This is a genomic window from Mesorhizobium shangrilense, from assembly GCF_040537815.1.
In the GTDB taxonomy this organism is placed as follows: domain Bacteria; phylum Pseudomonadota; class Alphaproteobacteria; order Rhizobiales; family Rhizobiaceae; genus Mesorhizobium; species Mesorhizobium shangrilense.
On the sequence record NZ_JBEWSZ010000003.1, the window covers coordinates 113,177 to 169,837 of the forward strand.

The window sequence follows — 56,661 nt, forward strand, 5'->3', positions numbered from 1 at the left end:
ATGCCCCGCCGAGGTGGCCTCCACTGAGGCGGAGGCTTGCCCGTGATGCCAGACGCTGCAAGGTTCGAGGAGTGTTGTGGCGCGAACGCAGTACTCACCGCGCACCTCGATCTTAGCCCAAATAGGCTAAACAAATGCTAAACGCGGGAGCTCGCATTGATGGAAACCAGGATCATCGACAGCCGGGACGATTTCGCGCAATGGGCGATAGAGCGGGCCAATGCGATCCTGACCGATCAGGCTTCGGAACTCGCCACCGCCGCCCGCAACGCAAACGAAGCGCAGATCGGCGAGACAGCACAGGCGCTCGGCCAAGCGATCGTCGACGCGCTGCTCGAGGCGTTCGATGGCCTCGCAGGCGACGAATGAGCCCGCCCTGCCCGGAGCGACTGGCTGCCCACGCAAACGGCCGGTTGGCGCGGCTCACAGATCCATGCATCATCATCATTTCGCCCTGCGCTGGCTGCGGAGAAGCCGCCACGGCCGCCAATGCGATCGTGCCAGCGCGCGTTGCCGCTTTTCGCTGCCACAGGATTCGTTGCGGCATTGGCCATTCTTTCAACGTCGATCAGCTCGCGAACGCGGCGGCCCTTCGGCGTGCGTTCGATCGAGATGACCATGTTGACCGCCTCGCCCATGATGTCTGGCATCGGGTTGAGCTGACGTCAGCCGTCAGTTGCTCGAAGCGCGTCAACGCTGAAGGACAGCTGTTTGCGTGGATCGTGGCAATGCCGCCGGGATGGCCCGTGTTCCAAGCCTTGACAGGTGCGAGTGTTGCCCCATCGTGAACCTCGCCAAATAATCCGGTCTGGCCTCAAACGTATGGTGGATTTGACCAGTCGGGCTCATATCCACCGCGTCGGTCGTATAAACGGCGACCGCGTTTTCAGCCGCACATTGGATCTCTGCGGTGTCCTCGAGGATGACGAGTCTGTGTTCCGGCGTCAGGCTGACGATCTCGCCGATCACGGCGTTGGTCAGCGTGGCTTTGCCCGTCGCCTTGCCGCCTGACACGATGATGTTCATGCGGTTCGCGACGGCATTGCGGATCACCGACGCTTGGTATTCGGTCATGATCTTGTCCGCACGTAGCTGTCGAGCTGGAAAAGTTGGGTGGCGCGCTTGCGGATCGTAAACACCGGTGCTGCGACCACCGGCGACAGCAGCCCCTCGAAACGATGGCCGCCGATTGGTAGTTCGCCCGAGATGATCGGCCGGTTGAGGTTCACTTCCGTTCCCAGTGCATGAGCGACCGTGCCAATGATGGTCTCAGCCGCCTGTGATGCCAACTTTCCGGCCTGTGTGATCGGCTCGCCGATCTGCTCGATAAAGAGCGGACCGTCTGGATTGAGCATGATCTCGACGACGAGCGCATCATCGACTGTGTTGCAGATCGTGCTGCCCATGGCCTCACGAAGCTTTCGGACGAGGCGATGGTGTGATTGCGACGTGGGCATCATAAGGCGATGTTTTCTGGATGCGATGTGTGATGGCCGATCCTCACGCTGCGAGCGGGGCGCGGTCCACGAAGAATGGTTCGTAGCCCTTGGGCCGAACGCGAATGACGTTCCCCATTGTGGCGGGAATGATACCGACGATCGCTGTGGTGGTTTCCATCGGATGCGGCGTGCCAAGCCGGCTGAACGGCAGCCCTGGCCTGCCAAGGATCCTTTCGAAGCGAAGGTCGGTAACGGTCGCGACCTCCGAATAGCCATTGGCGTGGGACCATTCGAGGACGCCGGCGAACAAGGCCATCGTCGCCTTCTGAATACCTCTCGCCGCATTTTTGCAGCCGAGTGCCGTGTCCACATAAAAGCGGGAGCTTTCGATCATCCCTAAATGGCATGGCAAGGGTTTGCCATTGAGCAGGATTGGAAACGTCCAGACTCAGCATTGTTGGCCCGGCGGCCGGGGGAAGCTGTTGCGGCTCATTCAGGAGATTTGTCCGCTGACAAAATCGGCAAATTGTGTAGCATATTCAATTGCATGAATCAGGCCACGGCAATTCAGGCTGCGACCATTAACCTTTTGTTCACTTTAAACTTCTTGTCGGATCGAGCGAATCGGACATAATGACGCTTGCATAGCGACTTTAAGCTAAAAATCGTTTTTAGAGAGTCTCGATCGAATGAACGTGAGTTCACCCGTTCCCACGAAAATCCCGCTGCTGTTCGAGAAAAGCATTCTTGAGCAGGGCGACCAGATATCGAAGAAGTTGCACTTACTCTCGATGCAGCGCTTCCCTCCGCACGCCAAGAAGAATCTTCGTTCGTTCTCGCTGGCTGAGGTCGCCACGTATCTGGGGGTTTCCCAGAGCCATTTGAAAAAACTGCATCTGGAAGGCAAGGGCCCGGTACCTGAGACCTCGACGTCGGGCAGGCGGTCGTACACTGCTGAACAGATGCTTGCGCTGCGCCAGTATCTTGACCAGCACGGGCGGTCCGACGCCCGAATGTATGTTCCCCATCGTCGACCGAGTGAGAAGCTTCAGATCTTGGCTGTGGTTAATTTCAAGGGGGGCAGCGGTAAGACCACCACCGCTGCCCACCTCGCCCAATATCTAGCGCTTACCGGGCACCGTGTCCTAGCTGTCGATCTCGATCCGCAGGCGTCGCTTTCTTCGTTGCATGGGTTTCAGCCCGAACTCGACCAGACGAAATCGCTTTATGACGCGATTCGCTATGACGACCAGAAGGTGGCTCTCTCGGAAATCATCAGGCCGACGAATTTCCCAGGCCTGGATATCGTCCCTGCGAATCTGGAGCTGCAGGAATTCGAATACGACACGCCTCTGGCTATGACGGACAAGTCTTCGAATGTGGGCAGGGCGTTCTTCACGCGCATCGCGAAGGCATTGATGGAGGTCGACGATCGCTACGATGTCATAGTTATCGATTGTCCGCCGCAGCTCGGCTACCTGACGATCACCGCACTCACCGCGGCGACGTCAGTGTTGATCACGATCCATCCGCAGATGCTCGATGTGATGAGCATGGGCCAGTTTCTGCTCATGCTCGGGAACATCCTGGAGCCGATCAGGGCGGCGGGTGCCGAGGTGAATCTGGAGTGGTATCGCTATCTTGTTACTCGATTTGAACCCACGGATCAGCCGCAAGCGCAGATGGTGGCATTCCTGCATACGCTGTTCGGCGAATTCATTCTCAAGAACCAGATGCTGAAATCAACGGCGATTTCCGATGCCGGGATTACCAAGCAAACGCTCTACGAAGTCGAAAAGAATGCAATGACCCGCTCCACATACGAGCGGGCAATGGAAGCCCTGGACGTCGTAAACGGCGAAATCGCAGCTTTGATTCATGAAGCATGGGGGCGCTGACATTGTCCGCTGACAAAAATAGACATTTCCCCAATGCATTCAACGGACTATGCGCTATCTGGAGGTAAAACATGGCACGTAAGAATCTTCTTGCAGGCCTCGTAGAAGCGGAGACCGGCGACCAGGTGTCGTCCACCTCCACTGCAGCATATCCAATCCGCGGCGCTTCGAAATCCATGATCCGCTCGGTCAACGAGTTGGCAAAGCAAGCGGATGCGTATCTTGAAGGCGAGCATGTGGTCGAACTCGACCCAAACGCAGTCGACGGCTCGTTCGTTTCCGACCGCATGGGCGACGACAAGGAACAGTATCAAGAACTGCTGGAAGCGATTCGGGAAAGGGGGCAGGATTCTCCCATACTTGTCCGCCCGCATCCGGGCTCCGACGGCCGCTACATGATCGTTTTCGGCCATCGCCGAGTCCGAGTCGCCCGCGAACTCGGGCGGAAGGTGAGGGCGGTCGTCAAAGAGATCGACGACAAGACCCATGTCATTGCTCAGGGTCAGGAGAATTCCGCTCGGGCAAATCTCAGTTTCATTGAGAAGGCGATGTTTGCAAAGCGTCTTGAGGACTTAGGGTACGACAGAGATGTCATCTCGTCGGCATTGGCCTCGAACGCCGCTGCGGTCTCGAAGATGGTGTCAGTTGTCACGAGGATTCCTGCATCCGTCATCGGCAGGATTGGATCAGCTGCGTCTGTCGGCCGTGAGCGCTGGGTGGAGCTGTCCCTGCTCGCGGGCAAGAAATCCGAAATGGTTGATGCGATCTTGTCAGAACCAGAATTCGCTGAGTTGGAAAGCAACGAACGCTTCGAAAAGTTGCTAGCGGCATTGAATGCGAAGGGGAAGGTGGTTCGCAAGGCAAATGTGACGTCCGAGGCACGATCCTGGGCTCCCGAGGACAAATTAATTAGCGTCAGCGTCAAGAAGGCAGGCAAGGCCGTCACAATCGCCGTGAAGGAGAGGGATGGCAGCCGCTTTGGAACGTGGATTTCCGATAATCTGGGTGACCTTTATGAGGCGTTCAGGAAGTCGGAGAAGACAGCAACGGGAGACTGAAACCGCAAAAGAAAAAGGCCCCCGAACGTCACCGTCGCGGAAGCCCTTCTCGTCTGTCGCAAGCTGAGAATCGCATTTCCCCGAATCACTGTCAAGAGTCGTGGCGCCGTTTCGGTGAGCAGATTTCTTTTGCCTGATTGAAAGGTGAGGGAAATGGAGAGTGGGTACGCGACGACGCCTTTCGGGCGGCGGCCGATGACGCTTGCGCTAGTGCAAGCGAACACGGCAGCGCGGGAGATACCGGAAGGATCGCTCGTTGAGAAATGGCAGGTCTATCGTTGGCTCTGTGAGGGGAAGTCGATTGTCGGTGTGGGCGATCGCGCCCTGGCCGTGCTGAGTGGGCTGTTGACCTTCTACCCGGATGACCAGATCAGCGAGGAAAACGGCCTGATGGTCTTTCCGTCGAACGCACAGCTGTCGTTGCGTGCGCACGGCATGGCCGATTCCACACTACGAAGGAACCTGGCTGAGCTGGTCAATTGCGGCCTGATCATCCGCCGCGATAGCCCCAATGGCAAAAGGTTCGCTCGCAAGGGGCAGGGGGGGGCTCTTGTGGAAGCGTTTGGGTTCTCGTTGGCGCCACTGCTGATACGAGCTGCGGAGTTTCAGCAGGCGGCTGATCAGGTTCGCGCCGACAATCGGGCGCTCAAATTGATGCGAGAGCGGATCACGCTCCATCGCCGTGACATCCATAAGCTTGTCGAGGCGGCGATCGAAGAGGCCGTTCCTGGGGACTGGGGAGCCATCTGGAGACGTTTTCGGGCCATCGTGGATGCAATTCCGCGTCGGGCCGAACTCTCCGAACTGGAAGGGATCGTTACAGAACTCGCCTTGCTGCATGATGAAGTGGACAGCATGCTGGAAAGCTTCACAAATTCCACGAATCCTAGCGCCAATGAGTCCCAAAGTGAGCGGCAGCAATCTGATTCAAACACACACTTCACTTTTGTATTTGAACCAGCTTTCGAGAAAAGCAGGGCCGCGGTCGAGCCAGTATCCGTTCCGACCGAGAAGCCGAAAGGCTACCCGATAGGACTTGTGCTGAAGGCCTGCCCCGAAATTGCGGACTATGCCGTCAACGGGATCGGGAACTGGCGCGACTTGATGATCACCGCCGCCCAGGTGCGGGGGTACCTTGGTGTTTCGCCCTCAGCGTATGAGGAGGCCTGCCACGTGATGGGCCAGGAGGTCGCCGCGATCGTCATCGCCTGCATCCTTCAGCGGGCGCAACATATCAACTCGGCAGGTGGCTATCTGCGCGTGCTGACCGAAAAGGCGAGGGCAGGGGAGTTCTCTGTTGGACCGATGCTCATGGCGGCTCTTAAGGCCAATGGGGCAACAGCGAGGATGACCGGTTGAACATGCGGGCACCACAGTCTTACGCGGGTGTGCATGTCTTGACAGGACCGACCACTCTTGTGCAATCGGTCCTGTTTTGCCCGACGAAGGCGATTAGTTCGGGCTCCTCTCAGTGTCCCGCTCACACAGACGTTCAGTTCGGCGGCAGGAGAGAGCTTCATCACATATTTTTTGGGCTTTTCAGCGCTCGGTGAGAAGCGCCAGCAGGGCCGGATTGATGTAGAGGTTCTCTCGGCCTGCCTTGACTTCCTGCAATAGGCCGTTCTCGACAAGGGTCTTTAGATAAACCGATGCCGCCTGCCGTTTGGCTATGCCTGAGGAAACCAGATCGCCAATTCGGCAGTACGGATTGACGAAGATGACCTCCGCCAGCTCTCGGGAGTAAATCTTTGGTAGATTTTGGCGCAAGCGCTCAGCAGTCTGGTCGAGCAGATCGCGGATGGCACGTATGCGGGCAGTTGACCAACCAGCTGTTTCGGTCACGGCGTCGAGCATGTAGAGGATCCAACTTTCCCAGGCGCCCTCTGTCGTTACGGCGAGAAGACGGTCGTAGTAGGCCCCTTTGTTCCGGATAATATAGCGGCTTAGATAGAGCACCGGGATGTCCAATAGTCCCTTGTCAACTAGATAGAGCAGGTTCAGCACACGGCCCGTTCTGCCATTGCCGTCGACAAATGGATGGATGGCCTCGAATTGATAGTGCATCACGGCGAGGCGGATCAACGGATCTATGTCCTCGGCCTCATGGATGTAGCGCTCCCAGTTCGCCAGCTTGTCGCGCAGGAGATCCTGCCCTTCAGGCGGTGTGTATACGACCGCACCCGTCGCCTGGTTGATCAGCGCTGTGCCGGGCGTCGAGCGAATGTCGAGTTCAACGCCCTTGATTGTGCGGCACACCGCAACGGCGGTTGACGTCGTCACGGGGCGCTCCTTCAGTGTCCGGAATCCCTGATTGAGCGCGGTGCGATAGCGCAGTGCCTCCTTCGTGGCAGCATCAGCGAGATTCCCGGCTTCATTTGCGAAGCGGAACAACTGGTCCGTCGTGGTGACGATGTTCTCTATTTCGGAACTTGCTTGGGCTTCGAGGAGCGGAATAGAGTTGATCAAGACTGCCTGGTTCGGGATAAGCTGACCCGATACCTTAAGCTCTGCTAAGGCTGCGCGCGCCGCAATGCAGGCCTTGAGCACTCTCTTCGTTTCAACGTCCTCCTTTGGGGGCAGGGGAGGGAGGTCATTGTAGGGCCGGTCAGCCTTAAACGTCATGTCGATGATTCCTTTTTCGACCGACATGTCAGGGTGGATATGTCGTTGGCATCGACATATCGCCAGATCATGTCGACAGAATCGACTTCTATCGACGTATTGCAATTGGAGCAAGCTTGGAGCAGAGCTTTGCGGCCGCCTACAGCCCTGATGCCTTGGTGAGATTGACAGGGAAACGGTCGCGCCGGCGCTGATAGCCGCGGGTCATCTCCGCTGAGGCGTGGCCGAGTTGCTTTTGCACATAGCGCTCGTCGACCTCGGCCGAAGAGGCAAGACCGGCGCGCAAGGAATGCCCGGAGAATTTTTGCGCGCGCTCGCCTTCGGCCAGGTCACCGTGAACGCCAGCAGCGAGCGCCGCGCGCTTGACCAGGCGCGCGACCTCCTGGTCATTCAGCCGGTCGAGCCCCACCGTCTTGCCGTGGCCAGTGACGCGTCGAAACAGAGGGCCGTGGCTGATCCGCGCCAGTCTAAGCCAGATTTGCAGCGCAATAACCGGGCAGGTAGCATCGGATGAGCCGCGGCCGACCTCGCGCCAGCCAGTCTTGCCGCCAAGGGAAACGAGCATGCCCTTTTCGAGGACCTCGATTCAGCCACAGCCGTCCTCGATTTGATCCTTCGCAACGTCGAGGCCAACGATTTCCGAGCGGCGCAGGCCGCCCGCGAAACCAAGCAGCAGCATGGCCCGGTCGCGCAGACCGCGTAAGCCGCCACGATCGAGCGTTTCCAGCATGGCCAGAAGATCCTCGGGCAAGATCACTTCCTTCTGCACCGGCGGTTTTGCATGGGTGTTGCGAATGCCGGCAAGCACGGTGGTGATGTGACGGTCCTTTCGGTCGAGCGGCTGGCCGCGTTGGGCAAAATTCCAGGTGAGCGACGAAAGTCGGCGTTCGATCGTCGACACCGAGTTTGGCTTTCTGTCCCCAGTGGACGCGCCGGAAGCGCAGGCTGTGATGTAGAGCCCGACGGTCCGCGGATCGGGGGAAGGGGATCAAGATGCTGGCGCCTGCACCAGGCGATGAAATGCTTCCAGTCGGATGCGTAGGCACGGCGGGTGTTGGCTGAACTCGCCGCTTCGACATAGTCGCGGGCACGATCGGCCAGCTTTTCCAGATGCGCGGGCAGGGGAGGAGCGTTTTTCGGCCCGTCGGGTGCCCGCCCCATTTCCATGACGATGTCGATGATGTCAGGCAACTCGTCGGCCGACTGTCTAGCGGCAAAAGGGTCGACGATTGCTCGCGTGCTGTGGGACGCTGCTAAGCTCTCCTGAGCATGGTTTTCGAGGTTCTGATCGGCGCTCAAAGCCAATGGGGCAACAGCGAGGATGACCGGATGAAATGTGAGGGTGCAGGGATTTGCGGGGCAGGGGCGGCTTGATCCGCGTGCGTGCTAGGGCGGAGTGGTGCAATTTGGCCCGGGTCCGCGGGCGCTCGAGGGGATGCAGCAGCTTAAATTGGTTCGGTCCTGGGCTTGAAAGCTGTCGAGAACTGCCATATCTTTTGCACAAGAAATATGACTTTCAATATGGTAGGTAAACCCTGTGGCCCACGCACTCAAGAGTCCGGAACAGAATGGACCTCTCATCTTGTCCTATATGGACCGGAACGGGAAGATTGCGATCGAGCAGGTCGCGGACGGTTTTGGCATGTCCAAGGGCCAGTTGGCCCAGACCGCTGGTCTTGCTCGCGAGACCCTCTATCGGTCAGAGCGCAGCGCTACGGTTAAGACACAGGGGCGTCTGCGGGAAATGCTTGAGATCATCAGCCGCGTGACGGATTGGGCGGGCGGCAAGGAGCAGGCGATGGCCTGGTATCGGGCTCAGCCGCTTCCAGCATTTGGCGGACGCACAGCTGAAGCGCTGGTGAAGGAGGGCAAGGCATCTGCGGTGCGTGATTATCTCGATCACATGGCCGTTGGTGGTTTTGCGTGAGGTTCGTCAGAACCTGCTACCGGGCACACGATCCACGTTGGGCATTCAAGCCGACTTCCGGTGAAGGAGCGGCGATTAGAGGTGCACGATTCAATCCCAAAGGTGTGCCGGCGCTCTATCTGGCGCTGACCCTGATGACAGCGATCAAGGAAGCCAACCAGGGCTTCGCGCAGCGGATCGATCCTTGCGTGCTGTGTTCCTATGAGATCGACTGCGACGACATCGCGGATCTGACAACGGAAGAGGCGAGGCGAGAATTTTCTATCGTGTTCGAGGACATGGCCTGCGCCTGGGCGACGGCTCTTAGCGACGGAGCGCGCCCGGCGTCCTGGTCCATCTACGACCGGCTGCGACCTCGAAATATTGCCGGCATTGTGGTCCCAAGTTTCGCGCCGAGCGCCGAGATGGAGGATCGCAACCTGGTCCTTTGGGACTGGGGTCCGGGTCTCCCGCACAAGGTAACTGTATTCGACCCGAGCGGCCGGTTGCCGAAGGACCAGCTATCTTGGCGATAACGCACTCTCGGCATCCGACGGGCAGGGCAGGGGCTTTCCTGGCCTACAGTCCACTCGCCTTGGTGAGATTGACACGGAAACGATCGCGTCTGCGCTGATAGCGGCGAGTCATTTCGGCGGAGGCGTGGCCGAGTTGCTTTTGCACATAGCGTTCGTCGACCTCGGCCGACGAGGCAAGGCCGGCGCGCAATGAGTGGCCAGCAAACTTCGCCTTCCGTTCGCCTTCTGGCAAGTCGCCGCGGATGCCTGCGGCAAGTGCGGCGCGCTTGACCAGCCGTGCCACCTCCTGGTCATTCAATCTCTCGGCGCCGATGGCCTTGCCTTGCCCGGTGACACGCCGGAACAGGGGGCCGTAACCGATCCTCGCCAGTTTGAGCCAGGTCTGCATCGCGACAACCGGACAGGTAGCATCCGATGAGCCGCGGCCGATCTCGACCTCACGCCAACCGGTCTTTCCGCGCAGTGTGACGAGAACACCTTTGTCCAAAACCTCGATCCAGCCGCGGCCGTCCTCGGTTTGATCCCTGGCAACGTCGAGGCCGACGATTTCGGAGCGGCGCAGGCCGCCAGCGAAGCCAAGCAACAGCATGGCACGGTCGCGCAGGCCGCGCAGCGTGCCGCGGTCGAGGGTCTCGAGCATGGCAATCAGGTCTTCCGGGAGAATGGCTTCTTTCTGCCGGGGAGGGGAGGCGTGGCTGTTGCGAATTCCGGCCAGCACAGTCGCGATATGCCGGTCTTTTCTGTCCAACGGCTGGCCACGCTGCGAAAAATTCCAGGTCAGCGAAGAGAGACGGCGCTCAATCGTTGAGACGGAGTTCGGTTTCTTGTCTCCTGTTCCCTTACCGGACGCGCAGGCGGTGATGTAAAGGCCGACGATCTGCGGATCCGGTGGCAGGAGGTCAACATGCTGACGCCTGCACCAGGCGGCAAAGTGCTTCCAGTCGGATGCGTAGGCGCGACCGGTGTTGATTGAACTCGCCGCCTCGACATAGTCGCGGGCGCGGTCGGCGAGGCTTTCCAGATGCGCGGGCAGGGGAGGGGCGTCTTGCGGCTCGTCTGGTGTCCGCCCCATTTCCATGACCAGGTCGATGATGTCGGGGAGATTATCGTTTCCCGAACCTGCAGATGATTCCTGACCGTCATCAGCCATCGTCATGCTGCCTCGACATCTGTCTTGGAAAAGTCATTACCGATGAAAAGGAGCGGCTCATCCGAGCGTTTTGCCAATGCGTAGGAGACGCAATCGGCAAAGTTCAAAGCGGCCGGATGATGGCCCTTGCCGTAGGAGAGCCAAGCTTGGGTGGCCAGATCAACCAATTCGGAGTCAACGGGAATGATGTTGGCCGCGATCTTGTGAAGCCAAAGATCGATCTCAGCCAACGCGTGTTCGCCGCGCCTGCTGACCAGCGCCATGCGCGCTTCGAGCACACAGGTCGCCGCAACCAGACGGATTGGATCGGAGACAAGTGCCGTTTCAAGCCTTGCTGCCTCGGGCTCACTGCACAGGATCGCCACCATGGCTGAGGTGTCGATCACAATCAGTTGGGAATTCCGTGTTCGTCGTAACCGATGATCTCCTCGTTCGTGCGATTATCCAGATCGGGCAACCGCGCCAGTCTCTCCCGGATCGCGCGCAGTTCCGCGAGCAGACGCTCCTGCGCAGTGTCACCGAAACCCAGGCGATGCAGGCGCTCGCTCAGGGCCTGATGAATGGCCGCAGTCTTGCTGATGCCCTGGCGGCGTGCGAGCTCGTCGGCGAGGGCGACGGTTGCCGGATTTTTGATGTTGAGGGACACGACAGGCTCCAAAAGTCTACCTTTCTGGCAGTTTCTACCCAGCATTTCTAGATTGTCAATAATGAATGATAATGCAACATTATCGCTCGTTTTAGCCGCGCGACAGGCTGTGCGTTTTGATGCGAAATTGATGGCAGAAAGCGCACGGCCGCTTTACCCTCTTCAGCAATGATTCGCCTCGATCCCGCGACCGCCAGTCCAGCCGCGCCGCCGACCGTCCCGACCTGGGCGCTCGCCGGCGGCGCGCCCAGCGACGCCGACGCCGCGTTCCACGCAGGCGCCGCACTGGCTTCAATCGACAGCCTTGCCCGCGCGCAGCCTGCCTGGGCCGGTGCCTGGCGCCAGCGGTTGGCGCTCAACTGCGCCGCTGCCAGCATGCGGCTTGCCGGCCGAGCCGAGGACGCGGCCGCCTTGCGCGATGCCTGGCAGCTGTGCCCGGCCGGCGCCGACTCCGGTCCCGCCGGCGCCATCTATGGCGCATGGCGGCAGCTCGCCGTGCAGCCGCCCGCCGCCAGCGCCGATCGGCTCGGAAAGATTGTCGAGCAGCTTGGCCTCCATTGGGACGGCGCGGCGCTCGCTGTGGTGTGCACGGAGATCGAAAAACTGACGGGGTCGCGGCGGCCGGCGCCGTTCGCCGCCGCGGCGATCGCCACTCAAATTGTCGCCATTAGCCCCGATGCCGAGCTCTTCGCCTGGTGGCTGGCCGACCAGGTGCTGGCGCAAAGCCTGCGCTGGCCGCGGCCGCTGCCGCTCCTGATGGCGCGGGCTTTTGGCCCGGCCTTCCGCACAGAGACCGGCGGCAGCAAGCGGCTCCGACCCGGCGACAAAGGTTTTGAGCGCGCGGTCTGCGTCGCTCTGGTTCAGGCGGGGGCCGATGCCTGCCGGCTGGCCGCCGAGCTGTCACGCCGCGCCGAAAAACTCCTGGCCGTGGCGCCAAGGCTGCGCGCCAAGGGCGCCGGCGACGTGATCTTTCTGCTGCTCAACGAAGACGCCGTCTCCGGCTCGCTGACGACCAACAACCTGTCGCGTTTTGGCTCGCGTCGGCTGTTCGAACGGCTGCAACATCTGGAGGCCGTGCGAGAGCTGTCTGGCCGCACCAGTTTCCGGCTGTTTGGGCTATAACGATGAGCCAAGCGTCCGCCCGCCGCAAGTCGATCGATCAGCCAACGCTGCTTGACACCGAGCTAGATCACCTGCCGCCAGACCTGCGCTGGCGCGAGTGGATGGGCCGCGTCGAAGCGGTGATCTTTGCCGCCAGCGAACCGGTGACACGTAGTGTCCTCGCGCGGGTGGTGGGGAAGAACTGCAATCTCGAGCTGATCATCGACGACATCCGCGCCGAACTCGCCGGCCGCCCCTATGATTTGGTGTCGGTCGCAGGCGGCTGGCAGCACCGGACTAAAAAGGCCTTTGGAGACATCATTCACGCCGCCTTTGGCACGGCCGGGAAGGGGACAAAAGAACTGTCGCAGTCGGAGGCGCTGGTCTTGATGTGCATTGCCTATTTCCAGCCGATCACGCGTGGCGAACTGTCCAGCTTCTTTGGCAAGGAGGTGTCGCGCGATCTGATCGGCGTGCTACGGGGACAGGAGCTGATCGCCTCGGGCCGCGCAGCCCGCAGCCGGGCGCCCCCTACACCTATGTGACGACGAAGACTTTTCTGTCGCAGTTCGGGCTGGACACGCTGCGCCAGCTGCCGGATTTCGAGGGGCTCGAGGACGCAGGGCTGCTGTCGAAGGAGAAACTGCTGGCCGGCGACATCATGCCCGAGTTTGCCGATCGGGATGACGAACAGGTTGAGTAAAGATGGGGCGCGAAGAGGCTTTGCGATGCGCTCCGCGCCGGAGGCGGACCCCAAGCCGGCTTGGTTTCCGCTTCGCCGGTGCTGCCATTGCGCGCGCTCTAGCAACCTGGGGCAGGCCCATAGAATTTGAGGCCGCCGCTCCCGCGTGGGTTCAACGTCGGCCTGATCAGGCCGCGATACCCAGATTGCGCTTTAATCTTGACCAGAAATTCGGCAGGACAAACATAAAACACGCCAATAGGGTTCCCCAAATGGCCCGCTTCCATGGATGCTCTGAGGCCAATGCGTCGCTGATGAAGAACATCCAAACGATGATCACAGAAAACAGCCACGCCGGCGTGGCCTCTTCGCCGGGTGGGGGGCGAACCCCGGCCGGGACATGAAAGTCGCGGAGAGACTCGCTGTTTGCGTCGCCGCGCGCAAACAGACGTAACATGCTGCAGGGCGGAAGCGCGCGTCGGAAAAGGCGCCAGCGGGCGAGCGGCGCGAGGCGAGGCCGATACACCCGCGGCTTGGCCGCAGCTTGTATGTCGTATAGGCGGAGTTCCGCCTTGGCCACACGATAACCGTGACGCAACAGGGCTTCCGTTCGGCGCTGGTTGAAATTCAGTGTTCCTGTCAAGAGACCGCCCAGTGAAACGCGCGGAGCGAACACAACGATCTTAACCCGGCTGAGCCATGCATTCAGAACCTCCGGTGCTTGTGGCATTCTCGGACCGTCGGCGAACAAAGTCTGGATCAGGACGTTTCGAGTATGTTCCTGCACGTCGAACGGTCCTGGCCGCAAGCGGATGAGCCACAATTCATCAATCTCATGGGGAACCATCGGAAAGACTGGCGTGTTATCCGCAACGCCGCCATCGACGTACGTCTTGTTGTCGATAACCGCGTGGCTGAAAATCCCGAATGGCAATGCAGCGCTGGCATAGCCGAATTGCGCCTTAAGATTGGCTGGCGCTGCGTGCAACGCAGCGTAATGAGCTTTGAACACTCCGGGCGTGGGCAATGCAAAGTGCGGGGAATTTGGTGGAAATTCCCGCGCGACCGTCACGTAAGTCGGGATCCGCAGATCCGACTGGAGGAAGCGAGCAACCTGTGTGTAGAGAAGCTTTCCTTCCATCAGGGTCGTCTCGATCCGGACAGGCAGGCGCATCACCGCCAGGATGGCGCCGCACACCAGCAGCTCATTGAGTCCGATCCGGATCTCGCGCGTGACCAGGCCGGCAAATGTCAGAACCAGCCAAGCCACCGCGACAAGCAGCCTTGTGGTGGCCAGAAGGACGATGCCGTCAACAATGAGCTGTCTTGTGCGGTTGTCCCAGCCTACAACGGGCAGTTCATTCGCAAAGGCGCAGAGCGCAACGATAGGAATGCACAGAACTGAAATCAGCTTTCCCCAGAAGGGAAGCACGTCAATGTACAAGAACCAGGCTAGCAATCCGACTCCGAGCGAGAACACGACGTCGCGTCCAATTTGCGGTCGCCCCTCTGGATCAACATTTTTTACATAGCTGACGAAGAGTTTGCCCGCGACGCAAGCGACCTTGATCAGACGACGCAAGCAACCATCCGGCGAACGTCCAAAAAAGCCGCTGTGGTCGATCTCCTTCCAGGCCTTGATCCCCTCTTCGACCTTTCCGGTCGACCAGATGATGGCGCACAGCCCTCCGGCCGAGGTCCCCGCAACAGCGGAGAATTCGATCTCTCGGTCTTGGAAGGCCTTCATACAACCGAGGGCGAAGGCACCCTTTGCACCACCCCCCTCGATCACCAGTCCGCGCCGAACCGATTTGCTCACTGTCATCGCTTACCCCACGAAGATTGCGGACAGCTGTTCTTGGAACCGTTGGTTTTGAATGACTTTGCGCCTGCAGCATTGACAAAGCAATGTCTAACGATTGGCCTCATCTTCTTTCGTTCTGCAGAAGTGCTTGAGGCCGCCTCAAGCACTTGCTAGTCTTGCTCCGTCAAAGCCGGCGTGGGGACGCTTGTGGGGTTTCGCTATCGAAAGTCGGTGCGGCTTGTGCCGGGCGTTCGCCTGAACGTCACAGGCAAAGGCTTGAGCAGCGCCTCATTCGGCAAACCCGGGGCCACGCTGAACATGGGCCGCCGGGGTACGCGTAGCACGGTCGGGATACCAGGTTCTGGATTTTCGTACTCCTCGGGAGGGGGCAAGTCCTCTTTGCTTCCGGGTCTCATTTTCGCAGCGCTCTTTGTACTGTTCTATCATGCCGCCCGCGGCAGCCGGACCGCCCAAGTGACTCTGCTGCTCATCGGACTTGGAGCAGTCGTCCTGTTCGTGTCCGGAGGGCATCCAGAAAGCGGATCAGCCGATAGTAAGATTGTCGCCCTTCAGGTGCCAACGACAGCAACAGAGATGCGACCAACGTCAAGCTCGAACGCGCCTATCACCGCGACAAACACGACGAAGCAGGATCAGCCGGAGACCACGACGAATCCTACCGTGTCGGTAGCAATTGAAACGCCGGCAGCCGCTCAGCCTGACCCCATTCAGGAAGCCGCGCCGTCTGTCGGCGTCGGGCCTTCAGTCTCGAGCGCTTCGGTGTCGGCGGAGCCGAATGTCGTTGTGCTGAAAACCGCCAATGTTCGGTCGGCGCCCTCACTTTCTGGTGCTGTTTTGGTCCAGTTGCCCGCGGGAACGTCATTGAGCGTCGTCGAGATCAGCGGACATTGGGCAAAAGTGCGCCGAGGCGACGATGTTCTGGGCTGGATCAACCAGACACTGCTTGATGGCGCGCCAGAGGTACCCCCTGCCACAGCCTATTCCCAGTAACAACCAGAACCATCGCCGGAGCGGCTGTAGGCACTGCGCCCACCGCACAGGCTGCCGTCAGCCATGAGGTCGTAGGGGCAGTCACACTTGCCTGCATAAGGATCTCGCACCGGATCGCCCCTCACACTTCTGGGCTTGATCCTCTGGGCGGATTGCGAGGGCTGGCTAACGGATGGGTTTGACGGCAATGACACCGGCGTGACGGCGGTTAGATAGCCTTCCTGGATCCAGCCAGCCTTGGCGGAAACAGTGACATTGTACCAGCCATTGTCCCAATTGTTGGTCTGAATCAGCTCGCCCACGCCGAGCGTCTCCAGCACTGGCGCGGAGGGATCAGGCGCTCCGCGGACGCGAACCTTTGCGGTGGTGTAGAGCCACTGGACCTTCGGGCGATTTATGTCCGGAGACTTGTAGGCGATGGACGTATTCGACGGCTGTGTGGGAACCGATCGTGGCGTTTGTGTCGGCGAGAGGGTCGTACCAGGTGAGGACGACGGCTTTGTCGAAAGCTTGGCTGGGGACAGCCACCAGCCCACCGCGCAAACCAAGGCAATCGCCCAGCCAATCTTTTCTTGGCGCCCCATAGCCCTCTCCAAGGCAATACAGAGCAGATCAATGGAGGAAAGTCGAATCGGTCCAGGGATTCGTATCGGCAAGTGATTTGACAGCAGAAACAGCGACTCTATAGAAGTGAGTTGGGCGATCAAAGCGGGGGGATATGGGTGCGGGGAGCCGCGCCGATCATTCCCTTTGCGCAACGGCGAGACGTGGCCAGGGCGGGATTGCCCGCCCATTGGTCTGGCGTGTCTGAGTTAAGGGGGGTAAATAGTGTCTAATCCATTCGATCAGGTCCCGTTCGGGGCTGCCGAGTTCGCCGACAATCCGGAGCCACGGTGTCCTTGCCTGCTGTTGCTTGACACTTCCGGTTCCATGCAGGGTCGGCCCATCGAGGCGCTCAACCAGGGGCTCGTTGCATTCAAGGACGAGCTGGCGACTGACAGCCTAGCAATGAAGCGCGTTGAAGTGGCGATCGTGACGTTCGGACCAGTGAACACAGTTGCTGAATTCCAGACCGCTGACCTTTTCACGCCGACGAGGCTGTCGACCACGGGCGATACGCCTATGGGTGCAGCAATCGAGCATGGCTTGGAAATGCTTCGGCGCCGCAAGGATGAATACAAGGCAAACGGCATCTCGTACTATCGGCCTTGGGTGTTTCTGATCACGGACGGCGCGCCGACCGATAGCGTGGTGGCCGCCGAACAGGCGATCAAGGCGGGTGAGGCGGCAAAGGCCTTTTCATTCTTCGCCGTCGGCGTCGAAGGTGCCAACATGGACATCCTTGCGAAACTATCGACCCGGCAACCCTTGAAGCTGGATGGGCTCAAGTTCCGGGAACTGTTTTCCTGGCTCTCCGCCTCTCTCTCGGGCGTGTCCCAGTCGCAAGTCGGCCAGACGGTCGCGCTGCAGTCGCCGGCGGGCTGGGCGGAGGTTTGATGTCGTGGCGGATTGCGTCGGCGAGCGCAATCGGCACCTCGCATATCTCCGTCGGTAAGCCCTGCCAGGACAATGCCGTCCATTCTTTGCTGGATGGCCCCGAAGGCCAGGTTCTGACGGCTGTCGTGTGCGACGGTGCTGGCAGCGCCGCGTATTCTGAGGTCGGGTCCTGGCTTGCCAGTCAGACCCTGCTGGAGCTGGTCTTCGTGCATTTCGCGGAGCAGGGGACCGTAAGCCAGATCAACCGGGACAAGGTTCTCGGCTGGGTGACCGACATTGCGGAGCGCATCTCCGCCCACGCCGATGGCCTCGACCATTCTGCGAGAGACTATGCCTGCACGCTACTCGCCGCGATCCTCGGACCGGACAGCGCCGTGTTCCTGCAGATCGGGGACGGGGCGATGGTGGTGTCTCATGGCCAGGAAGACGGATGGTCCTATGTTTTCTGGCCACAGCACGGCGCCTACGCCAACACCACCAACTTCGTAACTTCGCCTGGCCTCGCCGACCTGCTGGAGTTTGAATTCGCGCCGCGGCGCATCGACGAGGTGGCGCTTTTCTCGGACGGCATCGAGAACCTCGTGTTGCACCAAGCCTCACGCAGTGTCCACCAGCCGTTTTTCGACGCTATGTTCCCGGCAGTCAGAAATTCATGCTCGCCCGGCGAAGACCCAGAGTTGTCCAGCGGCCTAAAGGCCTATCTGTCCTCGCCGCGGATCTGCGAGCGCACGGACGATGACAAGTCTTTGATCCTGGCGAGCCGGTCGACATCCCAACCGGCGCCGGTGCCCCAATGACGACGCCGAAGCCATTAGAGGTCTTCACGCTGTGTGGCGAGGTCATCAAGCTCGGCGCGCTGGTGGGCCAGGGTGGTGAAGGCGCCGTCTATGACCTGGCCGTCCATCAGAACCACGTTGCGAAGGTGTATCACAAGCCGCTCGACCAGCAACGGATCGACAAGATCCGTGCAATGGCCAACATCAAGACCGATATGCTGGAGAAGCTGACGGCTTGGCCGTCGGGGCTTATTTGCGCGAAGGATCGTAAACCGATCGGCCTGATCATGCCCAAGATCAGCGGTCGCAAAAGCATCCACCAGCTCTACAGCCCAAAAAGCCGGCGCACCGACTTTCAGCGGGTTGACTGGCGCTTCCTGGCGCGGGCCGCCGCCAATACAGCGCGAGCCTTCGCCGCAGTGCACGACAACGCGTGCGTGATCGGCGACGTCAATCACGGCGGCATCCTGGTTGCTCAGGACGCGACCGTGCGCCTGATCGATTGCGATAGCTTCCAGGTCTCCTACCTCGGCCAGCAGTATCTTTGTGAGGTCGGAATCGAGACGTTCACGCCGCCCGAACTCCAGAATAGGCCGTTCGCCGGCATCGTGAGAACCCCAAACCACGACAATTTTGGGTTGGCCGTTCTGACCTTCCTGCTGCTTTTCATGGGCAGGCATCCATTCGCTGGTCGTTATTCCGGGCCGGAAGACATGCCGATCCCGAAAGCGATCGAGCAGTACCGGTTTCCATACGGAATGAACGCTGCAGCCGTAGGGATGTCACGGCCACCAAGCACTCCCGAACTGTCGGTGGTTGGCCCCCGGCTTGCTGGAATGTTCGAACGCGCATTTTCGAAACAGGGGACAAGCGCCGGGCGGCCTCTAGCGCGCGACTGGATTGCCGCTCTCACAGAGTTCGAGGCCAACCTCAAGCAGTGTTCAGCAAACTCAAGTCACTGGTCGCTGGGCGGCTCACTTTGCCCTTGGTGCAAGATGGAGGGCTCGACAGGGGTACCGCTGTTTTCGACGGTCCTACCGGCCGGCGGCGGCACGCTGTTTGACATCGTCAACTTTCAGCGTCAGGTGGATGCCGTTACCCACCAGGGCCAGGCACCGACTATCGCGCATAAGGCGGTTTCAGCGTCTCCCGAGGCCGAGAAACTGAAGGGCCACGCTACCAAGGCTAAGCTGATCGCTGGGATTGCCGCCGCTGTGATGGTGGTGATCGGAATAGCCCTCGGGGGCCAGATTTGGTTCTTCGGCGGAGCCGTGGGGTTGTTCCTCATTCTGAAAGGTGCTTTGGGCAAGGACAAGGAAGCTGCCGAGTTCCGGCGCCTGGCTACGGAAGCCGCAGCGCAGTGGGACAAAGCTCACGCGACGTGGCTCGAACGGGCAGGCGCGGGAGCGTTCGAAAAGCAAAAAGCGCAGATCGCCGCACTGCGGCAGGAATGGGACAGCCTGCCATCAAAGCGAACGGCGAAGCTGTCCGAGCTTGAGCGCAACCAGCGGAAGGTCCAACTCGACCGGTACCTGGATGGTTTCGAGATTGCCCACGCCAAGATCGAAGGTGTCGGCCAAGGCAAGAAGCAGATCTTAGAGTCATACGGGATTGAAACAGCCCTCGATGTCGAGTGGAACAAACTGATGAACGTTCCAGGCTTTGGCCCCAAGACCTCCCATAAAGTGGTTAGCTGGCGCACGGGCCTAGAACGCCGGTTCGTCTTCGATCCCAAGAAGGCGATTGACCCGCACGATATTGCGCAAATCGATCAAGCCATACTGGCGGATCGAAAGCGGCTCCAAGGCGCCTTGGTTACCGGACTGGAGCATCTAAAACAGATTAAGATTCAGGTCATGGCAGTCCGGGAGCAAACCCTTGCCGACATGGAGCGGCTGCGCCTGGCCGCTGATCAGACCGCCGCGAACGCAGCAGTGGCATCAACCTAGAAGCACTCAGTGGCTGGGGGAACTTTCCGGCCTTACTGATCGAGGAAAAACGCCGCGGCCTCGCGGTCGCGGTCACTGATAACATAATGCGCGAAGACGCTGTTCTCGGTCACTGATCGGTCGAGAAGTGCCGCGAGGAGCTGGAGCGCCCGTTTTTGCTGTGCCGAGAGGTTGTGGCGATCTCGGATCAGATCGTTGTTGCCCGTGAGGCAGATATAGGTGAAGAACTTGCCTATGACCCCGGCCAAGACGTCCGAGAGCTGGATACCTGTCTCATCGTGGGATGTTGCGAAACGATAGTTCGATAACGGCCTGTTCCCATCCATCAGCCGCAGGCTATCGAGATAGGCTTGGATACCCTCCTCGGCATCGAAGATGTGGCTGGCATTCTTCAGCATCGACACACGCTCAAGGTAGAATGGCCCGAAGGTCTCGATCAAGACGTTCGCCGTCTCGTCCTCCAGAAAGGGCAGGGCATCGAGGTCGGCCGCGATCTGCAAAAGGCCGTGCAACATGTTGCGGTTGGCGGCGGGAAGCAGGCTCCCGCGTTGCACGAGCAAGTCCTGGATTTCGGCTATGAACTCTCGGCGCCTGGCTGATCCGACGTCCGGATAGGTGTATCGCTGAAACACGTCGACAACATGATCGTAATCATGCCGCAGGATCGCATAAAGGTCGTTCTTGAGGGGCCGGTTCAACGGATACAGCGCAACTTCGCCGGACTCGGCAAGAATCGAGTCGACGATATCGACAGTGGACCAATAGAGCGGATCGAGAATGGAAAAGTGCGCATATAGCTCCTCGTTGGAGAGCCAGTCGAGGAACGCCGTGAGTTTAGGAGTGGCAAGAACGTCCAGGAAGCTGCCTGAAGCGATGTGCTTCAGCTTGATTTCCTTGGCACTGGCCTGGATTTTAAGTGCGGACCGCAAAGTCTCGATCGGGATGGGCCGGGTCGGGCCCTTATGGGCGACGCCAGCGACGACGAAGCATTTCGGATCCCGTTCGTTGAGGCCATCGGCGCGAACGTGCAGGCGACGGATGTTGTTAGTCTCGTCGTAGTAGATCGTGTACGCGTGGTCGACCTTCTCAAGCCCGTGGAGCGCGATCATTGGATCCCTGAGGTCATTCACGTCGGTCATCAATCGCGTTCTTTCAACAGGCTACTCGCGGCGAGGTTTCGACGCATCTGGTACTGGGCCGCCATGCCTATCGAGGACACGCGCGGCGATTCGAGTCTCGAGATGGTCCTTTCGCTGACGTTGAAGCGATCGGCAACAGCTTTTCGCGGACAAGAGGAAGCTCCGAGAGATAGACATATCCGAGCTCGGGAGATCCCATGCCGAGGTCGCAAAGGCCGCAGGCGATATCGGGATCGTCTGGATCAAGCTCGGTGAGGAGCCAGGTCGCGCCGGCGTCGGGTGTGAAGAGTTTGGCGATCGGCTCGAAGTCGATTTCGGCAGAACAAGAAATTTCTTATACGGGGGTTTCGCTCTCCTGCGAAGCGTCGCAAAACCCGGTCATCAAGATCGAATTCGGACCTGGAAGGCTGGGGGTGCGCATGAAACGAGGCCATAGGCCGGTGTATGACCTGATCGCGGCGATGCCGGTTGTCCTGACGGCGTGCTTTTTCGGGTTCAGCTTTCTCGCGCACTACGCGACCCAGGACTGCGAAGTAGTTTTGCCGACCTTCTTGTGCGCCCACAAGGATCAGTTTGAGTTCGGGTGGTTCGATACCTACCAGACATTCATCGCTGCGATGCTCGCGCTAGCAGGTGCCGGCTGGGGCGTGGCGGCGATCAATCGCCAGATGCGCCAGGACTGGGAGTTCGAACACGAAAGCCGCGAAAGCAAGCGGGCAGCGGCGCGCTCTATCCTTCCTTTGGCGTTAAGCGCAGTCAGCGAATATGCGGAGGAATGCGCCCACCTCCTGACGGACTTAATCGACAAATGTGTCGGCGGTGCACTCCCTACTGCAGCACGGCCCCCTGATTTGCCGGCGTTGCCGCTGGACGCCCTAGATGCCATCAAGGAGATGACCGAGTACGCGCTTCCTTCGGAGCGCCAAGTGCTCGCAACCCTGGTTGCAAAGGTGCAGGTTCAGCGGGCTCGCCTGATAGACGTAACATCAGCACGGGCTGGGCGCGGCCCGACAATGATTCTTGACCTAAATCTCAACCGCTACCTTGCGGATTCGGCCGAAATCCACGTCCGCGCCGGAGCGTTGTTCTCATTTGCCCGGAATGCAGTTGCTGTCATTGAGCAGCAAGACATCGGCGCCGACGAGATCGTCACCGCCCTCAAATTGACCACGAATTTCGACGACGACGACATGTCGCCGACCCTTAGAGGTGTCATTGAGACGGCGTATGGGCCCATTGGTGACCAAGGGTAGGCTCATCGTGCCGTTCTCGGGCGGGCACGGTTTTCAGTCAGCCGTTCTTGCCGTGATGTCATCGAGCAGCAGATGGATCATCCCCATCAATGACCCTCCGTCGGTCGCGCTGTTCCGGCACGCCCTCTATTAGCTGCTCCGTCTACCCCAAACTAGTCTAGGTCTTTTGCGCCGTGGGCCTAATTCATCAGCTCAGAATCCTGAGTTGTGCCGGGCAATAATGCAACGAATCCGGTTTGGCTCTGACCGCAACGGAGCGCTCCGGCCCCCATTTGGGGCGGTGCGAGTCAATCTGAGGGCAGGATCGGCACGATTTCTCCCGTGGTCATGTATACGATCGTACCGCGCGGCGCCGAGGTTGCCCGCAGGTATCGCTGCAACTGCTGAACATACGCAGCCCGGTGTAGGTCCGTGTCGCGATCACTTTTCCAGTCCAAGACCTCAAGGACGTTACCGTCCTCGATAGCGATCGCATCGACGCGGCCAGCGAGAAGATTGTCGGGGGCCAACTCAGCCCAGACGGACAGCTCCGGTACGAGGACAGGCAGGAGACGCTGTACATAGGGGAGTCGGTACGTCTGCAGCGCCGTCGCCGCGAGTTCGCTCGGAATCGGGAGCTCCTCTGTGGGCTCCATGGCAAGAAGCTCGTCGCGAAGGCGCTCGGCCCGAACGGTAAGATCGTCCTGAGGCGAGAGTTCTCCGGTCAAAAGCTCTTCCATGAGCTTATGGAGGATCAGCCCCCGAATCCTGCCGGCGCCGATCGGCTCTACATATTCGAATGTGCCGCCCGGCTCGACAGCCATGGCGGGGGTGAGGATCTCCGCTCGATCGGCGTCATGAACGCTGGGGTTCATCCAGCGCAGCGCCGGCGTCGCGGCCCGGACGATTGCGGCCTGCCGGGCAAATGTCTCGGCGTCCTGTGGAACCACCACGGCCTCGGGACGGGTGATCGGTCGTGGCTCGAGCGCATTGAATTTCAGCTCCCCGAGGAGGTCGAATCTGAGATTGATCAGTTTTGACCACGCAGCCGTCCCTGCCGAGGAAAGATAGGGAACGATCAACAGGTCTCGGGCGCGCGTGCACGCAACATACCACATGCGCTGATTTTCCAGCGCCTGGCGCCGCGCCTGCTCGTCGCGAGCAAGCGTAAGCGCAGAGGACGAAACGCCCCCGATGACCCAGTGTAGCGTGTTGTCGGAATGGCGATGCACAAATCGCTCGGGTGGCCTCGCCTGTGTCCCCATGTTGATCGGGATCACCACCGGCCATTCGAGACCCTTCGCACTGTGAATGGTCACGATCTCGATCGCATCTCTCGATGCATCAATCCGTCCTTCCTGGCGCGAGGCGCGGCGATCCCAGTCAAGTTGGAGATGGCGAACGAAGGCCCTTAGCCCTCGGACGTCAAACGCACGTGCGAGTTCAACAATCCGATCAAGATTGGCAAGCGAGCGCGCGGCTCGATTGTTCCCGCTGCGCGCCGAAAGCGCGACACGCAACTGAAGCTGCTCGATTGCCTCGGCCAAAAGTACTCGAGGTGTTGTGACGTTCACGCGCGAGCGAAGCTTTTGCAACGTCTCCAAGACGGAGCGCCCGACGCGATGCGATACCAGGGCCGGTGGCGTTGTGATGTCGAACAGGCCGGTGGGAGAGGCTTCGGCTCCGGCTTGATGGACGTCTTCGGCGATGTCGAGTAACTCTTCGTCCGCGAGGCCGACCATCGGTCCGCGCATGAAAGCACCGAACGCAAGCCGATCGCGCGAATCCGCCAGCGCACGCAAGAGCGCCAGGACGTCCTGGGTTTCCTGCTGCAGGAAGAGCGTCTTGCCGGCCTGCGACGCAACGGCGAGCCCGAGTGATTCCAGCGCGCGTTCGTAGCGCCAGAGCTCGGTACCGGTCGGAGCCAGGAGTGCGATGTCCCCCGCCTCTAGAGTCCGGCGCTCTCCGGTGTGCTCGTCTTCGATCTCGATAGCGCCGATGAGCTTTGAGCAAATTTCTGCAACGACGGCCGCCTCGTCATCCCGCTGCTGGGCCATTTTCGCCTTTTTGCCGTCACCTACGGCCACGTGGGACGCGCAGGCGAGTCCATGCAATGCTCCCTCGCGGGTGGTGGTGAGTGCGCCGTAGCTTGGCTGTCCGTCTGCATCGAGAACTGGCTGGAACACGCTATTCACATAGTCGATGATGCCTGGCTGGCAACGGAAGTTGGCACCGATACGGATGATTCGGTCATCGCCGAGACGGGCGATAGCCTGCTTGGCCTGATTGTAGCTATCGATATCGGCGCCGCGGAACGCGTATATGGATTGCTTGGGATCGCCGACGACAAACAGCGCCCCATCACGAAGGTCCGCTTCCTGCCAACGGTCGGGCATGCTGCGGGCCGAGATCGAAAACAGGATACCGGCCTGGATCGGGTCGGTGTCCTGAAATTCGTCGACGAGGATATGCTTGAAACGTTCGCCTACCGTGGTCCGAACGATATCATTGGTGGTGACAAGGGCATGCGCGCGCTGCAGCAAATCATCAAAATCGAGCACCGCGGCGTTTTCCTTGCGTTTGGTGTAGAGTTCCGTGACCGGATCGAGGGCGCGTGACATCTGGCCAACCATGGCATCGCCGATCTGGCCGAGCAGCTCGGCAAATTGTGTCACACAGGTGCGAAAATGCTCGTCGGCCTGCTGGGAGAGTGCTGGCCCATCGGTTTTTCCATAGGCCGATTTCCATCGACCAAGATTGCGCGGCTCGGTGAAAGTAAACTCGTTCCATTTCATCGACGCCGTGTGCGGCGGGTCCGCGAGCTTCCATAGTCGGGAGAAGCTCGGCTCTGTCTCGAAGCAGTTCTCGTAGAATTCGGCGACGGTCTCGAACTCCTGGATCAATGATCCGGTGCTGCGCTCCTTGGGATAGTTCGCTTGCCAACGCCGAAAGGCACGCACGCTTTCGACAAAGTCGATGTCCTTGCGCAGCGAGAGGTCGACCGGGACGGTACCGGCGCCGGGGTGCGGCAGCTTGAGCTTGGCAAGATCGAAGCTATCCTTGACGACCTTGAGCGGCTCGAGCTTGGACAGGACAGCGACTGGATCCTCATCTTCGTGGGTTCCGTGGGAGAGGCGGTCGAACAGCCAGCCCGAGATGACGCCCTCAAACATCGCATCGGCGGTGGGCGCATCCATCATCTGTGATCCGGGGTCGAGCCCCGTTTCGACGGCGTAGGCCATGATGATCTGCTGGCAAAACGCGTGAATCGTGCATGCGGTCATTTCGTCGAAGGCATCGATCGCCGAGCGGAGGACAGCCCTTTTGTCATCGAGCAGCTCAACATTGACAGCGCCGCGCAGGACCTTCGGGATATCGCCCGCCAGCAGTTGCCTTGCATATTCGCGAATGCGCAGCGACAACTCACTGGCGGCCAATTCGGTGAACGTAATCGCTGCGATGCTGCGAGGTGGTGCACCGTTCAGCATCAGCATGACGACGCGGCCCGCAATCAGAGATGTCTTGCCCGTGCCCGCGGCCGCTTCGACCAGCAAGGACTTGTCGAGTTCGGTGAGAACACGATTGCGTTCGACGGCATCACTCAGCATCACGGCTCCGCCCAAAGTGGAGCGAGCCTTTGCTGAGCGGCGTTGAAGCTTTCCTGCTTGCGACGTTGATAGCGGTCGAGCGCTGCCGGCAGCGCGATTCTGAGGTCGTTATAGCCTGCAAAGGCGTCTGGTCCGGGATAAGCGACGCCATTCCTGAGCCCTTCGACCGCGATGTCGATGAAGCGCAGCAGTGTTCCCTCCGCTCGCTCGAGAGTGTCACCATCAAGGCCTGCTGCAGGCACCGTCGTGTCGAGGTATATGAGCCGAGCGATGATGGTGCTTGCCTCCGGGATGAGTTGCTTGATCGTGATGGCGTAGAGCGCGCGCTGAACTTCGGCGCCGCCGTCCAGAATCACGTCACGCACGTTGCGCGGCGTCGTGCCGGTCTTGTAGTCAGACATTCGCACGCCGAGGCGGTCGGGCTTCACATCGACGCGGTCGATACGGCCCTTCAGACGGATGCCGGACTGACCGATCACGACCTCCTGGCGTTCGTCCCAGGGATCGGAACGCTCCGCCGGCGATTGCGGATTGCCGAAGGGGATCTCGCTGAAGCTGCGGGTCCCCGGGCCGAAGCGTTCGTCGATCGTCAGGCCGCGGCGGGCGCGCCGTCGTGCCTCGTCGATGGTATCGAGCCACAACAATCTCGGAGGCACCGCCTGGGTCAGCGGCCAACGCTCGGCGATGTCGCGTGCCGCCGCGCCAAGGGCATTTTCGATTTCTTCTGGCGTTGCCCCGACAAGGCTGGGGGTGGGTTCGATGCGCTCGATTGCTAGCCGCAGCAACTCATGCACCAGGTCGCCGAACGTAACGGGATCGAACTGCAACGGTTCAACGGCAAGTTCGGGAGCGGTCATTGCCAATGCTCGCAGCCAGACAAAGCCGAGCGGGTCGCGCAGCAGGCGCCGCACGGAAGTCGCCGATTGCGGCATGTTCAGCGCGCGGACAACGGCTGGGTGGTCTTTCCTATACCCGCCATCATGGGGCGTGGGCTCCAGCCTGCGTGTCCAGTCCGTCCAACAGGATATGACGCTCAGGATACGCGGCAAGGCGAGCGCATCATCAGGACGAGCAAGTAGGCGATCCACCTCGCTGAATGCGTGTTCCGGCGCCCTGGTCCGGGGACGCGGACGCTCAGTGACCTTCCGTTGCAGCAACGCGCTCCTGGCTAGAAACGCGCCGTCGGCTGAGCGTCTGCTCCGCGATAGCATGACGCTTGAGCCAGGGTGACTTACGAGAATCTCGAAGGCCAGGCGGTCGCGTTCGAGCCCGGGAAGGTCCACCAAGTCATGCTCGCTGAGCACGTGATCGGGCAGGAGCGGGTCTGCGCTATCGCGGCGCGGCCAGCTTCTGCTCGAGAGACCAAGCAGGCGCATGTGCTGGCGCGGTGCACCAACGAGCTCGGTCGCCCTAGCCCAGACGATGTTGTTGGCGGGATCGCTTTCGTCGGCGATACGCATCGACGCCAAGGTCATTCCCATCGCAGCTGACGGCCCCAGGCGAAGCGCTTCTTGCCAGAGTCCGAGACTCTTGCCTCGCAGGAGCGTCTCTCCAAGTTTGACCGACGCTTTCGGTCCGACCTCCAGGTCACGCAACACCGGCATGAGGGTCGCCGCGATGGATGAACTATCGGAACGCGAAAGTGACTCGAGGCTACGGGCCCAATGTTCCGGTTCAAACAGACCGGCTTCGGTCGGGATGCCTTTCATCCAGTCGGCCGGAAGTGCCTCGGACAGGTAGGGGGAGAGCAGCGACAGACGGCGCACACGATCTTGCGACAGGCCATTGATCATCGCGTCTGCCAACGCCGCACAGGCCTGACCGGCACGGGTGCTCAGTGCCGAAACGCCGCTGGCAAAATGGATCGGGAGATCAGCGTCCGCGGCGAGGACCAGCATGTGGTCATCCCACGTGCCGAGATCGGCGCTCGTAATGGCGATGTCGGAGGCCTGTGTTGTCCCGTCGCTCAACAGCTCGCGAGCCCAGCGAAGTGCCTCGACGACCTCTGCTCGAGGATCGGCGCAAACGTCGCAGATTAGATCTTGGGGAGGCCGCATGGCGGTGGGCAGAATCGTGCCGGGAAACCAGCTCCGGTCGCGTGTGCCGGGCGCATCCCATGTGGTTTGGACGACCGCAGCCAGGGCCGCGATGAGCGGCCGCCAAAGCGGGTCGATCGAGATCAGCCTGTGGAAATGCAAGTCGCCAACGGTAGCGCGGGCACGTCCTGCGCCCGCGATCGCTCGGTCGCGAAGATCCCGGGGCAGCAGCGCGCCCATCGGCAGATGGCTGCGCAGATAGGTTTCGATGCGCCCCAGGTCGCTCAGACGGGCGCTCGCGTAACGCGGATCGTCAAATCGAATGTCTGCGGCCCATACTCGTGCCAGAGTCGCGATCACGGCACGCGCCATGCCCGGTCGTGTCTTGACCGGTTCCAGCTCTTCAAAGGCAAGCTCGGCGAGAGCTTGAGCAACGACTGGGACAAGGATCGCGCGGTCCGCGGGCCGGCTGAACCCGCCAGCGAGGCGGGCTGCGACTAGCGGGAGCGTTGCGATATCGCGACCGTGGTTCCCCGCACGCGCCGCCGCTATGCGTTGCATGCGAAAGGGAAGGGTGCCCTCGACTATGACGGTGTGACGGTTCATTTTGGCGGAAAGCATCTTATATGCGGCTAGTCCGATAGGAAAAAACAAAACCGAGAAGATCGATCACGGAGCGCAGTTCTGCAAATATCTCATGGCAACAGGCGTTGGCCACTCGCAGTCGCCCACATGTTGGCGCCGGACGCCTCGCCCCGCAAGTACCATGCTCGATTCGCCATGACTGCCGAACAGGGCGAATTTTGCGACCATCACATAATCAAAGAGACATAGTTCGATTCGAATATACGCTGTTCGGGTTCAATGGCCAATCTCAGGTGGCAGTACAGGGCCCAATATCTACGCCACACCGGGTCGTTTAAGGACATGTACTCGATCGTGAGGTCCATCTCCTTCGCCGTTTCCCATCCGACCATCTGGCCGTGAGAAGGGTATTTGTTGATGTCCATCAATTCACTGGTGATCTTCGAAAAATTCTTGCCCTGGCGCCTGAGCAATTTCTCGGCCAGCGACTTAGCCCGGTCCCTTACGGATTGGAATTTCCGCACGATCGTCGGATCGAATTTTTCGAACGTGATTCTGGCGGCAAGATCGTCCGGGGCTTCGCGCAACGACTTTCCAGCAAATTCGTATGCGTTCAGGTAGGTCAGCACCGAATAGATCACGTCCGATCCATTGCCATCCTTCGACGAAACTTGCGGATCGATCGGGCCAAGTTCCGATGACTCACTCATCACAATTATATTCGCGCCCAACGCCATCAGCGTGCCAGCGCTCTTGGCGTAGTCGGGAATGATGACCCGGAGCTGACCTTCCGCACCGGCGGCACTGCGAACCAGCCCAATCAGCTTTTCGGCGGCGTCAACGTCACCGCCCGGGGTGTGCAGCATAAGGTCTATCGGCTCGCCTGGGGTGACGTTGTGGAGCATGTCAACAAATCCTAGCGTGTCGAGGCGGTCCACGAGCGCCTTGTTGCCGGCAATGTAGCACAGAAGCGTGGGCTCGGTGCTTTCGATCTCCCTGATGAGCGTCTGGCGCTGATAGCGCGCCGCGTTCATCGCCGTGAACATCGGTGTCTTCTCGATCGCACGCGGAGGGATCGCGACCGGCTGCACTTGCTCTTCCGTTTGGTTGCTTTCATTCATCGGTCACTATCCTTTGCCCATTCTACGCGGCCGCTGCGGATAAAATAGTGGCACCTGCGATGATTACCGCGGAAGTCCACGCTTGGAGAGATCGTCAGGCGCGTGATCTGGGTTACCTCCCAGTGCGGCCGGCGCGCGGGATCAGCATTGAGCATAATGCGATGGCCGCTTCTGCAGGGGCAATCGAAGACGATCCATTTGGTACGGGCTAAATCGCCGACGAGTGCAACAGCATTCCGCGGAAGGCGATCGGGCACCTCGTCCGCAGAGAATGTCTGACCGACGACGCGCCAACGCCAAAACGGAATCCATTGCCACCAGGAAATCTTCATTCTCGGCCCCACAACTGGCCGAGGAATGGCTCCTCGTCGCCCGTGCCCCATTTACCCTGTACAGGGTCGCAGTAATGCCCATCGCGAGGAAAAGCGCGATTGGTGGAAATCTCGCGCTCGTGCAGCCTTAGCAGGGTTTCTGTCGGACGATCGGGCGGGCCGTAACCGATCAGGCGATCCAGCAACTCGTTGACCGCGGCTGCCGCGACGGCCGTGGTAAAAGCCACCACCGCCGGCTCGACTTGACCCAAGGCTGGTGCATACCCCTCGTCCGCCAGGCGCTGGCGTTCTTCCGGCGTTTGCATCTCTGCCGCGGCGCGGGCCATGTCGACCCGGTTGCGGCATACAAGGCAACCGGCCCCCGGCGCCAGCGTTGTGATGCGGCCGTCAATGCCTGTTAATGTCCCGCTGCCGTCACTGCTCAGGAGAACGCCGACGTCAATGACGGGCGTCAAGAAATAGGTCGTCAGACGCGACAGCACTAGCCGTCCAGCGTTGTCGTCGGTACACCCGAAAACGAGATCGACTCCTCGCAGCGTCCCGGCGACTGATTTGACGGTCACCATTCCCTGAACGGTCGAACAGTCGAGGTCCGGCGCGATACGCATCAGGTGTGCACGCAGCACCTCGATCTTCGAAAGTCCGACGTGGGATGGGGTAGAGCCGTAGACGCGCGTCACATTGCTGGACGACAGTACATCGTTGTCCAGCAAAAGAAAATGACGCACGCCCAGCCGCACCAACTGTTCCGCAATCGCAGATCCGGTGCCGCCGGCACCGACGATCGCCACATGCAACTCGCCGAGCACGCTTTGAATATTTGGCCCGAAAGCAAGTACATTGCGATCGAAGATTGCATCGGGGGCAGACAGGTTGTAGCCGAAGTTCTGGATTAGCCGCCAGCGGTCGCTCACGATCCAAATCCGATCGATCGGCAACGTGCTACCGCCTTCCGGCGTCAGTTCGCCGCTAAAGACGAGACTTTCGCCGCGGGGCGACGCGATGAGCGTAGCATACATACCGGAGCCGCTGCGCAGCTGGAAGAGATCACGAATGTCGTGGTCGACCTGCCGATCGTGCTCGCTTGGCAGCGGCACACCAACTTCGCCGGGATGAGTGTGAAACCAGATTGGAACAGCGCCGTCGGCTTCCGCCGCCCCGAGGGCGCCGACATAGCCTTCCGAGCGGATCAACATGTGATGCGGGCTCTGCTCGTTGTACGCGGTTTGCGGCACCCAATGCATGGTCCTCACCAGCAGGCGCACGTCCGGGCCGATATCGACGCGTCGAGCGAGCAGCACACCGGCGCATTCAAGCGGATTGCGCGTGGCGGCGATGATTTCGTCAGCAAGCGGACCAGGAAGGATGAGCGTGATTGTCATGCGGCGCGCACCCTTCCGGCTGCTTCAAGCTCCATGCGGACGAGCGCCACGTAGCTTTCCAGCGAATCGATGCCCGATCGCCACTGGCCCGGGTTAAGGTGACGGGACCACCGCTGCCACCTGCGCCCAAGATAGTCTTCCTGTGACTCTGTAGCGACGATGGCCTGACCGTCTGTCCGCACGACGGCCGGCGCGAACCACCACATGTCCGGGTGAACATCCGGGTAGCCAGCGGCGAGCCGAAGCAGGAGATCGGCGGTCGTTGCCGTGAAGCCCTTCGGCAATTGGAAAGACGGTATGACGATCGCGATCGTGCCGCCATCGAGCGAGACAGAATGTCCAGGCGCCCGCGCCTGCAAATACTCTTTATCGACCGGCGGCAACATGTTCCCTCCTCCTCAATCGCGGCCAGGGTTGATCTGGGCCGGCGCGGTGAAGAAGCGCAGGCCATTGCGCATCTCCACCTTGGTGGCGTCATCGATTTTCTGGTCGGAGCCGCCTGGGACGACTTCAAACAAGTCGCGGTCGGGACCGATATCAGGCTCGGGCAATGTCCTCAGCTGCGCGCCGGTGAGGGCTGGCTCCTGGACCTTGTAGGTCGTGCGGTCGATCTTGATCTCGAAGGCCTTCGGCCGGTCGGGATGCTCCTTGCCATGATCGTCGTGATTGTCGCTCATTGACACCTCCGTTACGTGATACCGTGATACCACGATACCATGACAGTTGACAAGAGGGTAATGTTGGTGCACAACAGCGCCATGAAACAAGCTAAAGCGATGACTGTTCGCCTGTCCGAAGAGCAGGCTCAGGCTCTTGAAATGGTCGCGACCGTCGAGAACTTGCCGGTGTCTGACATCATTCGGGCCGCAATCTCGACCCATATCGAGACCCGTAGGCGAGATCCCGGGTTTCAGGCGGGATTGAGGGATCGCATTTCTCAGGCGCGAAAGCTGCTCGACCGGTAAGCTTCCTGGCGCACCCGCGACACAGAGGACGGATGAAAAAAACAAGCAAGAGCCTCAAGCCGAACGATTCTGGTCACGTGCTCGGACATCGCACCTTCGCCGCTATAACGGCCGTTGAGGGGATCAGCCTTGACGCGGCCAGCCGGAAGCGGCTCGCCGACATGAAAAAGCGCAAGCTTTCACCTGACGATCAACGCTCCGAGGTCATACGCGCCTACCTGAGCGCCAAGTCGCGTGGGTGATGGCTGTCGGCTACGACGCTTTCGACGACCCTTATTCCTACAAGGGCACCACCACACTCAAGAACAAGCTCGGTCTGCGGGATGCTTCGCTACTCGAAGCGTTCGAGCTTGAGATGACCGCGCTGCGTGCTCGCGAACCGCTGCCGAGAGGTAAGTTCGATGCTGCTCACTACCGGCGCACGCACCACCACCTGTTTCAGGACGTGTATAGCTGGGCTGGCAAGTACCGCACCGTGCGCACAGCAAAAGGCGGCAATCCATTCTGCTATCCCGAGTATATCGACAGCGAAATGACGAAGCTTTTCGCCACGCTCCCGGCGGCGATGAGCGCGACAGATTCCGAGCATTTCATCTCCGAGGCCGCCCAGTTCCTGGGTGAGCTTAATGCAATCCACCCGTTCCGCGAAGGCAACGGTCGATCGCAACTGGCGTTCATGGCAATGCTCGGCGATGAGTCGGGATTCCCTCTCGATTTTTCACGCGTCAAACGCAGGACGTTCATGCCGGCGATGATTGCGAGCTACGCGCGAGAACTCATCCTGCTCCGTGCCGAGCTCAGAAGCCTGCTGCGCTAAAGCTGCTTTGATGCGGACTGCGCCAGCAGCTCCAATCAAGAAGCGCCATTAATCCCCAAGCTCCATCGTCACTGTCAGGAAACGTGTTTTGGGACTCCGTTCACAACCGTGAATCTCTTATATTGGCGGGAAGACTCGCATGAGTCGCAACCTGCCAGGGAGGAGTCGATGGCAACAACAGGGACGAGAACCCCACCATGGAAGCAACCGCTCGCAATGTAACTGAGTACACGTTTCCTGAAGAGTTTACAGGTCACGCGACATACCGCGAGGCTCCTTATCACCTGCGGGACGAGTTCATAGAACACGTCAAGCAGACCTACCAGCCCGAGACATTCCCCGGACTCTACTGGGGTCGCCTGAACAAGAATGAACCGTTCGAAGTCATCCACACGTTCGCGGTTGATCGAAAGAAGCGGCCCGAAGGCGACTATATTCCCTGCCCGATGTGCCAGCGGCGGGAGAAATTCCTCGAAGGCTCTTTCGTCTTCATCTTCAACCGCCAGTGCATCGCCGTGATTGGACATGATTGCGCTTCGGCGGAAGTCAGACATGCCGCGTTCTCAAAAAAGAAGCAGGACGACGAGCGGCGACATCAGGAAGACTTCCTGATGTCGCGCCTGGCGCACGTTCCCAGCATGCTGCGGGAGCTAGAGGCCCTGAAGCCGATCGCAGCCGAGATCGATGGCATCTTCCATGACTTCCGGAGGGACGCGCCGACGATACACACAGCCCTGCGACAGGTCCGTAAGGCCGGCGGTGAGTACGTCCTGACGGAAATGGTCGACAACGAGGCTGCCGAGTTCAACCCCCGGCTCCCGAAGAAACTGGCAAGGGACAGCTACTTCGGCAGCATTCGCGGTGACGCCTTGGTGGGCGCGAGCTGTAAGTTTCTGACCGAGGTCAGGCGTTACGAGCAGTGGCTTCTTTCGTTCGACGGCTGCGACGACGAAGAAAGGGCCATGGAGGCGACCATAGGGTTGCTGGAGCGCAGGGAGGCCGCGAAGGCAGTTAGGTACATCGTCGAAGCCGGAAGGCGAATGCAAAAGCTGAGATGGGCCATGTCGGCCGCCTGCTTTTTCTTCGCCCATACCCATATCGAAAACATGAAGGAGTGGGCGCGGGATCGGCTCCAGCCCCATCCATTTACTGTGGACCGCCACGTCCGGAACGACGGAATCTTGCTAACTTTTGTACGCGCCACCGGAAAAGACGAAGAACGCGAGTATGTGCGTCTCTTCCTTAGCAACGAACTCGCCGAATGGGCGGAGGCCAATCGCATCGGACCCAATCTCGAAAGCTGAAAGGCTTTCGCGAATGCGAAGCAGAACGCTGGCTGCACTTGCGTTTGGGAGCTCGGCGCAGATAACTTGCCGGCCGCGATCGGGCAGCCTCATGACCGACATGTTCATCAGCCACGCCGTGGCGGACGCCGCGCTTGCCGATAAGTTCGTTACCTTCCTGAAAGAGGGCTATCGGCTCGCCCGCCAAGTCAATCCTCTGTTCCGGTGTCGACGGCCGGCGCCACTTTCTGTTCACGATGTGTACTTCAATAGTCGCATAATTGGCAGTGTGGTATGGCGTCCGGAATTATCTGTCGTCGGTAGGGGCTAGAGTCCAGAATTATCTGTCGTTGGCCGGACTGCTAAGTGGATGATATCCCTACGCTTTCGCCCGAAGAGGTTACCATTGCCCTTCGGACAACAGGTTACCAATGTACCCCAACGACAATCAATTCCCGACTGGCCTTAAGGAGATGTTTTGATTGAGCTTATTACGGCCAAGATTGCCACCTCCTTGGTCCGCCCGAGAAAGACTGCATTGCTCTTGTCGCGGTCAGCCGGTGGCCACAAATGGGCAGATCCGGACCTTGTTGCCCTTGCCGTGGGGTCGCAATGACGAGGACGCGCGCGGTTGGAGATTGCCGACCGTCAATTTTGCAACCTCATCGGCGCGGGCGCCGCTGCAAGACGGACACCAGGCAAGAGACAAGGGAACCGTGAACAAATAGAGGCGAAGCATCCAAATGACACGAAAGCTTTGCAAAAGTTTAATAAAAGCTTATCTGCACAAGTATTTACCAGTGATTGCACGTGCGGTAATAACGAGAGCGGCAGTTATTTAGGGATGGCTACGAACGTTGATGCGTCAGAAAGCCGATTGGTACTTTAAAATTGATCAGGAGGCCGATCCGAAAGAGTGCGTGTCGAATATGAGGAACATTATCGTCGTTAGTTCGACTCGCTACTTTCTTCAGCAGAAGCTTCGCGGCCCGTTTTACTTTCGACTGGGCCGATGGTGGCAAATAGAGAATTTTTGTGGCAAGAAATATTGCGCCAGTGGAGTAATAGAAACATGATGATAATGTCGTTCAAACCGCACCATGATGGCACGATTGCAGTACTGGATGCATCATCAGCCGAACTCATCTATTCATACGAGGCTGAGAAGGATAGCTTTCCCAGATATTCGACTATTAACCCGACGACTATCCTCGAAGCCGCTGGGCGCCTGGACACGATTCCGGATGTGATTGCTGTCGGTGGATGGGAGACGATGGGATTCGGCCACGACGCGGTAGGCTACTATGGAATAGCTCAGGGATCGGACGTTGTCGGCGAGAGGACCATTTTCGGCCGCAAAGTGCACTTCTATTCCTCGACGCACGAGCGCTCCCATCTCTGGGGCTCCTACGGTATGTCGCCATTTCCCGCCGGGATGCCCTGTTACGTGCTGATCTGGGAAGGATGGTGCGGCGATTTCTATGAAATCGATGAGCGCCTGCAGGTCGTGCATCGGGGAAAAGTGATGGCGAATCCTGGTGACAAATATGCTTTCCTTTATGCGCTCGCCGATCCGAGATTCACCTTGCCCAAAGGACCAACGCGTATCGAAGACGCCGGCAAGGTAATGGCGCTTTGCGCCTATGGGCAGACCGGATCGCCTGACTCGGACGAGCAGGCGCTAATCGATTTCCTGCTTCCAAGCGATGTGTACCCCTTGCCCAAGGAGGATCTGCGGAATTCTCCCTACTACAACATTGGCGTAACCCATCAGAAGTTCACCAACCTCGCCAAGCGCGTTTCAGACGCCATCTTCGATTCGTTCCACACCTTTGCGAAGAAGAACCTGACAAAGGGCTACCCGCTGCTGATATCTGGGGGGTGTGGATTGAACTGCGAGTGGAATCGCCGATGGGTCGAAACGAACCTATTTTCCGATGTTTTCATTCCGCCCTGCACAAATGATACGGGCTCAGCGATTGGGACCGCCGTCGACGCGATGCGGCATTTCACCGGCAATGCGAAGATCAAATGGAACGTCTATTCAGGCCAGCCCTTCACACTTGACGAAATTGACCGCACCGGGCTCGAGGTCCATCCACTCGACTACGACCAAGTGGCCTCGGCGTTGCTCAGCGACAAGGTGATCGGCTGGGTACAAGGGAATTGCGAAATCGGGCCACGGGCGCTCGGCAACCGGTCAATTCTCGCCGCGCCTTTCTCAAAGGCAACCCATGAGCGGCTAAACCGCATCAAGAAGCGGGAGGGTTTCCGCCCGATCGCGCCGGTTTGCCTGGAAGAGGACGTCGGAGTCCACTTCGATTTAGCACGCCCGTCGCCCTACATGCTTCTTTTCCAGAAGGTTCTCGATAGCCGGCTGGAGGCTGTCACGCATGTTGACGGCACAGCGCGGGCCCAGACCGTTTCGCGGGAGCAGAACCCGCACCTGTTTCAATTGCTTACCTCGTTCAAGGCGAAAAGCGGGGCCGGTGTACTTTGCAACACATCGCTGAACTTCAATGGCACCGGCTTCATCAATCGCGCAAGCGATTTGCTAGCCTATGCCCGGGCCGCGGGTCTCGACGGATTCGTTATCAACGATGCCTTTTATCTCCTCAAGGAGGCACCGCTCACAGCGTCGAGGGGACAAAAAAGACCGCTTAGCGGAGGAGAAAGTATCCCTCCGCCGATGCTTTAAAATAACCCACACCTTTTGCGCTCGCTCGACGCGGCTGCGCCAGTTGCTGGAGCGCATAGGAGGCGCCAGGTGCGCAAGCATTCCCTTGGCTTATCAGATTGGCGAACATCACTCCGGCTAGGCAATCACTACCATGACGCATTCCAAGAAGGTAATTATCGTTACCGGCGCAACGTCGGGGATAGGAGAGGCCGTCGTACAGGCCTTCGCCGCGACAGAGGCGTCACTCGTATTGGTCGGCCGCGATCGAGAGCGGGGCCAACGAGTCCTAGAGTCGGTTCAGAAACTCAATTGTCCGGCCGAATTGATGCTGGGCGATGTGACTGACTCGGCCTTCGCCGACCAGGTGATTAATTCCAGCGTAAAGCGGTTCGGAAAGGTCGACGTGTTAGTCAACAGCGCCGGGATCATCCGGCGTGGAAGTGCTGTCGAGACCACGGATGACGATTGGGGGCAGACATTCGACGCCAATGTCAACGGTGTGTTCTACTTTAGCCGCGCCGCGGTGAAGTCTATGAGGAGGACCGGCGGCGGCAGCATTGTCAACATAGCCTCGAGTGTGGGGCTGGTTGGCTGTTCCGGGCTGGCTGCCTATTGTGCGTCAAAGGGCGCCGTGGTTCTGTTAACACGAGCCATGGCGCTCGATCATGCCAAAGAGCACATCAGCATCAATGCTGTCTGCCCCGGCGCCGTGGATACGCCCATGCTGGTGTCGGCCCACAGGCAGCCGGCTACTGCCGACGAGATTTTCCAGAGGAACATAGATTCAATACCTCAGGGTCGCGTGGCGACTCCGAAGGAAATCGCAACTCTGACGCTGTTCCTCGCGAGCGAGGGAGCGAGGCACATCACGGGGGTTGCTGTTCCAATAGATGGTGGCTTCACGGCAGGATAGGAGGAACTATTGGGTAATCGGCTATCAGGCAAAGTTGCCATCGTCACCGGTGGCAATCGAGGCATAGGGCGTGCAATTGCCGAGAGGCTCGCTGATGAAGGCGCCTTGGTTGCTGTTGGCGACTTGCGTGACGACCGCTCAGCCGATTGCGGCGCCGAGGGGCTGACGTTTATGTCTCTCGACGTCACAAAGGAAGTCTCAATTCGCACATTCATTGACGAGGTGCTGCAGAAGTTTGGCAGGATCGATGTACTGGTCAACAATGCCGGCATAGTCATTCATAAGTGCATTGACGAACAGACTGCCGAGGATTGGGACAGGCTTATGGCAGTCAATCTTCGTGGCCCGTTTCTCATGGCCAAGCATGTGGTCCCAGAAATGAGACGTATCGGCTTGGGCACGATCGTCAACATTGGATCGGTCGAGGGCTATATGGTCAACCCCTGGCATACGGCCTACGCCGCCACCAAGTCCGGCGTGCACGGTCTTACGCTGGGACTGGCAGTTGACCTTGGGCCTGACGGTATACGTTGCAATACCGTATGTCCCGGTTGGATCGATACCGAGCTGAACCGTGCATATGTCGAGATGCACCCGGACCGAAGCCTGATCGAGCGGGAATTGGGACAACTTCACCCGGTGGGCAGGATTGGCGCTCCAAAGGAGATAGCCAATGCGGTCGTATGGTTGGCTAGTGAGGATTCCAGTTTCGTTAGCGGTGAAATGATTTCCGTCGACGGCGCGCGAACCAAAAAGATATCCCTGCCCGCCATCTTGGACGAGGAGTATCGGGCCAAGCTGACGAAGCCATAGTGCCTCGGTCCCAAATGTGCACCCTAACGACTTAACCGTACTTGGTGAAGTCGCTCCCGATGCTTCCATACGTTACATTCGAGTACTCGTTGGGTGGAGCACTTTTCCTCTCCGTACCCGCCCGCTTTTGGAGCCATCGGCAAAGGTGCCTATGCCGCAATCGCTCCAATTGTCCAAGAAGTTTGACGGGCCGACGAAGGTTCCAGCCGAACCCGTTTTTGGAATAGGGATCGCATTTTGGCCCTGATCCCGGGAACGCATGAAGGCTATGTCAGTTGGGGCGCGGCCCCGACAAACCCGACAGAAGATGTCGGAAGGTTTTGTTCGAGACCGCTATTCGTTGACCGCAGAGCACACAACAGAGTTTGTGTGCTCAACTTCAGCAAGATGGTTTGGTGATGTTGTCGATGTCTGCCACGGAGCTCACGTGTTTTTGGCGGAACCGCGGACCACGGCTGTCTGATCATGTGGCAAGTGCCCTCAGCGTTCGATACTCTGGGGTGAAGCTGGCCTATCAACCGAGACCTCGGTGAAAACAGCTTGACCGACCTCGAAAGCGAGAAGGAGCTGCCACCTCGGCAATTGCAGCAAAATCGCGGGAGACGGCACAGTCACCCCTTCGCTTCCCGAACCTAGAGTACGTCCGGGATTGATGAATCGATTGTGACGTGGCGCGGGGCGCTGATTCAACGTTCACTTGGATGGAGGTTGTTTAATCGCTTGCCGGTTTATCAAGCATAATTTCGTTGATCCGAGACGCGAATCTGCATCGCAAGGTCGCACAGCTGACTGCAAAGATGTCCCCGCACATTGTACTGGGTTACGGAGTCGGCGCCCTTTATGAGGGCGCCGATCAAGCGAGGCGATTGGACGGTGAGAAACCCCACCACCAAGTGCCGCGCCGTCTGCGATCTAGCCCGATTAACCCCAGCCCAACGGAGATCAAAGACAATGGCGGAATTCCCATTCCCCGGCCTGAACCTCGCTCTTGCGACCCCCTTCGATGCCCGGGGCCGCCTCGACTTGACCCGCCTCGAAAGCCTTATCGAACGCTACATCGCATCCGGTATCAGAGGATTCGTCCTCAGCTCTGGGACAGGTATGCATGTATATCTTTCGAAAGAAGAGTCTAAGGAACTCGTTGAACAAGGCAGCAAGATCATCAACGGCCGCGCGAAGGTCATCGTTCAAACTTCCGCGCTTCTCGTGGAAGAAGTCGTCGATAGGACCAAGCATGCGGCGGAATGTGGGGCCGACGGAGTGATGGTGCTTCCGCCCTTTTTCGAAGGGCCTACCGATGAAGAGGACATCTTCGCCTTCTACGCGGAAGCTTCCAAGGGAGGGTTGCCCATCATCGGCTACAATGTCCCGCACGCAGTTGGCATTGAAATCACGCCCAGCCTCCTTTCGAAACTAAGCGAAATCCCTAATTTCTGTACCGCCAAGGACAGTAGTGGTGATCTCGGTAAGCAAGCCTCTTTGATCCGCACACGACTGCCCATCATGAATGGTGCGGACCCGCTTGTGCCCTACGCACTATTCGCTGGCGCGGCCGGGTTGATTTGGGGCGGCGCCAACATCGCTCCCAAGTCGTGTGCCGCCGTCGTCGAGGCTGCCCAGGCCGGGGACTGGCACCTTGTCCGCGAACGCTGGCGGGCGCTCGAGCCCATCATGTCGCTGATCTGGCAGGGGGACTACGTGCAGTCAGTTTACGCAGCGTCGAAGATCACTGGATTTGACGCTGGCAAGCCACGCCGACCTCTCAATGCGCTTCCTCCGAAGAAAATGATTGCTCTGCGAATGGCACTTGGCGAACTCAAGAAGGCGGAGAAAGTGTAATCGTGGAAAGATCCGCGGATGACATCCGCTCCCGCAACTCAATCATGCAGATTTTCGCGTCTTTGGAAGTTGCCAGAATGGAGCGAACGACGCCTGGTTCGTTCCAGGCGTGGGCGGTTGCTTCTACAATTCGCCAGGGATCAAGCACGTCGAAGGAAACCCGATTATTCGCGTTCTGGGTTTTGCCTCCTGAGCAGCGGGGACATTGAACCGGATCGGGCGACGCATAGCGACAACAGGCGGTCGGTTTCGTGAGGGCGCGACCGGCGCGCGCGGCGACAATGACGGATTGAATGTAGTGCCGCGGTCAACCTTAGGTCGCGACGGTCGTGAGTTGCTTCGCTCGAGCGAGCCGCTTGTGTGTTCGATGCGTCGAAACGCCTTTTGGAACAGAGATGACACCGACCCCAAAGCAGATGCCCGAGAAGCAACTCAAGGTCGGATTCATCTTGGCCCGTTCGTTTACCCTTTCGGCGTTCGCACTTTTCGTCGACACGTTGAGACTGGCCAGCGACGAGCTTGATCGGTCCGGCCGCGTTTTCGCCGATTGGCAGGTCCTGTCGAGTACGCGACACCTGGTCACTTCAAGTTGCGGCATCCAGGTCTCTCCAACAACCAACTTGGCTGACCCGGCGGTATACGACTACATTGTTGTGGTCGGTGGTCTCCTGAATGTGGATGAGCCAATCGACGCTCGCACGATCGAATTCTTGGGGAAAGCGAGTCGCCAGAAGATACCGTTGATCGGCCTTTGCACAGGGACCTTCATCTTAGCCGCCGCCGGGCTCCTCAGCGACCATCAAACTTGCGTGAGCTGGCTGCACTATCAGGCTTTCCGTGACCGATTTCCAGATTTGAAAGTATGGGCGGATCGCATTTTCAACCTTGACCGCACCCGTGGTTCGTGCGCGGGGGGAAGTAGTGCAGCGGACATGGCAGCCTCGATCGTCAGACGTCATATAGGCAAAGACGCAGAGCGGAACGCCCTAGAGGTGCTGCAAATCGAGAAGGCACGCTCAACGTTCGACATCCAGCCACGACGCCCGCTCGCCATCGAATCGAGGGATCCGAAAGTCAAAGCGGCTTTGATCATGATGGAAACGCATACCGAGGATACGATTTCAATTCCAATGCTCGCCGAGGCGGTCGGCGTTTCTCGCAGGCAGCTGGAGCGGCTGTTCATGGATCACGCTAAAGCTTCCCCCGCCGTTGTGTACAAGCGGATGCGCTTAGAACGCGCCCGCTATCTTCTCTTACATTCGGACGCGCCCCTTATTGACATCGCTCTCGAGACTGGTTTTGAGAACACCTCCCATTTCTCGAGGTCGTTCAAAGAGAGTTTCGGACAGTCGCCAACACAGCTGCGTACCGCTGCAGCCGCGTAATCCGCATAGGTTCGATCTCAGGTTCTCGGCCATGGCGCATTCCGAGACACAGAGTCTGCCCTCGCGGATGCCAGCGCTGTACGGGTTGATAACCATGCCTACGCGGGACGAAAATGGAGATGTCGAGATCGGCAAGCTTTTTCGCCGACGAGAGCGCGCTTTCTGGCCGCGCGGCGTGTCGACATAGACCTGCTGGTTCGCGTCGACCATCATGTTCGAGCGCTAGATGTGGCTTCCGACGAAACCAATCGTTCCCGAATCGTAGAGCGCGACTATTTTGGTGGTTAGGCCAACGCGTTCCGCCAGCAGCTTTTAACTAGGGTGGAGGTCGCTGGCCGCCTGCAAAGTAGAGTCAAAAAAAGAACTGGCGTCGACAGGTGTCGATGCCCAGCAAACAATCCGGCAAGTCTTGGGAACGATTTTAGAAAGGCTATCTCTCGATTACGAGATCGCTCAATGGCTTGGAACAGCAGGGTAGGAAAAACCCGGCATCGATTTCACGTTGGCGGATTCCGCCTTCATGATTCATGTCGACGCTACCGCTGACGAGTTTCGACTTGCAGGTGCCGCAGATACCGTTGGCGCATGACGACGGAAGTCTGACGCCGGATTTCTTGGCGCACGAGAGCACGGTTTGGTCGGCTCCGGCGACGATCGTCTTTCCCTGCTTGGAGAACTGAACCTTGAACGACTTCGCTTTGACGGCATCCCCTCCAGGAGACGGCGCGTCCTGGATCTCCGCTCGGTCGAAGCTTTCCTCGTGATAGTTTGACGTCGCCACACCAAGCTCAGCCGCGATGGCGCGGGCGGCCATCATGAATGGCGCGGGCCCGCAGCACATCACTGTCCGGTCGGCAATGTCAGGCATGGCGAGTGAAAGAAATTCCTTGGAAATCCTTCCGGAGATGCCGGACCATGATCGCTCCGAGGCAATGTTTTCAGGAAGCAGATGAAGCCGGAATCCCTTGAGACGTTCGGCGAGGTTGGCAAGCTCGTTACGGAAGATGAGGTCACGGGGGCTCCGTCCGGCATGCAGGAAGACGACGTCCACAGGCTGGGCAGTGTCCGCCATTTCCCGCGCCATAGACATCACCGGAGTGATCCCCGATCCTCCGGAGATGAATAAGAACTTCTTGGCGGTCGGTCTAGTGAACTTCCCGAGCGGACCCGATGCCCGGACCCGCATGTTGGGCTTCAGGTTGTCGTGCAGCCAGTTCGAGACCTTTCCTCCGGTGACCCGTTTGACGGTTGTGGTGATTGCGCCCGGCCGGAGCGGTGAAGATGACACACTGTAGCATCGTCCGTCATCCTCTCCATCGATACCGAGTTCGAACATGAAGTACTGTCCGGCGCTGAACGCGAAGCTTTTCCTTTCAGGCGAGACGAACGTGAAGCTTTTCACGTCGTGGGTCTCGTCGTGGACATCAACGCAAAGCAGCGTGTCGTCGGTGTCCGGGTTCCAGATTTGCCCGGCGGTGGACCCCGTCGCCCTTGTAAGCAGATTAGTAGCCATGGGCGCGCATCCTTTCGATGTACCACGTTGCGAAATCGTCGAGCGCGCGTTCGCTGAATTTGGAATAGGTGCCGGGCTCGTAAGCGGGATCGAGAATACCCGCGTGGGAGCGAGCGACGAGACCGGCATCCTGGTTGGTGGTTTCGACCCAGACGTGGGTCAGCTTTTCGAGATCGTAGTCAACGCCTTCCACCGCGTCCTTGTGAACCAACCACTTGGTCCGGACGAGCGTTGTGTCGGCGGAAAGTGGAATGACAATCGAGGTCACCGCATGGTCGCCCATGAAGTGGTTCCACGAGTTGTGCCCCCAGAGATGCATGTCGCCAAGGTCCCTGCGTGTCATGCGGCCGAGAAGTTTCGAACATGCTGCTGTAGCGTCCTCGGTCTGCGATTCACCTGCGCCGGCGATGATCAGCCGTTGCGTCCGGAAGTTCGTTTCGACATCGCGGGTATGCTCGATAGCGGCTGACGAAAAGCCATCGGCCTCCCAAATGGTGGTGCGTTCATTGTACATCGCGAAATGGGCTTCAGCCTCCTCACGGTCTTCCGGGCTAAGGCTCTCTGGGTCAAACCCGAAGTCGAGGTCTACGAACGACACGCAAAGCTCGGGATGGTTCGCCGAGCAATGATAGCATTCGCGGTTGTTTTCGATCGTGAGCTTCCAGTTGCCCTTCTCGATGACGTCCACCTCGTGGGCGACCTTGGCGTTCCTGACGTCATAGGGCGCGAGGCGTTCCTCCATCACCTTTTTAAGCGTCGCGATGTCGGACGGCGGGTTGTCGGAAAGACAGACGTAGATGAGCCCACCGATCGACTGGAAATTGACCGCCTTCAGGTTCCGGCAGCTCTTGTCAAAATCCTTGCCCATGTGCGGGGCGTAGCTGAGGTCACCGGACAGCTCGTATGTCCACTGGTGATAAGGACAAACGAGCTTTGACACCACGGTAGCGCCTGCGTCGAGCAAGCGCGCACCGCGGTGGCGACAGATGTTTCTTACCACGCGTATCTGCTCGTCATCGTCGCGCAGCACGATAAGGCTCGTGTTTCCGATGTCGATCACGACGGCGTCGCCTGCCTCGGGCACGTCGCACTCCAGTCCGACGTAAATCCAGTGCTTGGAAAAAAACACGTCCATGTCCGCCTGGAAAACGTCGTCTCGGGTATAGAGGCCCGCCGGAAGAGAGTGGCCTTCTACACGCGCGTCCAGCAGCGGAGTGATGGATGAGGGAAACTTGTTGAGCATAATTCTTCCTTATGTATGATGCATGGAAAATCGCAGGATTTCTTCAAATCGCAACCGCAATAATGTGCTCGCTTCACATAATGAAAAGTAATGTGTTCCGTAGAAGGCACCTACTCTTGAAAAGCATTCGCAGGCAACTCCCACCACTGACGGCTTTGACCGCATTCGAGGCAGCCGCACGGCTATCAAGCTTCACCAAAGCCGCAGGAGAACTGGGGATCACACAGGCCGCGGTGAGTCGACAAATCCACCTACTTGAACAGGACTTTGGTTTCCCCCTTTTCATGAGGTCACACCGCAAAGTGGTGCTGACCGTGAAGGGCAAGTTGCTTTCGGAAGCCACGAGCAGTGCGTTCAATCTGCTCACCGAAACGGTCACGGATCTTCGACAGGGCGGAACGAGTGCTGACCTGACCATATCGGCCACCGTCGCATTCTCGCACTTTTGGCTAGTGCCGCGGATATCCGAATTTTCGCGTCAACATCCGGAAATCAACCTACGCATAGTCACGCAGGACGACATTCCTGATCTCCAGCGCGGGGAAATGGATGTAGCGATCCGGTTTGGAACCGGGATGTGGGCGGATGGACATGCGGAAGCGCTGTTCGAGGATGAGATCTTTCCCATATGCAGTCCAGATTTCGCGCGTTCGGCGGGGCCCATCAGGAGTCCAGATGACCTGATCGGGCATTCACTTATTTCCAACGAAACCGACGATCCAATGTGGACCGGCTGGAATGAATGGCTTTCCGCCTTCGGTGTTGTTGTTCCGCGCAAACCGCTTGGATTGCGCTGCAGCTATTACACGGAGGCGATTTACGCGGCGCTAAATGGACAGGGCATCGCGTTGGGCTGGAAGCGGCTCGTTCAAGACCTGCTGGAGCAACGGCGCCTAGTACGGCTGACCGCCGCTGCAATCAAACCCCAAGGTGCCTATTTTGTGGTGCTGCCAACCCGCCGGCAAAACAGGGAGGCAGTGATGTTGTTCAAGCAGTGGCTTTCGGTCTCGTCCCATGAACCCATGTCAACACACCTTTGAGCCTCTGAGATTCCGAGGAGAAAAAGCCGCCGCGGGGTTGTGGTCGTCCGACAGTCACGAAGCTGCGACAGGAGATCGCGCGGAGAAAATAGCGGTGGTTCCGCGGAGGGACCCGGGCAGCGCGTACGTCACCGCAGTGACTGGCGCAACGACCGAAATTCGCGGCCGAATTGGCTAGCCGGGATTTCGAGCCCAACGTTTTCCTCCTTGTGGAAGCGACAACCGCTTTTTCAAATGTGAGCAACTTGATGAGCCCGGTTTGCTCCTTTTGCTCGGCGGTCGCCGTCAACCAGAGTTTCAGGTTCACTACGGCAGGCTCAATTTGGCCATTCGCCCGCCATCGATCGTCCAGACCTGACCCGTCACGAAGGACGACTCGGTCGATGCGAGCCAAGCAACGAGGCTCGCTACTTCTTCCGGCCTACCGGTTCGCCCGACAGGATGAATTTTACCGATTTGCTGTCGGAAGCCCGCAGGGTCGGGTGTGCTCTCGATCAAATCCACATTGAGATCGGTGTCGATCCAACCAGGGGCAACCGCATTGCAGCGGATACCCTCTGCACTATGGTCGACCGCAATCGCACGCGTCAATCCATGGAGTCCAGCCTTAGAAGCGCAGTATGCGGCGTGCTTGGGATTTGAACCTAAGCCTTCGATCGAGCCGACGTTCACGATTGTGCCACGAGCTGTTCGCAAATGAGGCATCGCCGCTTTGATAAGCATGAACGGAGTGGTCAAATTCACGGCTATGTTGCGCTCCCAATCCGCAAGCTTCATGTCCTCGACTAGGGCTTCCTGCATCATTCCCGCGTTGTTGACGAGCACATCGAGCCTGCCTGCGCTGGCGGCAACGGCTTCGACGGCCTTACCCGCATCCGCGGGAGAAGCGAAGTCAATCACAATCGACTCGAACTCTGGATCATCACCTCGCTGAGCGGTGAACACCCGCGCGCCTTCTTCCCGGAGGCGGCGCGCGATTGCGAGACCTATTCCGGTCCTTCCGCCGGTGACGAGCGCAACCCTTCCTTCGAATCTATTCATCCTACTGGCTTTCCGCCGTTCACTTCGACGAGAGAGCCGCACATGTACCTGGCGGCATCAGATGCTAGAAACACGATGACATCAGCGATGTCTTCGGGTTCCGCGATGCGTCCAAGCGGCACAGTCTTCCCGAGTTCCGTGACGGCGGTATCTGGATTGAAGCCGCGCTTTGCGAAACCCATACGCAGCATCGGCGTGTTCACCTCGTTCGGGCACACGGCATTGATACGGATGTTTTGGTGCGCATGGTCCATCCCCATGCATTGGGTCAGAGACGCAATGGCCGCTTTGGTCATGCAATAGACTGCATGGTTTGGGCCCGGGCGCACGCCCCAGCACGACGATACGTTGACAATGGCGCCGCCTCCGCGATCCGCCATGATCGGGATAGCGGCCCGGCATACCCGGAAAGGTGCCTCGACATTGACTCCAAGCGACAAAGCCCAATCGGCATCAGTGGTGTTGGTCACCGAGCCGCGCGTGATCACCCCTGCATTGTTGATGACGATGTCAAGGCTGCCCAGGGAGTCGAACGCGGCACGTGGTAATTCATCGGCATAAGATGCCTCGAGAAGATCGCCGGGCAGATGGGTCTCCGCGTCAATTCCGGTCACATCGCGGTCGGCTACGGCAACCCGCACGCCCTCTGATCGCAATCGTCTGACAATCGCGCCGCCGATGCCTCCCGCGGCACCGGTGACGAGCGCTGTCTTCCCTTCAAAATATCCCATGGAACTCCTTCCTTCATGTTAAATCAGTTGAGTGTCGACCGTTGGCTTCCGGGCGTGTTGCCGAAGTGCTCTCGATAAACCTTCGAAAAATGTGAAGTAGATACGAAACCGCATGCCATCGCGATATCAGTCAGCGCCTGTTCGGACTGCACGATGAGGTTTCTCGCACGGTGCAATCTGAGGTCCATGATGTATTTCTTGGGCGAGGTATTCATGTAGCGTTCGAACAACCGCTCGAGTTGTCTTGTGGACACCCCCAGCCGACGGGCAAGCTCCGCGCTGCTGAGCGGCGACTCGACATGGTCTTCCATAATACGGATCGCCTCGGCCAAACGGCTGTTTCGCAGGCCGTAACGCGACCTGATTGACACCTTCTGGGTAGCGCTTCCTTCGCGGACCGCGTTGTAGACCATCTGATCAGCAACGGCGGCCGCGAGATCCCTTCCGTGATCACGCCCGATCAAGTGCAACATTAGATCGGCGGCGGCCGTTCCTCCCGAAGCGGTAATGAACTTTTCATCGGCGACGAAAACAGACTTTGTCAAATTCACCAAGGGGAACCGTTCGGCAAAGACATCATGGAATTCCCAATGAAGAGCCGCTCTGCGGTCATCTAGAAACCCGGCCGCGGCCAGAATGTAGGCGCCCGAGCATATGGCACCGATCTGGGTCCCGCGCGCGCGTTCAGAACGAAGGTAGCTGAGGAGTTCGGGCGTTATATGGTTCTGCATGTTGATGCCCGAGACGAGAATTAATGTCTCGCCCCGTTGGGCGGGGGAGAGACCGCGGTCGACCAGGGTGATCGCGTTGTTAGAACACTTCGCGGACCGGCCATCCGGAGAGGAAAGCCGCCAGCGATAGAGTTCGCGGTGGCCAACGAGATTCGCAATCCTTAGCGGCTCCAGTGCGCAGGAGAACGCCAGATGAGAAAACTCGTCGATAAGAAGAAAGACGAAATCGCTGGTTGGGCACATGATCGCACAAACGGTTGCGGGGCGTATAAGAACGCCCCGCTGTTGACGTTTACTTGGCTGCGTCGCGAGCGGCTTTGAGCCAGCCGTCATACTCAGCGCGGTGCGCCTTGATCCAATCTTCGACATGCCGATCAATGTCGGCAGACGTCTTTTCGCCATCGGTGATCAATTTGTTCTCGGCTGAGATGTCGTTAATATCGATCTTAGCGACTTCAAACAGCTTGGCTGCAGCCGGATTCGCTTTGAGAAAATCGTTGCGCGCGACGATCCGGAGGCTGTCAACGGCAAAGCCCAGGTTCTTGCCCTTGAACTCCGTGTCCGCCTTGTCTCCGTCAGGCAGTGACGTATACGGTACGCTCAGCCACTCCACGTCCTTTCCAGGGACCAGGACGCCTGAGACCCAGTACGGTGTCCAAGTATAGTACAGCACGGGTTTGCCGTTCTTGAAGCGTGCGATTGTATCGGCGATGATCGCGTTATAATCACCTTGATTGTGGCTGACGGTGTCTCGGAGCTTGTACTCGGTCAATTGGTGTTCGATTACGCGTTCGCAGCCCCAGCCGGGCGTGCAGCCAGCGAGATCGGCTTTGCCGTCACCATCCACGTCGAATCTGGCTGCGATCTTCGGGTCTTTCAGGTCTCCGAGGTTCTTGATCCCGGCGTCATAGCTGGCCTTATCAACCAAGTACCCCTGAAGCGCACCCTCGATCAGGTTGCCGACCTTTGAGATCTTATCTGGCCCGCCCGATTCCTTAAAGAATGCCGCGTGCAGATGTTCCCAGCTGTTGGGAAAATAATCAGCGTCACCGGTAGCAACCGCAATGTGCGCGGTCTGAGAGAGAAGTTCCACCGGTTGTGCTACCGTGTACCCGAGGTCTTTCATCGCATGGTCGATGATCCGCCCCTGAAAAAATTCTTCGATCATCGGCTCTATCACTGGCTTAACTGTGATGCCTTGACCGGGCTTATCGTTGGCAAGAAGGGGGGTGGCGACAAATGACAGAACAAGCGCCGTAGTGAAGGAAAGCCGTTTCATGCGCATTTCTCCTCTGGGTTAGGTTTGGTTAGTTAGGTCGACTTATAAAGAGGTTGACGACAAGTCCGACCGGCCCGCCTTGCCACCAATTCCGGTGCCCGCGATCCCGCCCCGAACGACCAATGCCTTGAGTAATGCGATCAAGCACAATCGCGAGTATCACGATCCCAAGCCCGCCGACGATCGCGTTGCCCGCGTCCAGCCGCCCCATGGCGCGCAGCACCTCGTTGCCGAGCCCGCGGACCGAGATCATCGATGCGATGACCACCATCGAAAGGGAAAGCATGATGGTCTGGTTAAGCCCAGCGAAGATTGTTGGTGCGGCCATAGGCAGCTCGACCTTGAACATGATCTGAGACGGTGAAGCTCCAAAGGCGCGGGCGGCTTCGACGACGCTAGGATTGACGGTCCGGATTCCAAGCGAGGTAAGACGGATGATCGGCGCCATCGCGAAAATGATCGTGACAATGACACCCGAAACGTTTCCGATGCCGATGAGCATGACAACCGGCACGAGATAGACGAAGGCCGGTATTGTCTGCATCGTGTCCAGGATCGGCCGTAGCACCGCCTCGAACCGATCACTCTTGCCAGCGACAATACCGAGCGGCAGACCAATGAGGACGCAAAGAATGACCGACGCGGTCACGATCGCCAGGGTCGTCATGGCCAGCGACCATGCATCCGGAGAGAGGAAACCGAGGATCGTGAGCGCGACCGCGACGTATATTGCGGTTTTTCGACCTGCAGCCTGCCATGCAATCAGAACGATAATCGCTACCATGACCAGCGGTGGCGTCGCCTGGAACCCCCGCTCGATACCTTGGATGAGCCCGTCGAAAAACACTTTGAAGGGCTGAATCGCTTCGCGATGCTCGATCGCCCATTGCTTGATGCCGTCGGAATACCCCGCGATATTCAAATCGACGCTTTCGAAAGGGTTCAGCCAATTGAACGTCCTCTCGCCTGTCATTAGTGGGCCCTCCGCGTCGCGGAACTGTTTTCTTCACGGCCCTGGATGCCCCGCAGCAAGGCGTCCTTGGTCACGACGCCGACCGACGAGTCGCCGTCCTTGACGAGGATCGGATCGGTCGTGCCGATGGACAGGTCCACCAGGGTGTTGAGCTTGTCGTCGGGCCGGGCGACCGGCCAGCCTGACATGTCCCGTACCGGGTTCGCCTGGCGGAATTGCTCGAGCGACTGCATCACCTTCGCCGCGGTGACGAGGTCAAGCTTGGAGATGCCGCCCACGAAGTCGGCAACATAGTCATCCGCCGGATTGGTGACGATCTCCTCAGGCGTTCCGACCTGCACAAGGACGCCATCGCGCATAATCGCTATGCGGTCGCCGATGCGGATCGCCTCGTCGAGATCGTGCGTGATGAAAACCGTCGTCTTGTGCAGTTGGGCCGAGAGCTCCATGAACATGCCCTGCAACTGGCGGCGAATAAGGGGGTCCAGCGCGGAAAAAGGTTCGTCCATCAGCAAGATCGAGGGGTTTGCCGCAATGGCGCGGGCGAGACCGACGCGCTGTTGCATCCCGCCCGAGAGTTCGTCCGGATATTTGTGGTCCCAGCCTGCGAGTTCCACGGCCTCGATGGCCTGACGCGCAACGCTGCGGCGCTTATCTTCGGGCACGCCCCTGACTTCGAGCGCGAAGGCGACGTTATCCCGGACATTGCGATGGGGCATCAACGCCATGTTCTGGAAGACCATCCCGATTTTCTCGGCGCGCAGCTGCCTCAGTTCCCTTGAACCCATGGCGTTGACGTTCCGGCCCTCGATATAAACCGCTCCGGCGGTCGGCTCGATGAGACGGTTGATATGGCGGATCAGCGTCGACTTTCCTGAGCCGCTCAGACCCATGATGCAGAAGATTTCGCCACGGGCGACACTGAAGCTCGCGTCACTCACCCCAACGACGCAGTCGAGCCGGTCGCGGATAGCCACTTTCGTCATCTGGCCCGCTTTAACCGCCTGGATCGCCTCCTTTGCCCTCGCGCCGAAGACCTTCCAGATTCCCTCGCACCGGATGAAGGCTTCCTGAGGCTGTCTGTCCATCCAATCCGGTCCCATTGTTAAGTCGTTTTTTATCTTACATCACATATTTTCATAGTAGACAAGATGTATTATTACGCGCTACAGACGTCGCCATGCTAGTTCGCTGGTTGCCACAACCCTGTCGGAGAACCCAAGAGATGCCCGGTGACGCGAAGCGAAATAAAAGCAACTGCCTGGAGGACTTGCGCCGTCGAATCCTGACGGAAGTGTTTGAGCCCGGTAGCTATCTCGACGAGACAGAGATCGCGGAAGCCTACGGCATTTCCCGTCCTCCGCTGCGCGAATTGCTTCGTCAGTTAGCGGGCGAAGGGTACGTGATCCTTCATGAGAACCGCGGCGCTCAGGTTGCGCCGATGACCCACAAGACGCTGCGGAACTTCTTTATCGCAGCGCCGATGATCTACGCCGCTATCGGCCGACTGGCGGCGCAGAATGCAACCAAGCCGCAAATCATGCGGCTGAAAGACACCCAATTGTTATTCCGCGCCGCAATCCGGGACAAAGACACGGCGGAACGCGCGCTCACCAACGAGCGCTTCCATTCGATCATGGGCGAAATGGCTGACAACGAGTTTCTGATGCCAAGCCTGAGACGGCTGCTGATCGACCATACGAGAATCGGGATGACCTTTTACAGCCCGCGGCATCCTGAACTCGCGGATCAACGTGTCGTGGCGGTCGAGCAGCACGACCAGTTCATAGCATTGATCGACGCAGGCGATGCCGATGCCTGCGCGGAATTGGCGATCGCGCACTGGGAATTGTCGCGAGCCCAGATTGAAAGTTTCGTGTCTCCCGGAAGCGTTTTCGTCCCGCTGGGACGCGTTCCAGAAAGCATGCCCTAAGGAGAATCTGATGAAATTCGAGGGGATCTACACACCCGTCATCACGCCGTATCGAAACGATGGCTCGATCGACAGCGAGGCGTTCGCCAAAGTGATCGAGCACTTGGTCGTGGCAGGAGTGCACGGCATCATCAACGGCGGATCAACAGGCGAATACTATGCTCAGTCGATGGAAGAGCGCGTGGAATTGGCGAAGCTCGCCAAAGAGATCATAGGCGACCGTGTTTCTCTAATCATCGGCACGGGCGCTATCCGCCTACCTGACTCGATCCTCATGGCGGAGACGGCCGCCAAAATAGGCGCATCCGCCATCCTGGTCGGATCGCCCCCTTACTCGGTCCCAACGGAGCGCGAGAACGCTTTGAACGCGCTGGCGATCGATCGGGCCGCCGATCTTCCGATCATGCTCTACAACTATCCCGGCCGCATGGGCATCAACATGGGTGAGGAATTCCTTGACCGGGTCGGTCGCAGCAGGAATTTCTGCGCTGTTAAAGAAAGCTCGGGCGATATCAACCGCGTTCATCTCCTAGCCCGCGACTACCCGTATATCCAGATGTCCTGCGGCATGGACGACCAGGCACTGGAATTCTTCGCCTGGGGCGCACGGAGCTGGGTATGCGGCGGATCGAACTTCCTGCCGCGCGAGCACATAGCGTTATACGAGGCGTGCGCTGTCGAAGGCAACTTCAACAAGGGCCGCCGCATCATGACGGCGATGATGCCGTTGATGCGGGTGCTCGAGCAGGGGGGCAAGTTCATCCAATGCATCAAGTACGGTTGCGAAATGGCTGGGCTTTACGCTGGTCCGCCACGGCCGCCGCTAAAAGGACTCAACAAGGACGATATGCGCCAGCTTGAGCAGGTGGTGCGGGTTCTTAAACGGACGATCGCTGAGATCGGAGGGGAGGCGTGACCATGGGCAATCTACTGACGCACGAAGAATACCAATCGATTGCCGCCAAGCTCGAATTCCCCACGCAGGCGTTCATCAACGGCAGCTTCCGCCCCGCAGTGTCGGGAAAAACGTTCGAGACCACCAATCCCGCAACAGGCAAAGTCCTGGCCAAAGTCGCGTCATGCGGACCGGAAGACGTCGATTTCACCGTCCAGAAGGCGCGCGATGCTTTCGAGGACGGACGTTGGTCGCGTTTGCATCCGTCAGCGCGCAAGGAAATCCTGATTCGTTTCACCAAATTGATGAAACGCAACGCCAGGGAGTTGGCCGTTCTCGAGAGTCTAGACAGCGGCAAGACGATCTACGATTGCGAAAAAGTTGACGTTCCAGAAACCATCCACTGCATCGCTTGGCATGCGGAACTCATAGACAAAATCTATGACCAGGTTTCACCTGCCTCCGATAACCACATCGCGATGATCGTCCGTGAACCGGTCGGCGTAGTCGGATTGGTCTTGCCTTGGAATTTTCCGCTGCTGATGCTGGCGTGGAAAATAGGTCCCGCTCTCGCCGCAGGTAACTCGGTCATCGTGAAGCCTGCCAAGGAAACGAGTCTGACAGCGCTGCGCGTGGCCGAACTTGCCATGGAAGCCGGAATTCCCGCGGGCGTATTTAACGTGCTCCCCGGTAGCGGCGGTGATGTTGGCGAGCCCCTCGGCCGTCACATGGATGTCGATATGGTCTCGTTCACTGGATCCACCGAGACCGGCCGCCGCTTTCCAAAATACTCAGCCGAATCCAACCTTAAGGAAGTCACCTTGGAGATGGGTGGCAAAAATCCGGCGGTTGTCCTCGACGATGCGGAGAACCTCGACCGGGTCGCAGCTCATATCGTCAACGGCGCGTTTTGGAATATGGGCGAGAATTGCAGCGCGTCATCCCGACTGATTGTCCAGCGCGGCATCAAGGACGAGTTGATCAAGCGCATGGTCGCACATGCTAGGGAATGGCCCATGGGCGACCCCCTGAATCCCGAAAACCGGGTCGGCGCACTTGTATCCAAATCCCACTTCGACAAGGTTAGTTCTTATCTCGCAAAGGGCCAGAAGGTCTTGCTGGGAGGCAAGGCCAAGCACGGTTTCGTAGAACCCACGATCATTGACGTAGCCGACCGCAATGCCAAGCTCGTTCGCGAAGAAGTTTTCGGCCCCGTCCTGGCGGTGCTGACCGTGGAAAGCTTCGAAGAAGCGATCCAACTGGCAAACGACACCGAGTACGGCTTGGCCGCGTCGATCTACACGGCGAACGCCAAACGGGCGATCCGGGGCGCGCGCGCGATCCGGGCGGGTACCGTGACGGTAAACTCGTTCGGCGAAGGCGACATCACGACTCCGTTTGGCGGCTACAAGTCGTCCGGTTTTGGAGGCCGCGACAAGGGGATCCACGCTCACGATCAGTACACGCGGATCAAGACGATCTGGCTCGACCTCACAGATGACGTCGACGAGGCCGTGGCGTGAACATACACCAGGCTGAAAGACTGCCGGTCCAACGAGGACCGGCAGCTTGGAACTTGATCCTTCCTGCCCAAGTTGCGTCCGCTCCGCTCGAGAGCGACGTCAGCGTCGACGTCGCAATTGTCGGCGGCGGGTTCGCGGGTCTTTCAGCCGCCAGGCGGTTACGTCAACTCGATCCCTTCCTCCGCGTTGCCGTGCTTGAGGCTAGCGGCCTTGCGGAAGGCGCTTCCGGGCGGAATTCCGGATTCATGATCGACCTGCCACACGACCTTCAATCCGATGACTACGCCGGAAAGGGAGTGGCAGCGGATAAGGCCATGACCGCATTGAACCGGTCCGCGATCGCGTTTGCGCGCGAGGCGGTCGATGTCTACTCGATCGATCCGGCGTTCTTCGATCCCGCGGGCAAGATCAATGGGGCCGCGACCGAAACGGGTCGCAAGCGTAATATCAGCTACGCCGAACACCTCACCGAGCTCGGAGAGGCGAACGAGGTGCTCGACGCAAAGGCGATGCACGATGTGACTGGAAGCCGGCACTACACGTCGGGCCTCTATACCCCCGGCACGGTCATGTTGCAGCCGGCGGGATATGTTCGGTCGCTCGGCGCCGGGCTGCGTCGAGACGGGGTCCTGATTTTCGAGAATACACCTGTGAGCAAGCTCGCCAAAAACGGCCAGGAGTGGGTTCTGACCGCGCCGAAAGGGAGCGTAGCGGCTTCCAAGGTCATACTCGCCAACAACGGCCATCTGGAAAGCTTCGGGTTCGCTAGCCGTCGTCTGATGCATATTTTCCTGTTCGCCTCCATGACGGTGGAACTCGACCGAACCACGTTTTCTAAGCTCGGCGGCCAGCCTCGCTGGGGTATCACTCCGTCGGACCCCATGGGCACCACGATGAGGAGAATCGACGCCGCTCAGGGAGGAAACCGGATCATCACGAGAACCTGCGCCAGCTACGTCCCGAGCATGCTTCCTTCCGAAGCGGCCGTCGCGCGTTCGGCCAAGGTCCATCGCCGGAAATTCGCGGACCGCTTTCCGACCATCGCCAACATACCGATGGAATACAGCTGGGCCGGGCACCTTTGCATGAGCTGGAACGGCGCCGCGGTGATGCGGGAACTCGAGCCGGGGCTATTTTCGGCATGTGTCGATAACGGTTTGGGTACCGTCAGGAGCACACTGACGGGTATCGGGGCAGCCGATATGGTGATGAAGCGCCCTTCTGAAATCTCGGCACATTTTCTTGCCGAGGATCAGCCTCCGAAGCTCATTCCGTCGCCTTTCGCCGAGATCGGCGCGAACCTCTATTTCCGGTGGAAAGAGTGGCTGGCTCGCGACGAGTAGCCCAGCCCTCGAGTTGTCTGGTGGTCGGTTTTCGGCCCGGACAGTTCGGAAAATCGACTGCCGACAAAGTGCCGCCGACCCACATTGGCTAAATTACACGAAGGTATCCCAATGAGCGAGCAAGCAGTTCGACACGTCCGCGCCGGAGGCCGCGATGCCCGGCGATCCCTCCGGAATGCTCCCGATTTCGCGATGCTGCCGTCACTTCATC

53 protein-coding genes and 5 pseudogenes (2 of these 58 only partly in view) are annotated in these 56,661 nt (G+C 59.1%); 31 read left to right on the plus strand and 27 right to left on the minus strand.

Features of this window, described 5'->3' with window-relative positions:
* Both ABVQ20_RS29665 and ABVQ20_RS29670 read left to right on the plus strand, forming a co-directional pair.
* Window positions 1-6, plus strand: a pseudogene (locus ABVQ20_RS29665) (integrase); its annotated part reaches 199 nt to the left of the window's first position; the annotation flags it as partial.
* Window positions 7-159: 153 nt separating this feature from the next.
* On the plus strand, window positions 160-369 hold the full coding sequence (locus ABVQ20_RS29670) for a hypothetical protein (protein ID WP_354463262.1): 210 nt from the start codon (window positions 160-162) through the stop codon (window positions 367-369).
* Window positions 370-568: 199 nt separating this feature from the next.
* On the opposite strand, the pseudogene ABVQ20_RS29675 reads toward ABVQ20_RS29670, so the two are convergent.
* The 3 genes and pseudogenes from ABVQ20_RS29675 to ABVQ20_RS29685 all read right to left on the minus strand — a co-directional run bounded on the left by ABVQ20_RS29675 (window position 569) and on the right by ABVQ20_RS29685 (window position 1,872).
* Window positions 569-1,074: pseudogene (locus tag ABVQ20_RS29675) on the minus strand (ATPase, T2SS/T4P/T4SS family).
* Window positions 1,071-1,406, minus strand: coding sequence for a P-loop NTPase family protein (locus ABVQ20_RS29680; RefSeq protein WP_354463263.1), 336 nt, complete (start codon window positions 1,404-1,406; stop codon window positions 1,071-1,073). The pseudogene ABVQ20_RS29675 and the gene ABVQ20_RS29680 overlap by 4 nt, the downstream one beginning before the upstream one ends.
* 94 nt (window positions 1,407-1,500) lie before the next feature.
* Entirely contained in the window at window positions 1,501-1,872 is a 372-nt protein-coding gene (locus tag ABVQ20_RS29685; protein WP_354463459.1) for an acyl-homoserine-lactone synthase, read from the minus strand.
* Between the two features lie 256 nt (window positions 1,873-2,128).
* Between ABVQ20_RS29685 and repA the strand changes: the two genes are divergently transcribed.
* The 3 genes from repA to repC all read left to right on the plus strand — a co-directional run bounded on the left by repA (window position 2,129) and on the right by repC (window position 5,754).
* A complete protein-coding gene (gene repA / locus ABVQ20_RS29690; RefSeq protein ID WP_354463264.1) occupies window positions 2,129-3,337 on the plus strand; it encodes a plasmid partitioning protein RepA in 1,209 nt (402 codons plus the stop codon).
* Window positions 3,338-3,408: 71 nt separating this feature from the next.
* Window positions 3,409-4,395: a plasmid partitioning protein RepB gene (repB, locus tag ABVQ20_RS29695; RefSeq protein ID WP_354463265.1), complete on the plus strand. Its 987-nt coding sequence runs from the start codon at window positions 3,409-3,411 to the stop codon at window positions 4,393-4,395.
* Between the two features lie 153 nt (window positions 4,396-4,548).
* Entirely contained in the window at window positions 4,549-5,754 is a 1,206-nt protein-coding gene (gene repC, locus ABVQ20_RS29700) for a plasmid replication protein RepC (protein WP_354463266.1), read from the plus strand.
* A 180-nt stretch (window positions 5,755-5,934) separates the two neighbouring features.
* On the opposite strand, the gene fic is transcribed toward repC, so the two are convergent.
* Entirely contained in the window at window positions 5,935-7,044 is a 1,110-nt protein-coding gene (gene fic, locus ABVQ20_RS29705; RefSeq protein ID WP_435528449.1) for a protein adenylyltransferase Fic, read from the minus strand.
* 112 nt (window positions 7,045-7,156) lie between these two features.
* A pseudogene (locus ABVQ20_RS29710) lies at window positions 7,157-8,184 on the minus strand (site-specific integrase).
* A gap of 424 nt (window positions 8,185-8,608) precedes the next feature.
* Here ABVQ20_RS29710 and ABVQ20_RS29715 point away from each other — a divergent pair.
* Both ABVQ20_RS29715 and ABVQ20_RS29720 read left to right on the plus strand, forming a co-directional pair.
* Window positions 8,609-8,944, plus strand: a complete 336-nt coding sequence (locus tag ABVQ20_RS29715) for an antitoxin Xre/MbcA/ParS toxin-binding domain-containing protein (RefSeq protein ID WP_354463461.1) — start codon at window positions 8,609-8,611, stop codon at window positions 8,942-8,944.
* Complete coding sequence (locus tag ABVQ20_RS29720; protein WP_354463267.1) at window positions 8,941-9,459, plus strand: RES family NAD+ phosphorylase; 519 nt, start codon at window positions 8,941-8,943, stop codon at window positions 9,457-9,459. The genes ABVQ20_RS29715 and ABVQ20_RS29720 overlap by 4 nt, the downstream gene beginning before the upstream one ends.
* A 43-nt stretch (window positions 9,460-9,502) precedes the next feature.
* Here ABVQ20_RS29720 and ABVQ20_RS29725 read toward each other — a convergent pair whose 3' ends face one another.
* The 3 genes from ABVQ20_RS29725 to ABVQ20_RS29735 are packed head-to-tail and all read right to left on the minus strand — an operon-like array spanning window position 9,503 to window position 11,255.
* The gene (locus ABVQ20_RS29725; RefSeq protein ID WP_354463268.1) at window positions 9,503-10,615 is read right to left on the minus strand and encodes a site-specific integrase; all 1,113 of its coding nucleotides are present in this window, start codon (window positions 10,613-10,615) and stop codon (window positions 9,503-9,505) included.
* Complete coding sequence (locus ABVQ20_RS29730; RefSeq protein WP_354463462.1) at window positions 10,612-10,998, minus strand: type II toxin-antitoxin system VapC family toxin; 387 nt, start codon at window positions 10,996-10,998, stop codon at window positions 10,612-10,614. The genes ABVQ20_RS29725 and ABVQ20_RS29730 overlap by 4 nt, the downstream gene beginning before the upstream one ends.
* A complete protein-coding gene (locus ABVQ20_RS29735) occupies window positions 10,998-11,255 on the minus strand; it encodes a type II toxin-antitoxin system VapB family antitoxin (RefSeq protein WP_354463269.1) in 258 nt (85 codons plus the stop codon). Before ABVQ20_RS29735 ends, ABVQ20_RS29730 begins: the two co-directional genes overlap by 1 nt.
* A gap of 168 nt (window positions 11,256-11,423) precedes the next feature.
* On the opposite strand from ABVQ20_RS29735, the gene ABVQ20_RS29740 reads away from it, so the two are divergent.
* Together ABVQ20_RS29740 and scpB are read left to right on the plus strand one after the other, a co-directional pair.
* Window positions 11,424-12,377, plus strand: coding sequence for a DUF1403 family protein (locus ABVQ20_RS29740; RefSeq protein ID WP_354463270.1), 954 nt, complete (start codon window positions 11,424-11,426; stop codon window positions 12,375-12,377).
* 2 nt (window positions 12,378-12,379) lie between these two features.
* A pseudogene (scpB, locus tag ABVQ20_RS29745) lies at window positions 12,380-13,059 on the plus strand (SMC-Scp complex subunit ScpB).
* 166 nt (window positions 13,060-13,225) lie between these two features.
* Here scpB and ABVQ20_RS29750 read toward each other — a convergent pair.
* Window positions 13,226-14,863 carry a patatin-like phospholipase family protein gene (locus tag ABVQ20_RS29750; protein WP_354463271.1) on the minus strand — a complete coding sequence of 546 codons (1,638 nt, stop codon included), beginning with the start codon at window positions 14,861-14,863 and terminating at the stop codon, window positions 13,226-13,228.
* 186 nt (window positions 14,864-15,049) lie between these two features.
* Here ABVQ20_RS29750 and ABVQ20_RS29755 point away from each other — a divergent pair.
* Together ABVQ20_RS29755 and ABVQ20_RS29760 are read left to right on the plus strand one after the other, a co-directional pair.
* Window positions 15,050-15,208, plus strand: a pseudogene (locus tag ABVQ20_RS29755) (DUF4236 domain-containing protein); the annotation flags it as partial.
* Between the two features lie 108 nt (window positions 15,209-15,316).
* A complete protein-coding gene (locus ABVQ20_RS29760; protein WP_354463463.1) occupies window positions 15,317-15,853 on the plus strand; it encodes an SH3 domain-containing protein in 537 nt (178 codons plus the stop codon).
* On the opposite strand, the gene ABVQ20_RS29765 is transcribed toward ABVQ20_RS29760, so the two are convergent.
* Window positions 15,841-16,155: a hypothetical protein gene (locus tag ABVQ20_RS29765; protein ID WP_354463272.1), complete on the minus strand. Its 315-nt coding sequence runs from the start codon at window positions 16,153-16,155 to the stop codon at window positions 15,841-15,843. The two genes, ABVQ20_RS29760 and ABVQ20_RS29765, sit on opposite strands and share 13 nt — an antisense overlap.
* Window positions 16,156-16,681: 526 nt before the next feature.
* Between ABVQ20_RS29765 and ABVQ20_RS29770 the strand changes: the two genes are divergently transcribed.
* The 3 genes from ABVQ20_RS29770 to ABVQ20_RS29780 are packed head-to-tail and all read left to right on the plus strand — an operon-like array spanning window position 16,682 to window position 20,075.
* Entirely contained in the window at window positions 16,682-17,350 is a 669-nt protein-coding gene (locus tag ABVQ20_RS29770; RefSeq protein ID WP_354463273.1) for a vWA domain-containing protein, read from the plus strand.
* Window positions 17,350-18,147 carry a PP2C family serine/threonine-protein phosphatase gene (locus tag ABVQ20_RS29775; RefSeq protein WP_354463274.1) on the plus strand — a complete coding sequence of 266 codons (798 nt, stop codon included), beginning with the start codon at window positions 17,350-17,352 and terminating at the stop codon, window positions 18,145-18,147. The genes ABVQ20_RS29770 and ABVQ20_RS29775 overlap by 1 nt, the downstream gene beginning before the upstream one ends.
* Window positions 18,144-20,075 (plus strand): helix-hairpin-helix domain-containing protein, encoded by a 1,932-nt coding sequence (locus ABVQ20_RS29780; RefSeq protein WP_354463275.1) that lies wholly within the window; start codon window positions 18,144-18,146, stop codon window positions 20,073-20,075. The genes ABVQ20_RS29775 and ABVQ20_RS29780 overlap by 4 nt, the downstream gene beginning before the upstream one ends.
* A 32-nt stretch (window positions 20,076-20,107) precedes the next feature.
* Here the strand turns inward: ABVQ20_RS29780 and ABVQ20_RS29785 are convergent, their stop codons facing one another.
* Entirely contained in the window at window positions 20,108-21,214 is a 1,107-nt protein-coding gene (locus ABVQ20_RS29785; RefSeq protein ID WP_354463276.1) for a DUF3800 domain-containing protein, read from the minus strand.
* Between the two features lie 67 nt (window positions 21,215-21,281).
* Entirely contained in the window at window positions 21,282-21,545 is a 264-nt protein-coding gene (locus tag ABVQ20_RS29790; protein WP_435528456.1) for a DUF2958 domain-containing protein, read from the minus strand.
* Here ABVQ20_RS29790 and ABVQ20_RS29795 point away from each other — a divergent pair.
* The gene (locus ABVQ20_RS29795) at window positions 21,466-22,467 is read left to right on the plus strand and encodes a hypothetical protein (protein ID WP_354463277.1); all 1,002 of its coding nucleotides are present in this window, start codon (window positions 21,466-21,468) and stop codon (window positions 22,465-22,467) included. The two genes, ABVQ20_RS29790 and ABVQ20_RS29795, sit on opposite strands and share 80 nt — an antisense overlap.
* A gap of 287 nt (window positions 22,468-22,754) precedes the next feature.
* Here the strand turns inward: ABVQ20_RS29795 and ABVQ20_RS29800 are convergent, their stop codons facing one another.
* The 7 genes from ABVQ20_RS29800 to ABVQ20_RS29830 all read right to left on the minus strand — a co-directional run bounded on the left by ABVQ20_RS29800 (window position 22,755) and on the right by ABVQ20_RS29830 (window position 32,187).
* Complete coding sequence (locus tag ABVQ20_RS29800) at window positions 22,755-26,054, minus strand: UvrD-helicase domain-containing protein (protein WP_354463278.1); 3,300 nt, start codon at window positions 26,052-26,054, stop codon at window positions 22,755-22,757.
* Window positions 26,054-28,711: a PD-(D/E)XK nuclease family protein gene (locus tag ABVQ20_RS29805; protein WP_354463279.1), complete on the minus strand. Its 2,658-nt coding sequence runs from the start codon at window positions 28,709-28,711 to the stop codon at window positions 26,054-26,056. Before ABVQ20_RS29805 ends, ABVQ20_RS29800 begins: the two co-directional genes overlap by 1 nt.
* A 191-nt stretch (window positions 28,712-28,902) precedes the next feature.
* Entirely contained in the window at window positions 28,903-29,796 is an 894-nt protein-coding gene (locus ABVQ20_RS29810; protein WP_354463280.1) for an SDH family Clp fold serine proteinase, read from the minus strand.
* Window positions 29,793-30,179 (minus strand): ubiquitination-like system serine protease family protein, encoded by a 387-nt coding sequence (locus tag ABVQ20_RS29815; protein ID WP_354463281.1) that lies wholly within the window; start codon window positions 30,177-30,179, stop codon window positions 29,793-29,795. The genes ABVQ20_RS29810 and ABVQ20_RS29815 overlap by 4 nt, the downstream gene beginning before the upstream one ends.
* On the minus strand, window positions 30,125-31,510 hold the full coding sequence (locus ABVQ20_RS29820; RefSeq protein ID WP_354463282.1) for a ThiF family adenylyltransferase: 1,386 nt from the start codon (window positions 31,508-31,510) through the stop codon (window positions 30,125-30,127). Before ABVQ20_RS29820 ends, ABVQ20_RS29815 begins: the two co-directional genes overlap by 55 nt.
* Window positions 31,507-31,896, minus strand: a complete 390-nt coding sequence (locus ABVQ20_RS29825) for an E2/UBC family protein (protein WP_354463283.1) — start codon at window positions 31,894-31,896, stop codon at window positions 31,507-31,509. The genes ABVQ20_RS29820 and ABVQ20_RS29825 overlap by 4 nt, the downstream gene beginning before the upstream one ends.
* A gap of 12 nt (window positions 31,897-31,908) precedes the next feature.
* The gene (locus tag ABVQ20_RS29830; protein WP_354463284.1) at window positions 31,909-32,187 is read right to left on the minus strand and encodes a multiubiquitin domain-containing protein; all 279 of its coding nucleotides are present in this window, start codon (window positions 32,185-32,187) and stop codon (window positions 31,909-31,911) included.
* A gap of 39 nt (window positions 32,188-32,226) precedes the next feature.
* Between ABVQ20_RS29830 and ABVQ20_RS29835 the strand changes: the two genes are divergently transcribed.
* From ABVQ20_RS29835 to ABVQ20_RS29880, 10 genes are all read left to right on the plus strand, one after another.
* A complete protein-coding gene (locus ABVQ20_RS29835; protein ID WP_354463285.1) occupies window positions 32,227-32,475 on the plus strand; it encodes a DUF6290 family protein in 249 nt (82 codons plus the stop codon).
* A 32-nt stretch (window positions 32,476-32,507) separates the two neighbouring features.
* Window positions 32,508-32,717 (plus strand): hypothetical protein, encoded by a 210-nt coding sequence (locus tag ABVQ20_RS29840; protein WP_354463286.1) that lies wholly within the window; start codon window positions 32,508-32,510, stop codon window positions 32,715-32,717.
* Window positions 32,717-33,292, plus strand: coding sequence for a Fic/DOC family protein (locus tag ABVQ20_RS29845; protein WP_354463287.1), 576 nt, complete (start codon window positions 32,717-32,719; stop codon window positions 33,290-33,292). The genes ABVQ20_RS29840 and ABVQ20_RS29845 overlap by 1 nt, the downstream gene beginning before the upstream one ends.
* A 197-nt stretch (window positions 33,293-33,489) precedes the next feature.
* Window positions 33,490-34,596: a hypothetical protein gene (locus ABVQ20_RS29850; protein ID WP_354463288.1), complete on the plus strand. Its 1,107-nt coding sequence runs from the start codon at window positions 33,490-33,492 to the stop codon at window positions 34,594-34,596.
* Window positions 34,597-35,206: 610 nt separating this feature from the next.
* The gene (locus ABVQ20_RS29855) at window positions 35,207-35,464 is read left to right on the plus strand and encodes a hypothetical protein (RefSeq protein ID WP_354463289.1); all 258 of its coding nucleotides are present in this window, start codon (window positions 35,207-35,209) and stop codon (window positions 35,462-35,464) included.
* Window positions 35,465-35,647: 183 nt separating this feature from the next.
* Entirely contained in the window at window positions 35,648-37,273 is a 1,626-nt protein-coding gene (locus tag ABVQ20_RS29860; RefSeq protein ID WP_354463290.1) for a carbamoyltransferase C-terminal domain-containing protein, read from the plus strand.
* Between the two features lie 133 nt (window positions 37,274-37,406).
* Window positions 37,407-38,168, plus strand: a complete 762-nt coding sequence (locus ABVQ20_RS29865; protein ID WP_354463291.1) for an SDR family NAD(P)-dependent oxidoreductase — start codon at window positions 37,407-37,409, stop codon at window positions 38,166-38,168.
* A 9-nt stretch (window positions 38,169-38,177) separates the two neighbouring features.
* On the plus strand, window positions 38,178-38,981 hold the full coding sequence (locus ABVQ20_RS29870) for an SDR family NAD(P)-dependent oxidoreductase (RefSeq protein WP_354463292.1): 804 nt from the start codon (window positions 38,178-38,180) through the stop codon (window positions 38,979-38,981).
* A 951-nt stretch (window positions 38,982-39,932) separates the two neighbouring features.
* Window positions 39,933-40,820 carry a dihydrodipicolinate synthase family protein gene (locus ABVQ20_RS29875; RefSeq protein ID WP_354463293.1) on the plus strand — a complete coding sequence of 296 codons (888 nt, stop codon included), beginning with the start codon at window positions 39,933-39,935 and terminating at the stop codon, window positions 40,818-40,820.
* Window positions 40,821-41,215: 395 nt separating this feature from the next.
* Complete coding sequence (locus ABVQ20_RS29880) at window positions 41,216-42,205, plus strand: GlxA family transcriptional regulator (RefSeq protein ID WP_354463294.1); 990 nt, start codon at window positions 41,216-41,218, stop codon at window positions 42,203-42,205.
* A 430-nt stretch (window positions 42,206-42,635) separates the two neighbouring features.
* On the opposite strand, the gene ABVQ20_RS29885 is transcribed toward ABVQ20_RS29880, so the two are convergent.
* Together ABVQ20_RS29885 and ABVQ20_RS29890 are read right to left on the minus strand one after the other, a co-directional pair.
* Window positions 42,636-43,718: an FAD-binding oxidoreductase gene (locus tag ABVQ20_RS29885; protein ID WP_354463295.1), complete on the minus strand. Its 1,083-nt coding sequence runs from the start codon at window positions 43,716-43,718 to the stop codon at window positions 42,636-42,638.
* Window positions 43,708-44,961 (minus strand): aromatic ring-hydroxylating oxygenase subunit alpha, encoded by a 1,254-nt coding sequence (locus ABVQ20_RS29890; RefSeq protein ID WP_354463296.1) that lies wholly within the window; start codon window positions 44,959-44,961, stop codon window positions 43,708-43,710. Before ABVQ20_RS29890 ends, ABVQ20_RS29885 begins: the two co-directional genes overlap by 11 nt.
* A 116-nt stretch (window positions 44,962-45,077) precedes the next feature.
* Here ABVQ20_RS29890 and ABVQ20_RS29895 point away from each other — a divergent pair, with 116 nt between their 5' ends.
* Window positions 45,078-46,001 carry a LysR substrate-binding domain-containing protein gene (locus tag ABVQ20_RS29895; RefSeq protein WP_354463297.1) on the plus strand — a complete coding sequence of 308 codons (924 nt, stop codon included), beginning with the start codon at window positions 45,078-45,080 and terminating at the stop codon, window positions 45,999-46,001.
* Window positions 46,002-46,307: 306 nt separating this feature from the next.
* On the opposite strand, the gene ABVQ20_RS29900 is transcribed toward ABVQ20_RS29895, so the two are convergent.
* From ABVQ20_RS29900 to ABVQ20_RS29925, 6 genes are read right to left on the minus strand one after another with little or no spacing between them, the layout of a single operon-like run.
* Window positions 46,308-47,042, minus strand: coding sequence for an SDR family NAD(P)-dependent oxidoreductase (locus ABVQ20_RS29900; RefSeq protein WP_354463298.1), 735 nt, complete (start codon window positions 47,040-47,042; stop codon window positions 46,308-46,310).
* Window positions 47,039-47,773 (minus strand): SDR family NAD(P)-dependent oxidoreductase, encoded by a 735-nt coding sequence (locus tag ABVQ20_RS29905; protein ID WP_354463299.1) that lies wholly within the window; start codon window positions 47,771-47,773, stop codon window positions 47,039-47,041. The genes ABVQ20_RS29900 and ABVQ20_RS29905 overlap by 4 nt, the downstream gene beginning before the upstream one ends.
* A gap of 23 nt (window positions 47,774-47,796) precedes the next feature.
* Window positions 47,797-48,906, minus strand: a complete 1,110-nt coding sequence (locus tag ABVQ20_RS29910; protein ID WP_354463300.1) for a GlxA family transcriptional regulator — start codon at window positions 48,904-48,906, stop codon at window positions 47,797-47,799.
* Window positions 48,797-49,783: a glycine betaine/L-proline ABC transporter substrate-binding protein ProX gene (gene proX / locus ABVQ20_RS29915; RefSeq protein WP_354463301.1), complete on the minus strand. Its 987-nt coding sequence runs from the start codon at window positions 49,781-49,783 to the stop codon at window positions 48,797-48,799. The genes ABVQ20_RS29910 and proX overlap by 110 nt, the downstream gene beginning before the upstream one ends.
* A 28-nt stretch (window positions 49,784-49,811) precedes the next feature.
* On the minus strand, window positions 49,812-50,756 hold the full coding sequence (locus ABVQ20_RS29920) for an ABC transporter permease (RefSeq protein ID WP_354463302.1): 945 nt from the start codon (window positions 50,754-50,756) through the stop codon (window positions 49,812-49,814).
* Window positions 50,756-51,844, minus strand: a complete 1,089-nt coding sequence (locus tag ABVQ20_RS29925; protein ID WP_435528450.1) for a quaternary amine ABC transporter ATP-binding protein — start codon at window positions 51,842-51,844, stop codon at window positions 50,756-50,758. The genes ABVQ20_RS29920 and ABVQ20_RS29925 overlap by 1 nt, the downstream gene beginning before the upstream one ends.
* Window positions 51,845-51,981: 137 nt before the next feature.
* Here ABVQ20_RS29925 and ABVQ20_RS29930 point away from each other — a divergent pair, with 137 nt between their 5' ends.
* From ABVQ20_RS29930 to ABVQ20_RS29950, 5 genes are all read left to right on the plus strand, one after another.
* Complete coding sequence (locus ABVQ20_RS29930; RefSeq protein WP_354463304.1) at window positions 51,982-52,689, plus strand: GntR family transcriptional regulator; 708 nt, start codon at window positions 51,982-51,984, stop codon at window positions 52,687-52,689.
* 10 nt (window positions 52,690-52,699) lie between these two features.
* Window positions 52,700-53,605: a dihydrodipicolinate synthase family protein gene (locus ABVQ20_RS29935; protein ID WP_354463305.1), complete on the plus strand. Its 906-nt coding sequence runs from the start codon at window positions 52,700-52,702 to the stop codon at window positions 53,603-53,605.
* Between the two features lie 2 nt (window positions 53,606-53,607).
* Entirely contained in the window at window positions 53,608-55,107 is a 1,500-nt protein-coding gene (locus ABVQ20_RS29940; RefSeq protein WP_354463306.1) for an aldehyde dehydrogenase, read from the plus strand.
* 53 nt (window positions 55,108-55,160) lie between these two features.
* On the plus strand, window positions 55,161-56,450 hold the full coding sequence (locus ABVQ20_RS29945; protein ID WP_354463307.1) for an NAD(P)/FAD-dependent oxidoreductase: 1,290 nt from the start codon (window positions 55,161-55,163) through the stop codon (window positions 56,448-56,450).
* Between the two features lie 111 nt (window positions 56,451-56,561).
* Window positions 56,562-56,661: the beginning of a trimethylamine methyltransferase family protein gene (locus tag ABVQ20_RS29950; RefSeq protein WP_354463308.1), read on the plus strand. The gene runs 1,454 nt beyond the window's last position; the window shows 100 of its 1,554 coding nt (coding positions 1-100); the start codon lies at window positions 56,562-56,564; its stop codon lies beyond the right edge, outside the window.

Coding starts and splice junctions, on each gene's coding strand:
- ABVQ20_RS29670 (WP_354463262.1), top strand. CDS start 160: ATGGAAACCAGGATCATCGACAGCCGGGACGATTTCGCGCAATGGGCG.
- ABVQ20_RS29680 (WP_354463263.1), bottom strand. CDS start 1,406: ATGGGCAGCACGATCTGCAACACAGTCGATGATGCGCTCGTCGTCGAG.
- repA (WP_354463264.1), top strand. CDS start 2,129: ATGAACGTGAGTTCACCCGTTCCCACGAAAATCCCGCTGCTGTTCGAG.
- repB (WP_354463265.1), top strand. CDS start 3,409: ATGGCACGTAAGAATCTTCTTGCAGGCCTCGTAGAAGCGGAGACCGGC.
- repC (WP_354463266.1), top strand. CDS start 4,549: ATGGAGAGTGGGTACGCGACGACGCCTTTCGGGCGGCGGCCGATGACG.
- fic (WP_435528449.1), bottom strand. CDS start 7,044: ATGTCGGTCGAAAAAGGAATCATCGACATGACGTTTAAGGCTGACCGG.
- ABVQ20_RS29715 (WP_354463461.1), top strand. CDS start 8,609: ATGGACCGGAACGGGAAGATTGCGATCGAGCAGGTCGCGGACGGTTTT.
- ABVQ20_RS29725 (WP_354463268.1), bottom strand. CDS start 10,615: ATGACGATGGCTGATGACGGTCAGGAATCATCTGCAGGTTCGGGAAAC.
- ABVQ20_RS29740 (WP_354463270.1), top strand. CDS start 11,424: ATGATTCGCCTCGATCCCGCGACCGCCAGTCCAGCCGCGCCGCCGACC.
- ABVQ20_RS29750 (WP_354463271.1), bottom strand. CDS start 14,863: ATGACAGTGAGCAAATCGGTTCGGCGCGGACTGGTGATCGAGGGGGGT.
- ABVQ20_RS29775 (WP_354463274.1), top strand. CDS start 17,350: ATGTCGTGGCGGATTGCGTCGGCGAGCGCAATCGGCACCTCGCATATC.
- ABVQ20_RS29780 (WP_354463275.1), top strand. CDS start 18,144: ATGACGACGCCGAAGCCATTAGAGGTCTTCACGCTGTGTGGCGAGGTC.
- ABVQ20_RS29785 (WP_354463276.1), bottom strand. CDS start 21,214: ATGACCGACGTGAATGACCTCAGGGATCCAATGATCGCGCTCCACGGG.
- ABVQ20_RS29800 (WP_354463278.1), bottom strand. CDS start 26,054: ATGCTGAGTGATGCCGTCGAACGCAATCGTGTTCTCACCGAACTCGAC.
- ABVQ20_RS29805 (WP_354463279.1), bottom strand. CDS start 28,711: ATGCTTTCCGCCAAAATGAACCGTCACACCGTCATAGTCGAGGGCACC.
- ABVQ20_RS29810 (WP_354463280.1), bottom strand. CDS start 29,796: ATGAATGAAAGCAACCAAACGGAAGAGCAAGTGCAGCCGGTCGCGATC.
- ABVQ20_RS29815 (WP_354463281.1), bottom strand. CDS start 30,179: ATGGGGCACGGGCGACGAGGAGCCATTCCTCGGCCAGTTGTGGGGCCG.
- ABVQ20_RS29820 (WP_354463282.1), bottom strand. CDS start 31,510: ATGACAATCACGCTCATCCTTCCTGGTCCGCTTGCTGACGAAATCATC.
- ABVQ20_RS29825 (WP_354463283.1), bottom strand. CDS start 31,896: ATGTTGCCGCCGGTCGATAAAGAGTATTTGCAGGCGCGGGCGCCTGGA.
- ABVQ20_RS29830 (WP_354463284.1), bottom strand. CDS start 32,187: ATGAGCGACAATCACGACGATCATGGCAAGGAGCATCCCGACCGGCCG.
- ABVQ20_RS29835 (WP_354463285.1), top strand. CDS start 32,227: ATGACAGTTGACAAGAGGGTAATGTTGGTGCACAACAGCGCCATGAAA.
- ABVQ20_RS29840 (WP_354463286.1), top strand. CDS start 32,508: ATGAAAAAAACAAGCAAGAGCCTCAAGCCGAACGATTCTGGTCACGTG.
- ABVQ20_RS29845 (WP_354463287.1), top strand. CDS start 32,717: ATGGCTGTCGGCTACGACGCTTTCGACGACCCTTATTCCTACAAGGGC.
- ABVQ20_RS29850 (WP_354463288.1), top strand. CDS start 33,490: ATGGAAGCAACCGCTCGCAATGTAACTGAGTACACGTTTCCTGAAGAG.
- ABVQ20_RS29860 (WP_354463290.1), top strand. CDS start 35,648: ATGATGATAATGTCGTTCAAACCGCACCATGATGGCACGATTGCAGTA.
- ABVQ20_RS29865 (WP_354463291.1), top strand. CDS start 37,407: ATGACGCATTCCAAGAAGGTAATTATCGTTACCGGCGCAACGTCGGGG.
- ABVQ20_RS29875 (WP_354463293.1), top strand. CDS start 39,933: ATGGCGGAATTCCCATTCCCCGGCCTGAACCTCGCTCTTGCGACCCCC.
- ABVQ20_RS29880 (WP_354463294.1), top strand. CDS start 41,216: ATGACACCGACCCCAAAGCAGATGCCCGAGAAGCAACTCAAGGTCGGA.
- ABVQ20_RS29885 (WP_354463295.1), bottom strand. CDS start 43,718: ATGGCTACTAATCTGCTTACAAGGGCGACGGGGTCCACCGCCGGGCAA.
- ABVQ20_RS29890 (WP_354463296.1), bottom strand. CDS start 44,961: ATGCTCAACAAGTTTCCCTCATCCATCACTCCGCTGCTGGACGCGCGT.
- ABVQ20_RS29900 (WP_354463298.1), bottom strand. CDS start 47,042: ATGAATAGATTCGAAGGAAGGGTTGCGCTCGTCACCGGCGGAAGGACC.
- ABVQ20_RS29905 (WP_354463299.1), bottom strand. CDS start 47,773: ATGGGATATTTTGAAGGGAAGACAGCGCTCGTCACCGGTGCCGCGGGA.
- ABVQ20_RS29910 (WP_354463300.1), bottom strand. CDS start 48,906: ATGGCGAAAAGACGTCTGCCGACATTGATCGGCATGTCGAAGATTGGA.
- proX (WP_354463301.1), bottom strand. CDS start 49,783: ATGAAACGGCTTTCCTTCACTACGGCGCTTGTTCTGTCATTTGTCGCC.
- ABVQ20_RS29920 (WP_354463302.1), bottom strand. CDS start 50,756: ATGACAGGCGAGAGGACGTTCAATTGGCTGAACCCTTTCGAAAGCGTC.
- ABVQ20_RS29925 (WP_435528450.1), bottom strand. CDS start 51,844: ATGGACAGACAGCCTCAGGAAGCCTTCATCCGGTGCGAGGGAATCTGG.
- ABVQ20_RS29930 (WP_354463304.1), top strand. CDS start 51,982: ATGCCCGGTGACGCGAAGCGAAATAAAAGCAACTGCCTGGAGGACTTG.
- ABVQ20_RS29935 (WP_354463305.1), top strand. CDS start 52,700: ATGAAATTCGAGGGGATCTACACACCCGTCATCACGCCGTATCGAAAC.
- ABVQ20_RS29940 (WP_354463306.1), top strand. CDS start 53,608: ATGGGCAATCTACTGACGCACGAAGAATACCAATCGATTGCCGCCAAG.